The sequence below is a fragment of the Parabacteroides merdae ATCC 43184 genome, from assembly GCF_025151215.1.
Lineage (GTDB): Bacteria > Bacteroidota > Bacteroidia > Bacteroidales > Tannerellaceae > Parabacteroides > Parabacteroides merdae.
On record NZ_CP102286.1, the window covers coordinates 865,072 to 922,742 of the forward strand.

At 46.5% G+C, this 57,671-nt stretch carries 42 protein-coding genes and 5 pseudogenes (2 of these 47 only partly in view); 24 read left to right on the plus strand and 23 right to left on the minus strand.

Translation table 11 applies throughout. The features are described 5' to 3' along the window. The 11 genes from NQ542_RS03430 to NQ542_RS03480 form a co-directional block, all read left to right on the plus strand. On the plus strand, positions 1-861 hold the 3' portion of the coding sequence (locus NQ542_RS03430; RefSeq protein WP_005639096.1) for an alginate lyase family protein. Its footprint begins 297 nt before the window's first position; 861 of the gene's 1,158 nt are visible here — the last part of the coding sequence; its start codon lies off the left edge, out of view; the stop codon is at positions 859-861. Between the two features lie 199 nt (positions 862-1,060). Further along, positions 1,061-4,141: a SusC/RagA family TonB-linked outer membrane protein gene (locus tag NQ542_RS03435; RefSeq protein ID WP_005650019.1), complete on the plus strand. Its 3,081-nt coding sequence runs from the start codon at positions 1,061-1,063 to the stop codon at positions 4,139-4,141. A gap of 25 nt (positions 4,142-4,166) precedes the next feature. Next, positions 4,167-5,648, plus strand: a complete 1,482-nt coding sequence (locus NQ542_RS03440; RefSeq protein WP_005639102.1) for a RagB/SusD family nutrient uptake outer membrane protein — start codon at positions 4,167-4,169, stop codon at positions 5,646-5,648. 86 nt (positions 5,649-5,734) lie between these two features. Beyond that, entirely contained in the window at positions 5,735-6,943 is a 1,209-nt protein-coding gene (locus NQ542_RS03445) for a glycoside hydrolase family protein (protein ID WP_005642670.1), read from the plus strand. Positions 6,944-6,975: 32 nt separating this feature from the next. Then, positions 6,976-9,456, plus strand: coding sequence for a glycoside hydrolase family 2 protein (locus NQ542_RS03450; protein WP_005639106.1), 2,481 nt, complete (start codon positions 6,976-6,978; stop codon positions 9,454-9,456). A 210-nt stretch (positions 9,457-9,666) separates the two neighbouring features. Continuing rightward, on the plus strand, positions 9,667-10,863 hold the full coding sequence (locus NQ542_RS03455) for a uracil-xanthine permease family protein (RefSeq protein WP_005639108.1): 1,197 nt from the start codon (positions 9,667-9,669) through the stop codon (positions 10,861-10,863). Between the two features lie 108 nt (positions 10,864-10,971). Next, the gene (gene potA / locus NQ542_RS03460; protein ID WP_005639109.1) at positions 10,972-12,378 is read left to right on the plus strand and encodes a polyamine ABC transporter ATP-binding protein; all 1,407 of its coding nucleotides are present in this window, start codon (positions 10,972-10,974) and stop codon (positions 12,376-12,378) included. Between the two features lie 16 nt (positions 12,379-12,394). Further along, positions 12,395-13,168 carry an ABC transporter permease gene (locus NQ542_RS03465; protein ID WP_036657318.1) on the plus strand — a complete coding sequence of 258 codons (774 nt, stop codon included), beginning with the start codon at positions 12,395-12,397 and terminating at the stop codon, positions 13,166-13,168. After that, entirely contained in the window at positions 13,165-13,953 is a 789-nt protein-coding gene (locus NQ542_RS03470; RefSeq protein ID WP_005639113.1) for an ABC transporter permease, read from the plus strand. The genes NQ542_RS03465 and NQ542_RS03470 overlap by 4 nt, the downstream gene beginning before the upstream one ends. Positions 13,954-13,969: 16 nt before the next feature. Continuing rightward, positions 13,970-15,298, plus strand: a complete 1,329-nt coding sequence (locus tag NQ542_RS03475; protein ID WP_005639114.1) for an ABC transporter substrate-binding protein — start codon at positions 13,970-13,972, stop codon at positions 15,296-15,298. 53 nt (positions 15,299-15,351) lie between these two features. Further along, positions 15,352-15,984, plus strand: coding sequence for an HAD family hydrolase (locus tag NQ542_RS03480; RefSeq protein WP_005639116.1), 633 nt, complete (start codon positions 15,352-15,354; stop codon positions 15,982-15,984). Here the strand turns inward: NQ542_RS03480 and NQ542_RS03485 are convergent. The 3 genes from NQ542_RS03485 to NQ542_RS03495 all read right to left on the minus strand — a co-directional run bounded on the left by NQ542_RS03485 (position 15,979) and on the right by NQ542_RS03495 (position 19,967). Continuing rightward, on the minus strand, positions 15,979-16,665 hold the full coding sequence (locus NQ542_RS03485; RefSeq protein WP_005639118.1) for a queuosine precursor transporter: 687 nt from the start codon (positions 16,663-16,665) through the stop codon (positions 15,979-15,981). The genes NQ542_RS03480 and NQ542_RS03485 overlap by 6 nt on opposite strands. Before the next feature lie 853 nt (positions 16,666-17,518). After that, a complete protein-coding gene (locus NQ542_RS03490; protein WP_005639127.1) occupies positions 17,519-19,060 on the minus strand; it encodes a ClC family H(+)/Cl(-) exchange transporter in 1,542 nt (513 codons plus the stop codon). A 46-nt stretch (positions 19,061-19,106) separates the two neighbouring features. Then, complete coding sequence (locus tag NQ542_RS03495) at positions 19,107-19,967, minus strand: hypothetical protein (protein ID WP_005650013.1); 861 nt, start codon at positions 19,965-19,967, stop codon at positions 19,107-19,109. A 93-nt stretch (positions 19,968-20,060) separates the two neighbouring features. On the opposite strand from NQ542_RS03495, the gene NQ542_RS03500 reads away from it, so the two are divergent. After that, the gene (locus NQ542_RS03500; protein ID WP_005639131.1) at positions 20,061-20,975 is read left to right on the plus strand and encodes a ThuA domain-containing protein; all 915 of its coding nucleotides are present in this window, start codon (positions 20,061-20,063) and stop codon (positions 20,973-20,975) included. A gap of 20 nt (positions 20,976-20,995) precedes the next feature. Here the strand turns inward: NQ542_RS03500 and cysK are convergent, their stop codons facing one another. The 4 genes from cysK to NQ542_RS03520 form a co-directional block, all read right to left on the minus strand. Further along, complete coding sequence (cysK, locus tag NQ542_RS03505) at positions 20,996-21,937, minus strand: cysteine synthase A (RefSeq protein ID WP_005639132.1); 942 nt, start codon at positions 21,935-21,937, stop codon at positions 20,996-20,998. A gap of 12 nt (positions 21,938-21,949) precedes the next feature. Next, complete coding sequence (locus NQ542_RS03510; RefSeq protein ID WP_005639134.1) at positions 21,950-23,071, minus strand: isochorismate synthase; 1,122 nt, start codon at positions 23,069-23,071, stop codon at positions 21,950-21,952. Next, positions 23,068-24,300 (minus strand): Cof-type HAD-IIB family hydrolase, encoded by a 1,233-nt coding sequence (locus NQ542_RS03515; protein WP_005639136.1) that lies wholly within the window; start codon positions 24,298-24,300, stop codon positions 23,068-23,070. Before NQ542_RS03515 ends, NQ542_RS03510 begins: the two co-directional genes overlap by 4 nt. 132 nt (positions 24,301-24,432) lie before the next feature. Beyond that, positions 24,433-26,352, minus strand: a complete 1,920-nt coding sequence (locus tag NQ542_RS03520) for an AAA domain-containing protein (RefSeq protein ID WP_005650008.1) — start codon at positions 26,350-26,352, stop codon at positions 24,433-24,435. Between the two features lie 134 nt (positions 26,353-26,486). Here NQ542_RS03520 and NQ542_RS03525 point away from each other — a divergent pair, with 134 nt between their 5' ends. Continuing rightward, complete coding sequence (locus NQ542_RS03525; protein WP_005639140.1) at positions 26,487-27,149, plus strand: glycine zipper family protein; 663 nt, start codon at positions 26,487-26,489, stop codon at positions 27,147-27,149. Positions 27,150-27,153: 4 nt separating this feature from the next. On the opposite strand, the gene NQ542_RS03530 is transcribed toward NQ542_RS03525, so the two are convergent. After that, positions 27,154-27,444 carry a membrane protein gene (locus NQ542_RS03530; protein WP_005639142.1) on the minus strand — a complete coding sequence of 97 codons (291 nt, stop codon included), beginning with the start codon at positions 27,442-27,444 and terminating at the stop codon, positions 27,154-27,156. Positions 27,445-27,611: 167 nt separating this feature from the next. Here NQ542_RS03530 and NQ542_RS03535 point away from each other — a divergent pair, with 167 nt between their 5' ends. Both NQ542_RS03535 and NQ542_RS03540 read left to right on the plus strand, forming a co-directional pair. After that, positions 27,612-28,904 carry an L-cysteine desulfidase family protein gene (locus tag NQ542_RS03535; RefSeq protein WP_005639146.1) on the plus strand — a complete coding sequence of 431 codons (1,293 nt, stop codon included), beginning with the start codon at positions 27,612-27,614 and terminating at the stop codon, positions 28,902-28,904. A 10-nt stretch (positions 28,905-28,914) separates the two neighbouring features. After that, positions 28,915-29,985, plus strand: a complete 1,071-nt coding sequence (locus NQ542_RS03540; protein WP_005639148.1) for a winged helix DNA-binding domain-containing protein — start codon at positions 28,915-28,917, stop codon at positions 29,983-29,985. 268 nt (positions 29,986-30,253) lie between these two features. Here NQ542_RS03540 and NQ542_RS03545 read toward each other — a convergent pair whose 3' ends face one another. The 4 genes from NQ542_RS03545 to NQ542_RS03560 all read right to left on the minus strand — a co-directional run bounded on the left by NQ542_RS03545 (position 30,254) and on the right by NQ542_RS03560 (position 34,696). Then, positions 30,254-31,180 (minus strand): magnesium transporter CorA family protein, encoded by a 927-nt coding sequence (locus tag NQ542_RS03545; RefSeq protein ID WP_005639150.1) that lies wholly within the window; start codon positions 31,178-31,180, stop codon positions 30,254-30,256. Positions 31,181-31,359: 179 nt separating this feature from the next. Continuing rightward, positions 31,360-32,703, minus strand: coding sequence for an MATE family efflux transporter (locus NQ542_RS03550; protein ID WP_005639152.1), 1,344 nt, complete (start codon positions 32,701-32,703; stop codon positions 31,360-31,362). A gap of 130 nt (positions 32,704-32,833) precedes the next feature. Continuing rightward, on the minus strand, positions 32,834-33,778 hold the full coding sequence (locus tag NQ542_RS03555) for a GNAT family N-acetyltransferase (protein WP_005639154.1): 945 nt from the start codon (positions 33,776-33,778) through the stop codon (positions 32,834-32,836). A gap of 9 nt (positions 33,779-33,787) precedes the next feature. After that, complete coding sequence (locus tag NQ542_RS03560; protein ID WP_005639156.1) at positions 33,788-34,696, minus strand: DUF2156 domain-containing protein; 909 nt, start codon at positions 34,694-34,696, stop codon at positions 33,788-33,790. Between the two features lie 214 nt (positions 34,697-34,910). On the opposite strand from NQ542_RS03560, the gene NQ542_RS03565 reads away from it, so the two are divergent. Next, positions 34,911-35,717, plus strand: coding sequence for a helix-turn-helix domain-containing protein (locus NQ542_RS03565; protein ID WP_081446992.1), 807 nt, complete (start codon positions 34,911-34,913; stop codon positions 35,715-35,717). A gap of 364 nt (positions 35,718-36,081) precedes the next feature. On the opposite strand, the pseudogene NQ542_RS03570 reads toward NQ542_RS03565, so the two are convergent. After that, positions 36,082-36,480, minus strand: a pseudogene (locus NQ542_RS03570) (phosphatidylglycerol lysyltransferase domain-containing protein); the annotation flags it as partial. A 214-nt stretch (positions 36,481-36,694) separates the two neighbouring features. Between NQ542_RS03570 and NQ542_RS03575 the strand changes: the two are divergent. Both NQ542_RS03575 and NQ542_RS03580 read left to right on the plus strand, forming a co-directional pair. Continuing rightward, positions 36,695-37,501, plus strand: a complete 807-nt coding sequence (locus tag NQ542_RS03575) for a helix-turn-helix domain-containing protein (protein WP_081446992.1) — start codon at positions 36,695-36,697, stop codon at positions 37,499-37,501. A gap of 30 nt (positions 37,502-37,531) precedes the next feature. Beyond that, a complete protein-coding gene (locus NQ542_RS03580) occupies positions 37,532-38,368 on the plus strand; it encodes an AraC family transcriptional regulator (RefSeq protein WP_005639161.1) in 837 nt (278 codons plus the stop codon). Between the two features lie 49 nt (positions 38,369-38,417). Here NQ542_RS03580 and NQ542_RS03585 read toward each other — a convergent pair. Further along, positions 38,418-40,060: pseudogene (locus NQ542_RS03585) on the minus strand (efflux RND transporter periplasmic adaptor subunit). Between the two features lie 4 nt (positions 40,061-40,064). After that, a pseudogene (locus tag NQ542_RS03590) lies at positions 40,065-41,554 on the minus strand (TolC family protein). A gap of 430 nt (positions 41,555-41,984) precedes the next feature. Between NQ542_RS03590 and NQ542_RS03595 the strand changes: the two are divergent. Both NQ542_RS03595 and NQ542_RS03605 read left to right on the plus strand, forming a co-directional pair. After that, positions 41,985-43,214, plus strand: a complete 1,230-nt coding sequence (locus NQ542_RS03595; protein ID WP_005639173.1) for a site-specific integrase — start codon at positions 41,985-41,987, stop codon at positions 43,212-43,214. 5 nt (positions 43,215-43,219) lie between these two features. Then, positions 43,220-44,453 (plus strand): annotated as a pseudogene (locus tag NQ542_RS03605) (tyrosine-type recombinase/integrase). 97 nt (positions 44,454-44,550) lie between these two features. Here the strand turns inward: NQ542_RS03605 and NQ542_RS03610 are convergent. The 7 genes from NQ542_RS03610 to NQ542_RS03635 form a co-directional block, all read right to left on the minus strand. After that, complete coding sequence (locus NQ542_RS03610; protein ID WP_005639181.1) at positions 44,551-45,090, minus strand: ClbS/DfsB family four-helix bundle protein; 540 nt, start codon at positions 45,088-45,090, stop codon at positions 44,551-44,553. Positions 45,091-45,098: 8 nt separating this feature from the next. Beyond that, the gene (locus NQ542_RS03615) at positions 45,099-45,455 is read right to left on the minus strand and encodes a VOC family protein (RefSeq protein ID WP_005639183.1); all 357 of its coding nucleotides are present in this window, start codon (positions 45,453-45,455) and stop codon (positions 45,099-45,101) included. 2 nt (positions 45,456-45,457) lie between these two features. Beyond that, positions 45,458-45,874, minus strand: coding sequence for a DUF3795 domain-containing protein (locus tag NQ542_RS17895; protein WP_005649996.1), 417 nt, complete (start codon positions 45,872-45,874; stop codon positions 45,458-45,460). Then, entirely contained in the window at positions 45,855-46,427 is a 573-nt protein-coding gene (locus NQ542_RS03620; protein ID WP_005639187.1) for a GNAT family N-acetyltransferase, read from the minus strand. Before NQ542_RS03620 ends, NQ542_RS17895 begins: the two co-directional genes overlap by 20 nt. A gap of 62 nt (positions 46,428-46,489) precedes the next feature. Next, entirely contained in the window at positions 46,490-46,909 is a 420-nt protein-coding gene (locus tag NQ542_RS03625; RefSeq protein ID WP_005639189.1) for a VOC family protein, read from the minus strand. Positions 46,910-47,006: 97 nt separating this feature from the next. Next, complete coding sequence (locus NQ542_RS03630; RefSeq protein ID WP_005639191.1) at positions 47,007-47,294, minus strand: helix-turn-helix domain-containing protein; 288 nt, start codon at positions 47,292-47,294, stop codon at positions 47,007-47,009. A gap of 8 nt (positions 47,295-47,302) precedes the next feature. Next, entirely contained in the window at positions 47,303-47,575 is a 273-nt protein-coding gene (locus tag NQ542_RS03635) for a helix-turn-helix domain-containing protein (protein ID WP_005649992.1), read from the minus strand. Between the two features lie 757 nt (positions 47,576-48,332). Between NQ542_RS03635 and NQ542_RS03640 the strand changes: the two genes are divergently transcribed. The 4 genes from NQ542_RS03640 (at position 48,333) to NQ542_RS03655 (ending at position 54,185) form a co-directional block, all read left to right on the plus strand. Beyond that, positions 48,333-49,277: a toprim domain-containing protein gene (locus NQ542_RS03640; RefSeq protein ID WP_005639199.1), complete on the plus strand. Its 945-nt coding sequence runs from the start codon at positions 48,333-48,335 to the stop codon at positions 49,275-49,277. Between the two features lie 331 nt (positions 49,278-49,608). After that, the gene (gene mobV / locus NQ542_RS03645; RefSeq protein ID WP_005639201.1) at positions 49,609-50,865 is read left to right on the plus strand and encodes a MobV family relaxase; all 1,257 of its coding nucleotides are present in this window, start codon (positions 49,609-49,611) and stop codon (positions 50,863-50,865) included. A gap of 126 nt (positions 50,866-50,991) precedes the next feature. After that, positions 50,992-51,906 carry a HamA C-terminal domain-containing protein gene (locus tag NQ542_RS03650; protein ID WP_005639204.1) on the plus strand — a complete coding sequence of 305 codons (915 nt, stop codon included), beginning with the start codon at positions 50,992-50,994 and terminating at the stop codon, positions 51,904-51,906. Next, the gene (locus NQ542_RS03655; RefSeq protein WP_005649988.1) at positions 51,873-54,185 is read left to right on the plus strand and encodes a helicase-related protein; all 2,313 of its coding nucleotides are present in this window, start codon (positions 51,873-51,875) and stop codon (positions 54,183-54,185) included. The genes NQ542_RS03650 and NQ542_RS03655 overlap by 34 nt, the downstream gene beginning before the upstream one ends. A gap of 338 nt (positions 54,186-54,523) precedes the next feature. Here NQ542_RS03655 and NQ542_RS03660 read toward each other — a convergent pair. After that, positions 54,524-57,671: pseudogene (locus tag NQ542_RS03660) on the minus strand (efflux RND transporter permease subunit) (it continues 454 nt past the right edge of the window).

The window sequence follows — 57,671 nt, forward strand, 5'->3', positions numbered from 1 at the left end:
GCCATGATCCGCTTCAGTTCGCTGGTTGGCGACTTGACCTCCGCCTGGCTGGTGACGAAAGACGAGAAATATATTCGGCAAGCGGTTAAGCATATCCGCGCCTGGTTCATCGCCCCCGAAACTCGGATGAATCCAGACCTGCAATACGCGCAGGCGATCAAAGGGATCGTGACAGGACGGGGGATCGGTATCATCGATACGATCCATCTCTTGGAGGTCGTGCAATCCCTTATCAAGATGGAAGAGGCCGGCGTTCTTGCTGTCGAGGATGTGGCTGGTAGCCGTACTTGGTTTTCCGATTATCTGAAATGGTTGACAACGCATCCTTACGGGGTAGACGAGATGAATGCTAAAAACAATCATGGAACTTGTTGGGTGATGCAGGTAGCCCAGTATGCTAAATATACCGGCGATAAGGAGATTCTCGACTTTTGCCGGAACCGTTACAGGTCTGTTCTGCTTCCTTCACAGATGGCGGAGGACGGCAGTTTTCCGCTTGAACTGAAACGGACGAAACCGTACGGCTATTCCTTGTTCAATCTGGATGCCATGGCTACGATCTGCCATATTCTTTCGGACGGGGAAGATGATTTGTGGCAGTACTCGATGGACGACGGTCGCAATATGCAAAAGGCGGTTGCTTGGCTATTCCCGTATATAGCAGATAAATCGAGCTGGCCTTTTGCCGAAGATGTCATGTTTTGGGATGAATGGCCGGTTGCCCAGCCTGCCCTTTTATTCAGTATTTGTAACACATCTAATAGGACTTATCTGGAAATTTGGAAAAGTTTGGAACATTTTCCGACAAACGATGAGGTAATCCGTAACTTGCCGATCCGACATCCGTTATTGTGGCTATGAAAACGGTTTAAAAAATGGATCTATTTTCTTTCAATATTGTATCTATTTTCTGAAACCCGCTTTGAATGCGGGTTTTTAATTTTTTGCCAGAACTGAATTTTAAAGTAAAAGAGATAAATTTTAAATAGATCGAAACCGCCATCTCATACATTTGCAACTAAAGAAAAACACAAAAAGTTTCAATCTTAATAACAATATTATGAATTACACGTACATGAAAGGTTGTGCTCTGTGCATGACATTGTGCCTGACTTCGGCTGCTCTGCCTGGCAGGGCGAATGCAGAAAGTTCGGCTATCGTGAATGAAGTCTTGCAGTCATCTGTTGTGAAAGGGGTGGTAAAAGACTCGAATGGTGAACCTCTGTTAGGGGTTAATGTCCTTGTAAAAGGTACGACAATCGGTGCCGTCACCGATATAGACGGAAACTTTTCTTTTGAAGCTCCTGCCGGTTGTACATTGGTTATCTCTTACATTGGATTTGAATCGCAGGAAGTAAAAGTAAAAGGCAATGCTCCTCTGAACATTATTCTGAAAGAAGATTCCGAAGCATTAGACGAAGTGGTAGTGGTCGGTTATGGCGTACAAAAGAAAAGTGACGTGACTGGAGCTCTTTCTTCTGTGAAAGGCGATGATCTGACAAAATTGTCCATATCACGTACCGATCAGGCTTTGCAAGGACAGATGGCCGGTGTGATGGTACAGAATAGTGTGGCTGCACCAGGTGAATCGCCTAACATTATTATTCGTGGCGGTAACTCCTTGAAAGGCGAAAATGCTCCGTTGGTTGTGATTGACGGTGTTCTCGGTGGTGACCTTTCTTTGATAGACCCGAATGACATTACTTCTATCGAAGTATTGAAAGATGCTTCTTCTACCTCTATTTACGGTTCCCGCGGAGCGAATGGTGTCATCATGGTGACGACCAAACGTGGGCAGACTGGTAAACCGACCGTTTCTTATAGTGGTTATGTTTCGCTTTCGCAGGTATCAAAGAAAATGGATATGCTGAATGGTCAGGAACTATATGGCTTATTGAAAGAAGCACAGGAGAAATATCCTACGACAGCATTGAAAATACCGGAGTGGATAGATCCTAATAACTTGAATAATACCGACTGGCAGGGTGAAGTGTTCCGTACGGCCCCTATCACGGGCCATTCGTTGTCTGTAAGTGGCGGAACAGAAACGACACGCTATAGTTTGTCTGGTAACTACTTGATGCATCAGGGTATTGTGAAGAACTCTGATTTCAATCGTGCCGGCATACGTGCCAATATCGAACAGAAACTGGGAAAGAAGGTGACGGTCGGAGCTCTTATCAATGCTTCCCGTTCGTCGTCTTCCAACGCCAGTGTCAATCAGATGAACGGTTCTGATGGTGGTGGTGTCACGTTCTCTGCTTTAGGTTTTGGGCCATTGGTCCCTGTCTACAAGGAAGACGGCAGCCTTAGCGGTCCGCTAAAGGATGGAGCACAGATGAATAATCCGGTAGCTCTGATTAATGATCAGGTTGTGGATAAATTCCGTAATTATTTTCAGGGTACTGCTTTTCTGGAATGGGAAATCTTGAACGGCTTGAAATTTAAGACAGCTTGGACTTACACATATAGCGACCGTAAACAACGCCAGTTTACTTCCGGAGAGAATCTTCTTTCTTATAAAGGGCAGGGATATGCTTACATGAACGATCAGGAAACCACAAACTGGCTTGGTGAAAACACGTTGACTTATTCCAAGACATTCAATAAAGATCACTCTTTGAATGTTGTTGCCGGTTTTACTGCTGAGGCTTCCGATTATTTCAACAATAACAGCAGTGGTAAAGGGTTCGACATCGAATCGCTTGGTTATTGGAATATGGGACTTGCCAATAGCAGTCTGTTGTCTGTCGCTTCCGGTGGAAACCATTCTGCCATTGCTTCTTGGTTGGGCCGTGTGAACTATGCTTATAAAGGTAAATATTTGGCATCTGTTAGTTTCCGTGCTGACGGTTCTTCCAAGTTTGCGAAGAATAATAAATGGGGATATTTTCCTTCTGCTGCTTTGGGATGGCGTATCAGTGAGGAAGATTTTATGAAAGACATTTCTTGGATACAGAACCTGAAACTGCGTGCCAGCTATGGTGAAACAGGTAGCCAGGCGATTACAGCCTATCAGTCGTTGGCTAGTTTCAGTACGACCAGTTATGTCCTGAACGGAAGTTCTGCAGTGGCTCTTGTTCCAGGTCGTGTACCGAATCCCGACTTGAAATGGGAAACAACTAAACAGACGGATATAGGCATTGATTTGAGCGTATTGGGCGGACGTATATCTTTGGTTGCGGATTATTATTATAAAAAGACAGTCGATCTGCATTATGACAAGATCCTTCCGTACTATACAGGTTATTCTTCACAGACACAGAACATCGGTAGTAAATCCAATAAAGGTTGGGAATTTTCTCTGAATACACAGAATTTAGTGGGTGACTTCAAGTGGTCTACTTCTTTGAATATCGCTTTGAATCGGGAAAAAGTGCTTGACCTTGGCGATGATGAATACTTTTATACAAATGGTTCCGGAGGTGCTTTGGGAGCTGGTTTCAATGAAACTGGTATTGTGAAGGTCGGTGAGCCGTTGGGGAACTTCTACGGATATGTCTTTGACGGTATCTATCAGAATGAGGCAGAAGCCAAGGCGTTGGGGCTGACAAAAGATGATGTCGGTAGCGTGAAGTTCAAGGATTTGAATGGTGATAACAAGATTACGACTGAAGACCGTACGATCATCGGTAATGCTAACCCGGACTTTATCTTTGGTATTGGTAATGACTTTTCGTATAAGAATTTTGATCTGAGCTTTATGTTTCAGGGAACCTATGGCAATGATGTCTATAATTTGTTGAAAGTGACTTTCAGCGAATTACCGAGCAACTCGAACAATACCGGAAATGCTTTTGCGTTTGTAAAGGATTCCTGGAGAGGTGAAGGAACTTCGAATACGCAACAGGCATTTAACAAGGGTGTGGGTCCGTCTTCATCTCGTTTTGTGGAAGATGGATCTTATATTCGCTTGAAAAATTTGACGTTCGGCTATACTCTTCCTAAATCAGTTACATCCAAATGGGGCATTTCTAACTTACGTTTCTATCTGAGCGGACAGAACCTATTTACAATTACCGGCTATTCCGGTTATGACCCTGAAGTCAGTTCCCGTACAGGTAACTATAACTTAGGTTTTGACGGTGGTAGTTATCCGGCAACCCGCTCTTATACCTTCGGATTGAATCTTACATTATAATTGAACCATTAATATAAAGACGAAAATGAAAACATATATATATAAAGCAGTTGCAGGGGTGTGCTCCCTGATGCTATTGATGAGTAGTTGCGAGTCTTTCTTGTCGGAAGAACCGAAAGATTTCCTCTCGCCTGAAAACTTACCGAACACGGAGGCTGAATGCAATATGCTGCTGATGGGATCGCTGTCTTATTGGCGTAGCAACAACTTCGAACGTCATATTAACTTTATAGCCGAAGCAACGACTGATGCTGTTGTCAGTGCTACAGCCAATAATGTGGCTCGCGATGAAATGAACTCTTTGACTTGGCAAAGCGATAACGAGAGCCTTTATAAGCCCTGGCAGCAATTTTATGCTTGTATCAATGCTTCTAACATCATGATCGAGAAAGTTCCGAATGCTTCGAAAGTTTCGGATGAGGTCAAGACACGTTATGTCGCAGCTGCCCGTTATATGCGTGCGATGTCCTATTTCTATCTGGTGCGTATCTTTAATGATGTTATTTATCTGGACACGCCGGTGAATGACTTTACCAGTGCGAATAACATGACAAAGACACCGGCTAAAGAAATATATAATAAGATTGTTGAAGATTTGGAATATGCAGAAGCCAATCTTCCCGTAAAATGGGATTCTGGAACGGAACGTCCGACTGTCGCTGCCGCCAAGTCTTTGCTTTCATGGGTTTATATCACGATGGCCGGTGAACAGGTTAAAGACAATACCATGTGGGCGAAGGCGGCTTCCAAAGCGAAGGAAGTCATTGATAATGCCGCTACTTACGGTATTAAGCTGGAAGAAAATTATGCCGATCTTTGGCTGGTCAACAATCGGTATAACAAAGAATCGATCTTTGCCCTGAATTTTGCAGATGGGTTAGGAGATAACCAGTGTGGAGCCGAGTGGCGTCCGACCAGTATCGGGTCCGAATCAGGATGGGGATTCTTTTATACGAAACAATCCTATATCGATAAATTTGATGATAAGGATAAACGGAAAGCCGCTACCTTCTTGACCGAAATTGTCAGTACAGTTGATAATAAAACCTATACGACTGAGAATTTCGGTAGTCCGTATCCACATGGAAAGAAATGGTGTGATGGAGGTCGTGAAAATTTCTCACAGCGTAACAAGCGTACGGATATGTACATTCCTATCATCCGTTATGCCGATGTCTTGCTGATCTTTGCCGAAGCGGAAAACGAAGCCAATGGTCCGACGGCTGCAGCTTATGATGCCGTGAATCAACTGCGTGTACGTGCCGGTTTGGATAACTTGTCCGGTTTGTCTAAAGAGACTTTCCGTCAGGCAATCCAAAAAGAATGGACGTTAGAGACGACACACGAACGGATCTATCGTTTCAATTTGGTTCGCTGGGGCACTTATCTGACGGTAATGAAGGAATATTTCCAGAAAAATTTTCCTGAAAAGGTGAAGAATGTAACGGAAGAACGGTTGTATTTCCCTTGTCCGGAGCATGATTCATTGATCAATCCGAATTTGTAAGAAAATTTTTGAGTAGGTTTAAATAATCTTGGGGTATGGAATGACTGATGATTTCATACCCCTTCTTATAACACAAAATGGACAAAATGAAACTGAAAATTCTTTTTTTTGTTTTTCTGCTTGTCTGTAGTTCCTGTGCTTTGGACAAGAGGGATATTATCAGTTCGAATTTTGATTTTGCCGATATACAGTTGAAACATGCATTCGTGGAAATGGATTCGGTTTATAAAAGTACGGACAAGCTGCTTGCCAATCCTCGCAATATCGATCCGAACGGTTTCCTGCGCATGGTGGCATCCCATGATTGGACAAGCGGTTTTTTCCCAGGCGAACTTTGGTATATGTATGAATATACTAAAGATGATTTTTGGAAGGAGAAGGCCAGGAAACAGACTGAACTGCTTGAACAGGAGAAATGGAATGGGAGTACCCACGATATGGGCTTTAAAATGTATTGTAGCTATGGTAACGGTTATCGGTTGACTCAGGATTCTGGTTATAAGGATATTCTGTTGCAGTCTGCCTACACCCTGATCAGACGTTACAATCCAAAAGTGGGTTGTATCCGTTCCTGGGATCATAACAGGGATAAATGGCAGTATCCCGTAATCATCGATAATATGATGAATCTGGAACTACTTTTCTGGGCTTTCCGTACGAATGGCGATTCCATTTTCTACCAGGTTGCAGTCGACCATGCCCGTACTACGATGAAGAATCATTTTCGTAAGGACTACAGTTCCTATCATGTTATCGACTATGATACGTTGACCGGCGCAGTCTTGCATAAAAACACCCATCAGGGGTATTCCGATGCTTCGGCTTGGTCGCGTGGACAAGCGTGGGGATTGTACGGCTATACGATGTGCTATCGAGAAACTGGATTGCCTGAATTTTTGGAACGTGCCAAACAAATTGCCTCTTATATTTTCTCCAATCCTACATTGCCGGACGATTTGATACCTTATTGGGATTATAATGCTCCAGGAATACCGGACGAGCCGCGTGATGTATCGGCGGCCACCGTTACGGCTTCTGCTCTTTACGAGTTGAGTATGTATGATGAAACGAATAGAACCGGATATGTGGATAGGGCTGATAGGATATTGGAAAATCTGACGAACCGTTATCGGGCAAGTGTAGGGAAAGACTGTGGTTTCCTGCTTTTGCATAGTACCGGTTCCAAGACTCACGGTTCGGAAGTGGATGTGCCGATCGTATATGCGGATTATTACTATCTGGAAGCCTTGTTGCGAAAAGCCAAATTGGAAAAAGAAGGAACTGCTCTCTTGTAAAATTAATTGAATTTTAAATTGAATATTAGAATATGAAGTACTTGTTTGTTGCATGCTTATTGTGTTTGTCCGTTCTGTCGGCTGTGGCGAAAGTGCCTGCTATGAATAAGATTCGGCTGACGAACAATTGGGAATATCTGAAAGGTGATTTGGGGGGAATCTGGGAGGCTGTACGTCCTGCCGCACCCGGCAGTTCGGAGGCGGTTCCCATCTGGCAGCCTGTTACGTTACCTCATTGTTTTAATGCCGAAGATGCTGTTGATCCGGACGTGAATTATTATGAAGGTCCGGGATGGTATAAAACTTTGCTGGCGATAGACAATCCCTATCGGAACGGGCGGATCGTACTCGATTTCGACGGGGCGGGACAGAAGACGGATGTCTATGTCTATACGACTCATGTCGGTAGCCATGTTGGCGGTTATGACAGTTGGAATGTCGATATTACGGATGCGGTAAAAGCATTTCTCGGCAGTAAAGATGCGGAACGTTTCAAAGGGAAAGTACCTTTGTCGATCCGTTGCGATAATTCACGTGATCTGGAAATGATACCATCCGATCTGGCTGATTTCAATATCTATGGTGGTCTGTACCGGTATTTGAACTTGGTGTACCTGCCTGAAGTTTCTTTTGAACAGATTCATTTGGAATCTTCCCTCTCTTCTAACTTGAAAGAAGGTATATTGAAGGTGAAAACTTCGTTTTATAATCCGGAAGATATAAGGAAGGCGGATGTGACCGTTTCCGTTTACGATGTGGACCGTAAACCAGTCTTCTCGAAAACACTGGAAGGAATACTTCCTTTGGGTGACCAGCTTTTAGCAAAGATGAAGATCAAGAATCCGGTATTGTGGGACGTGGATGTGCCACAACTCTATACTTGCGAGTTGACTGTAAAGACACCGGATCAGACTTTCACGACGGAAGAACGCTTCGGTTTCCGCCATACGGAGTTTAAGGACAAAGGTCCATTCTTCCTGAACGGCAAACGTTTGCTGTTGCGAGGTACGCATCGCCATGAGGATCACGCTGGTGTGGCACAAGCCATGACGGAAGATATGATGCGTCGTGAAATGCGGATGATGAAAGATATGGGCGTGAACTTTATCCGTTTAGGACATTACCAACAATCTGAAATCATTCTGGACCTTTGCGACGAATTGGGCATTCTGGTATGGGAAGAAATTCCTTGGTGTCGGGGCGGTCTTGGAGGCGATGTCTACAAAAAACAAGCCCGTCGGATGCTTGCTAATATGATCGTCCAGCATCATAATCATCCGGCTGTCATCATCTGGGGGTTGGGTAATGAGAATGACTGGCCTAACGATTTCAATACGTTCGACAAGAGTGCGATCCGTGCTTTCATGAAAGAGTTGCACGACATGGCGCACCGTTTAGACGACACACGTATGACGGCGATCCGCCGGTGTGAATTTTGTAATGATATTGTTGATGTCTATTCACCTTCTATCTGGGCTGGTTGGTATCGGGGTGTCTTTACCGATTATAAATCGATCTCAGAACAGGAGATGCAGAAGGTAAAACACTTCCTGCATGTAGAGTGGGGAGGTGACAGCCATGCCCGTCGTCATTCGGAAGATGCTTTTTATAATCTGAAGAACATCGAGGCAGGAAAGGGCGGTGATGAACGTGCCGGCGATGCTTCCTTATATGGTGGCGTTCCACGTGCTTCGCGCGATGGCGATTGGTCGGAAAGTTATGTGGTCCGTCTGATCGACTGGCATCTGAAAGAGCAGGAGACGATGCCGTGGCTGACCGGTACAGCCTACTGGCCTTTTAAAGATTTTTCGACTCCGGTCCGTCCCGACAATCCTGTCCCTTATGTCAATCAGAAGGGGGTGGTTGAACGCGATTTTACTCCGAAAGAAAGCTACTATGTGTTCCAGTCTTACTGGACGGAGAAGCCGATGATCCATATCTACGGTCATACCTGGCCGGTTCGCTGGGGTGGAAAAGATGACCGCAAGGAAATCTTGGTATATTCTAACTGCGACGAAGTGGAGCTTTTTGTCAATGGTGTGAGCCAGGGTGTGAAACGGCGTAATAGTCAGGATTACCCGGCTGCCGGGTTGCGCTGGAATTGTGTTTATCAGGAAGGCATGAACGAAATACGGGCTGTCGGTGTAAAGAAAAAGGAGAAGAAGGAGGTTTCTGATGTCATTCGTCAGGAATACCAGACTGCTAAATGGGATAAAGAAGCCGCTTGCCAAGTGAGCTTGCTTTCCGAAGAGGGAGATACGGCTTTGGTACAGGTACAACTGATCGATAAAAACGGCATCCGTTGTCTCAGCTCCAAAAAGCAGATTACGTTTGAGATTGCCGGAGATGGCAGCCTGATCTGCAATTTAGGAACTTCGACCGGTAGTCGTAAAGTACAGGCGTATAATGGTCGTGCCCTGATCCGTATCAAACGGAACGAGGGTAATAGCGTGGTTGCTGTTAAATCGGAAGGCCTGCCGACTGCATTCCTGGAATTGAAGAGTCCCAAGTAGGGGTAGGTCGTTTTTTGATTGTAAACTGGAAAAAAACGTAGAGACGGCCCGCCGTGTTTTAATTTACGGCGGGACTTTTTATCCGGGTTGCACTAAGTTAAAAGTAAGGGGTGGATTATGAACGGCTGCTTATTATAAAAAATAGGTGAGTGAATTGAATTGCTGGATGTCTGGATTATATTATATTTGCAAAAAGTAAATAAAGAACGAATGGATAATATGAAACCCCTGAACCCCATTCAGAAAACGGTTGTTGGCGTTCAGTTCCTTTTTGTGGCGTTTGGTGCGACTGTTCTCGTTCCTTTGCTGGTTGGCCTTGATCCTTCTACCGCCCTTTTTACTGCTGGTATCGGCACGTTGATCTTTCATTTGGTGACGAAAGGGAAAGTTCCTATTTTTCTGGGAAGCAGTTTCGCTTTTGTGGCGCCTATCATAAAGGCGACGGAATTGTATGGGTTGCCCGGTACGATGTCCGGCCTGGTGGCTGTGGGGACCGTCTATGGGTTGATGAGCTTGTTGGTCCGGTGGAGAGGAATCGGTTTTATCAAGCGGCTTTTTCCGCCGGTGGTGATCGGGCCGGTTATTATTCTGATCGGCCTCTCGCTGGCAGGCTCAGGTGTGAATATGGCAAAAGAGAACTGGCCGTTGGCGCTGGTAGCCCTGCTTTCCGCTATTCTCGCCTCTATGTTGGGTCGGGGAATGTTGAGATTGATCCCTATCTTCTGTGGAATCATCGTCGGGTATCTGACTGCGAGTCTGTTCGGCTTGATCGACTTCAAGCCTGTGATAGAAGCTCCTTGGTTTGCATTTCCGCAATTTGTAAAGCCTTCATTGTCGTGGGAAGCGGTTATTTTTATGATTCCGGTGACGATTGCTCCGGTGATCGAACATATAGGCGATGTGTACGCAATCAACGAGGTGACGGGCAAGGATTTCGTAAAAGATCCGGGACTTCACCGCACGATGTTGGGAGACGGCCTGGCATGTATCGTCGCCGGATTGATCGGCGGTCCTCCCGTCACGACCTATTCGGAGGTGACAGGAGCTATTTCGCTGACAAAGATTACAGACCCGGCCGTTATCCGTATTGCTGCCGTAAGCGGTATCATCTTTTCTGTGTTTGGGAAGGTCAGCGCGTTGCTTAAATCGATTCCCGCCGCCGTGTTGGGGGGCATCATGTTGCTGCTGTTCGGAACGATTGCCGCTGTCGGCATCAACAGCTTGATCCAGAATCGGACCAATCTGGGCGACACTCGCAACCTGATCATCGTCTCATTGATCCTGACTTTCGGGATTGGTGGTGCTGCCATTGAATTTGGCGGTTTCACGATGGCCGGTATCGGGCTTTCGGCTTTACTGGGAGTCTTTTTGAACCTGGTGTTGCCTAAGAGCAAGACTCTACCGTAATTTTCAATTTTCAACTCTCAATTATCAATTAATTGTTACCTTTGTGCCGCTTTTTACGTGAAGAAGCGGAAATATGTTTAATCAGTATTGGTAAAGGGGAATCTGTCTATGCAAAAATCTGACTGCATCATTGGTGTGGAGCATGTGTCTAAATTCTTTGGAGACAAGGCCGTATTGAATGATGTGAATTTGTCTGTCCGTAAGGGCGAGTTTGTAACCATTCTGGGGCCGTCCGGTTGCGGGAAGACGACATTGTTGCGTCTGATTGCCGGATTCCAGACAGCTTCTGAGGGTATAATAACCATTGCGGGGAAAGAAATTACGCAAACACCCCCTCATAAACGTCCAGTTAATACTGTATTTCAGAAATACGCTCTTTTCCCTCATCTGAATGTCTTCAATAACATCGCTTTCGGCTTGAAGCTGAAAAAACTTCCGGCTGTCGTGATCGAGAAAAAGGTGAAGCAGGCCCTCAAGATGGTAGGAATGACCGATTATGAGTACCGTGATGTGGATTCCCTTTCCGGCGGACAGCAACAACGTGTCGCGATTGCCAGAGCTATCGTGAACGAACCGGAAGTGCTCCTGCTGGACGAACCGCTGGCGGCTCTTGACCTCAAGATGCGCAAGGATATGCAGATGGAGTTGAAGGAAATGCATAAGTCTCTCGGAATCACCTTTATCTATGTTACTCACGATCAGGAAGAAGCACTCACCCTGAGCGATACGATCGTCGTGATGAGCGAAGGGAAGATCCAGCAGATCGGGACGCCTATTGACATTTATAACGAACCGATCAACTCCTTTGTCGCCGACTTTATCGGCGAAAGCAATATTCTGAACGGACTGATGATCAAAGATAAGTTGGTATCCTTTGCCGGGCATGAGTTCGAATGCGTAGACGAAGGTTTCGGCGAACGGACCCCGGTAGATGTCGTGCTCCGCCCGGAAGACATTTATATTTTCGAGCCGTCTGAAGCCGCCATGCTGACCGGGACGGTTACCTCTTCCATTTTCAAGGGCGTTCACTACGAGATGATGGTGCAGACGCCGGAAGGCTATGAGTTCATGGTACAGGACTACCATTGTTTCGATGCCGGGCAGGAAGTCGGTTTGCTGGTCAAACCATTTGATATCCATGTGATGAAAAAGGAACGTATCTGCAATACGTTCGAAGGAAAGATGGTGGATGCCACGCATGTGGAATTTTTAGGCTGTACGTTCGAATGCCGAGAGGTATCCGGCATTGACTCGGAAGCACCCGTGCAGGTCGAAGTAGATTTTGACCGCGTCATTCTGGAAGACAACGAGGAAGACGGCCGTCTGACCGGTGAAGTGAAATTTATCCTCTACAAAGGCAACCATTATCATCTGACGGTGTTTACCGACTGGGACGAAGATATCTTTGTCGATACGAATGATGTTTGGGACGATGGCGACCGGGTCGGAATCACGATCGCTCCCGAAAATATACGGATTGTTCAATCAACTAAAAAGGAAGGAAGTGATAAGTAAGATTTCAGCTTTTTTTATGCGGCGTAAGAACTGGACGATTCCTTATGCCCTGTTTTTGGCTGTCTTTGTCGTAATGCCCTTGTTGTTGATCGTATTATATGCGTTTACAGATGCCGACGGAGCGTTCACTTTTGCTAATTTCCGTAAGTTCATGGTACACCCCGAAGCGATGAATACGTTCGTCTATTCGATCGGGATTGCTATTATCACCACACTTGCCTGTCTCATCCTTGGCTATCCGGCAGCTTATATCCTGAGCCAGGAGCGTTTTAACACTTCCCGGACGATGGTCGTGCTATTCATCCTGCCGATGTGGGTGAATATCCTGATCCGTACGCTGGCTACGGTAGCATTGTTCGATTTCCTAAACCTGCCGTTGGGAGAGGGGGCGTTGGTTTTCGGTATGGTGTATAACTTTCTCCCGTTCATGATCTATCCGATTTATAATACGTTGCAAAAGATGGACCGCAGCCTGATCGAGGCGGCCCAGGACTTGGGAGCCAATCCGTTTCAGGTCTTTATGAAAACGATTCTGCCTCTTTCGATGCCCGGCGTGATGAGCGGGATCGTCATGGTTTTCATGCCGACGGTTTCCACGTTTGCCATTGCCGAATTACTGACGATGAATAACATCAAACTGTTCGGTACGACCGTGCAAGAAAATATCTATAACGGTATGTGGAATTATGGAGCGGCGCTTTCTCTTATTATGCTGTTGCTGATTGGTGTTACCATCCTCTTTACGAATGAAGAGGACAGTGCTTCGAACGAAGGGGGAGGTGTGATATGATGACGAAATGGATGGCAAAAGGGTATTTGTGGCTACTGTTGGTGCTGCTATATTCCCCGATTCTGATTATTATGATTTTCTCGTTTACCGAAGCGAAAGTCTTGGGAAACTGGACGGGATTTTCAACCAAATTGTATAGTTCGCTGTTTACAGGAGGCGTGCAGCGTTCGTTGGTGAGTGCGTTGTGGAATACGTTCGCCATTGCGATGATCGCGGCGACCGTCTCCACGCTGTTGGGTAGTATTGCGGCTATCGGTATTTTCAACCTGCGATCACGGACCCGCCAGGTAATGAATTTTGCTAATGCGATCCCGATGATGAATGCAGATATTATTACGGGCGTATCCCTTTTCCTGCTGTTCGTGAGTTTTGGCGTTTCACAGGGATTCACGACGGTCGTGCTGGCGCATATCACGTTCTGCACGCCCTATGTGGTGCTGAGTGTCATGCCACGCCTGAAAAAGATGAACCAGAATGTCTATGAGGCGGCGCTCGATTTGGGGGCGACTCCTTTCCAGGCGTTGCGCAAGGTGATCCTGCCGGAGATTCGTCCGGGCATGATCAGCGGCTTTATACTGGCTTTTACGCTTTCGATCGATGATTTTGCTGTTACCATCTTTACGATCGGCAACGAGGGACTGGAAACCCTATCGACCTTTATTTATGCGGATGCCCGCAAAGGGGGACTGACACCGGAGTTGCGTCCGCTGTCAACTATCATTTTCGTGACGGTGCTTGTCCTTTTGATTGTGATTAATAAACGGGCGGAGAAGTCCAAAAGCTAATGGAGAAAAGCAGGAAATGAATAAACTGATTACAATAATAGCGAGTTGCCTCTTTCTTTTGACTTTCATGTCTTCATGCAATCGTACGGATGAGGAGCGCAGTCATATTCTGAAAGTCTACAATTGGGCAGACTATATCGACGAGGATGTCTTGGCCGAATTTCCCGCTTGGTACAAGGAGCAGACCGGCGAAGATATCCGGATTATCTACCAGGTGTTCGATATCAATGAGATCATGCTTACCAAAATCGAACGCGGGCATGAAGATTTCGACCTGATCTGTCCGTCCGAATATATAATCGAACGGATGTTGAAGAAAAACCTTCTTGTCCCGATAGACCGCAATTTCGGAAAGACACCGGATTATCTGGATAATGTCTCTCCCTATATCCGCGGGCAACTGAACAAGCTAAGCCAGCCGGGACGGAAAACGACCGACTATGTCGTCCCTTATATGTGGGGAACGGCTGGGATTTTGTATAACAAGCAGTTCGTGGAGGAGAAAGAGGTCGAAAGCTGGGAGTGTCTTTGGGATTCGAAGTTCAGAAACAAGATATTGATGAAAGACAGCTATCGTGACTCCTATGGTACGGCCATTATCTACGCCCATGCGAAGGAACTGGAAGATGGGACCGTGACGGTCGAGCAACTGATGAACGACAATTCTCCCGAAGCGATCGCCATAGCCGAAGAACTTCTGAAAAAGATGAAACCCAACATTGCCGGTTGGGAAGCCGATTTCGGCAAGGAAATGATGACGAAAGGCAAAGCCTGGCTCAATTTTACCTGGAGCGGCGATGCGGTCTGGGCGATGGACGAAGCGGAGGCTGTCGGGGTGGAACTGGACTATGAAGTGCCCCGAGAAGGCAGCAATATCTGGTATGACGGCTGGGCGATCCCTAAATATGCCCGTAATGTAAAGGCGGCCAGTTATTTTATTGATTATCTTTGTCGTCCGGACGTCGCTTTGCGGAATATGGATGCCATCGGTTACGTCAGTGCCATTGCGACTCCCGAAATTATGGAAGCCAAGATCGATTCGACAATCGAGACAGTTTCCGACTTGAGTTATTTCTTCGGTCCCGGTGCGGATAGCATCCGGATCAATCCGGTACAATACCCCGACCGCAAGGTGGTAGAACGTTGTGCCATGATCCGCGATTTCGGAGATCGGACGGAACTTGTTTTGGAAATGTGGAGCCGCGTGAAAGGAGATAACTTGAATACAGGGATCGTCTTGCTGATCTTTGCCGTGTTCGGAGTGTTATTTGTCTGGCTGGTATATCGCAGGATACGTCAATATAAACAGCGGCAACGGCATCACCGGCGTCGTCGCCGCTGGTAGTAAATAGTTAGAATCAAAATTGTCGATTATCAATTGTCAATTAAAAGAAGGTCATGGAAGGCATAAAAAATTTGGTTATAGATTTTGGCGGCGTGATTATCAATCTCACCCGTAATCGGTGCATCGAGGCATTCGAGAGTTTGGGGGTCGCGAATATACGCGAGCAGATTGTCAATAACTACCAGCATAAGGATCTGTTCATGAAGATCGAGCTCGGTTCCATTACGGTAGCAGAGTTTCGCGAGGGTATCCGTCATCTGACCAGACAGCCTTTGACGGACGAACAGATAGATGCCGCCTGGATCGCCATGCTCGATGATGTTCCGGATTATAAGCTGGATCTTTTGCTCGACCTCCGCAAGCGTTACAATACGATGCTGCTCAGCAATACGAACGAGATTCATTGGGACTGGTCGGAAAAGACCTGTTTTTCCTATAAAGGCTACCATGCTTCCGACTTTTTCAATCATATTTATCTTTCCTACCGCCTCCATCTGCTGAAACCCGATGCCGAAATTTTCGAATATGTCCTGCAAGATGCCGATATCCGTCCTGAAGAAACACTTTTCATAGATGATGCCGTCCCCAATTGCCGTACGGCGGAATCACTAGGATTCCATACCTATACGCCGCAACCTCGTGAAGACTGGTCGCATTTGTTTGGAATTATGAATCATAAATCATAAATCTCTCACATTTAATATATTGTATGATGTCTCTACGTCATACACATCGTTACCGTCCACCTTCTTGATATAGTTTACAACACGGATGGTAACGGGAAGGATGATTACTTCATAGAGGGATTTCAGAACCGCCTGTGTCCCGATCATAATGAAAAGTTCGCCTATCGGTATCAGTCCGGCGAAAGCGATCGGGAAAAAGATCATCGAATCGGCACTCTCGCCGACCAAAGTGGAGACGATGGCCCGTAAAGAGAAATTCTTTCCGGCTGAAGCAATCTTCATCTTACTCATCACGTAAGCATTCAGGAACGAACCGACAAGAAAAGCCATCAGGCTTGCTATGGCGATGCGCGGTGCCATTCCGAACACGAAGTTGAAACCTTCTTCGCCTTCCCAAAATGGGGCGGCAGGCAACATCACCGCCAATTGCGCAAATCCGATTACAAGGAAATTAGAAATGAATCCGCTCCAAATAATCAGGCGTGCCTTCTTGAATCCCCATACTTCGGCGATACAGTCATTGATGATATATGAGATCGGGAAAACGATCAGTCCGGCAGTCGCTGTGATGCCGAATACCTGGATAACTTTGGTTTCTAACAGGTTTGAAGCTACCAGGCAGATATTGAACAGGATGCCTAACAGCATGAATGGTACGGTTACAGTAGATGTCTTCTGCATATTTCTTGTTTTTAACGAGGTTTATCAAGCACTCGGTGAATAATATAAAGGAACGTTTTTGGTATTCCGAGGGCAAAGATAGTGATATTTTTATTTATGCCTATTATATGTGACAGCCGAATGAGGCGATAAGCAGCCTTAAAACCGACAGAAAGAGAATCGCCATTTCTCTGTCACTCTATCACATTTTGTCTTGTATGTGTTGATATCCATGTTGTGCAAGGTGTGATACATGCCGGATTCATGTATCACGCCTGTATCACACTGTGTCACACATCCGACTGGGATTTTAGCAATATATATATGATCTTTCTGCTAAGTATGTATCTTAATTACAAAGGATTAGTATGATATGGCTCCGAACACCCGGGTGTACCCTTTTCGGACATCCGGGTGTGGGGGGTGGTAACATCCGGGTGTAGAAAGCCGGAAGATGGGGGTGTTGTCAACCATTTCTGCTTACTTTCCGCTCTTTTTCTGCTTGTCTTTAGTAAAAAAGTGCCTTAGGATGGTGAAATGGCTTCTGCATAAATGCATATCGGTACGTTTCCTTTCGTTTTGTGGATAGATGTTTTCCTGCTTGAATCAGAACCGGTTGCGCAGTTCCTCCGATGCCTTGTAGCGGACTAACGACATATAGCCGGCTCCCATCCGTAAGTTCGGCAAAATGCGATAATTGATTTCTCCTATGGTAAGGAACCATCCGGCTTCCCTGAAATCGTCTCGCGGACGGATATTTTTACATAAATACCTGATAATTCTGGATTATAATTCCCCTGAGAGGCTGTTTGGTTTTTGTGTCCAATGATTTGAGATGGCCGGGAGGACGTTTAAAGTTGCCGGTCGGGATATTTTAGTAGATGTTGGCCATGCTAACCAGTGGCTCGTACAGTTTCTCTATATCTTGGGCGTCCAGTTCGATGGTGAGCTGGTCACCGGGGAGTATGGTTTGTCCGGTGGGGGAGATGTCTTTGCGGTCGCGGTGGATATTCATGATTATGCAATGGTTGGGAAGTTCGAGCGTATCGACCTCCTTGCGGTCGAAATAGGCTCCGGCCATCACTTCCACGTCCAAAGTCAGCCGCTTCTGCTCACGGAAGGCCGGTTTGTTGATCATCTCTTCATAGAACATTACGTTGAACGGCTTTATTCCCAACAGTTCCGTGAAATAATAAGTGAGTCCTCCTACGACGATGGAAGGATAGAAAACTTCGAAATGCCCTGTGATCTCCGTAATCAGGATAATGGCTGTGATAGGAGTGCGCACGACGGCGACCAGGAAGGCGCCCATTCCGATCAGCATGACATAGCTCACACTTTCCATCCTGACGATCCCGTGTTGCACCAGGATGAGGGCATAGAGCTTACCGGTCAGTCCGCCTGTCACCAGAGTCGGGATAAAGTTCCCTCCCGGCAATCCGGAGGAGAAGGAAAAAACGGTAAATACCATGTGCAGGAACATCATCCCTGCAATCCAATAGATATTGCTGTTGCCGCCTTCCGCCTGTTGCATCAGGAACTGCTCGCCTCCACCGGTCAGATCAGTGACCGTCAGCGAAATGATGTATGCCATGCCCAGAAGACCTAACAGCTTGATATATTCGGGTTGCCGGATGGCCGGGTACATCCGTTTGGCGTATAGCATCAGCAGTGAATAGAGTTTGCCGAAAACCGATACGATGACGGCAAACAGGATATACAGCTTGATATGCAGTCCCATCGACAGGTCGGGCACGATGGCCTGTATGTCGTGGTACGGGTTGATCGGGAAAATCGTACTGGCGATCGCTCCGGCGACGACACCGGCCAGGATCGTCGTGATAGCCGTTTTCGGAGCATCGAAGCGTTCGATCGATTCGATCACCAGCGTAGCGGCGGCAAGAGGAGCGGCAAAGGCAGCTGCCAGTCCTGCGCCTGCGCCTGCGGCAAGGAGCTGTTTGCGTTCGCCGCTCAGGATATGTCCCCATTTGCTGACCAGGTCACCTATGTAGGAACCCATTTGTACAGAAGGTCCCTCGCGTCCCATCGAGAGACCGCTGCTGAGTGTCAGCACACCACCCGCAAACTTAGCCAGCAGTTGGCGAAAGGAATGTGCATACTCGATGCGTCCATTGATAACGCCCCGTGTCTGCGAAATGCCTCCGCCTCCGATGTAAGGCCACCGTCTGGCCATCCGGGCGACGAAGCAGAGGATACCCCATAGGGCAAGGAATAAGACGATATGGTAATACCAGGGAGGCGAAGACTGGAAGAAGTTCTTCCGCATATTGAAGAATAGTTGCAGCAGATAGTGGTAAGGAACCGCCACCAATCCGGTCAGCAGTCCTACGATCAGACTCACGAAATAGAGTCTGGCATCTACCAGCTTCAGTTTTACTATCCGATTAATCTTCATCTTCCCTTAAACAGGGAGCGAAGGCCGTTGGTTTAGCTTTCAATTCTCAAAAGCATCTGATATATCCCAACGAATAAGTCTCGTACAGGTTATCCTTCATTCCGTGTGTATACCGGAAGGAGATTATGTTTTTCTTGATCTCGTATCTGAGGTTGTTGCGCCAATGTATGGGGCGGTCACCGTTGTTTTCGTATCCGTAAAACCCGGCCAGGTTGGTGGCGAGCGTGAAGCCTCTGTATTTACCGGTGAACCCGACTCCGTATGAGATGGCGTCGTTCTGGCGATGCACCATGTCGTTCGTCATCCAGCAATAGAACCCGGCGAGCGCCTGCATACGGATCGAGGCCTTCCCGTCGGCACTTTTCCACAGGTTACGCCCCATGTTTACGTCGAACCAGTAGGAGGCGGCATCGGTAAAACGGGCGTCGCACAGGCGGCCTCCGCTGGCTGTCTTGATGTTGGCGCTAATGGTCGCGTCTACCCATTTCTCGCTTTTCAGGACTTGGAAAAAGGAGCTGATAACGATGTCGCCGTTATATTTGATCGGGCTTTCCGTATCCACGGCAAAGCGTTCGTCACGCGTTTCCGGTGTCATCTTATATTTTTCCTTGAAGCACCAGTTCACTTCGATTCCCGCGCGCCCCCTGAAGAAGGGCAGCAGGGCACGCCCCACGATGTCCCAGGTCTTGTCACCCGTATAATAATGGTATTCGCCCCGTACTTCCACTTCGTACCGCTCGCTCACCTGTCCGTCCCTCATTTCCGGGATCGGAAAGGCGTTCGGACCGAAATAGCGCGGAGAATATATGAGCAGTTCTGTTTTGTCGCGCCAACTGTCGGCATGGCTATAAGTGGCTGAAAAGACAAATACGAATGTTATCAATAATATTCGGGATAAATATTTCATCATGGATGTATTTTTTCTTAAGGCCACAAAAGTACATATTTCATATTGATTTAGTACATTTGCCTCAAACAAATCTTTAAACCATAAAGTACCATGAGACATTTACATTTTGGGAAGCTGTTTTTTGTTGTCTTTTCCCTCTTGTTAGCCTATACGGTTTCGGCGCGTAAACCGATTAAAACATTACTGATCACAGGACAAAACAACCATAACTGGCAGGTGAGCCATGTTGTGCTGAAACAAATCCTGGAAAATTCCGGTCGTTTTGATGTGGACTTTGTCATCTCTCCCGAACAGGGCAAGGATATGTCCGGTTTTGTGCTCGACTTTAGCCCTTACCAGTTGGTAGTGCTGGACTATAACGGAGATTCGTGGCCGGAGGAGACGAACCGCCGCTTCCTGGAATATGTGCAGAACGGCGGTGGTGTTGTCATTTATCATGCAGCCGACAATGCTTTCTCCAAATGGCCGGAGTTCAATAGGATCTGTGCTTTGGGTGGTTGGGAAGGACGTAATGAGAATTCCGGCCCTTATGTGTATTGGAAGGACGGAAAACTGGTCAAGGACAGTTCGGCGGGTCCGGGTGGTTCTCATGGACGCCAGCACGAATATGTGCTGAACGGGCGTGACAAGGTGCATCCGGTTGTGAAGGGCCTGCCTTTAAAATGGCGTCATGCCAAAGATGAACTTTACGACCGTATGCGGGGACCGGGCAATATCCGGGATATTTTGTACACGGCCTATTCGGATAAGGAAACAAACGGTTCCGGTCGTGAAGAACCGCTGGTATTTACGGTCGATTACGGGAATGCTCGCATCTTCCATACGATGCTTGGCCATGCCGGTGCTACTACGGAAGATAATATAGCAATGCAATGTACGGGCTTCCAGGTGCTTTTGCTTCGTGGCGCCGAATGGGCGGCAACCGGAAAAGTAACCCAGAAAGTCCCGAAAGATTTCCCGACGGAGACTACTTGTTCTTATCGGAAAGATTATAAGGAGAATTGACAATTATCAATTGTCAATTCTTAAAGCGGATATTCCTCGAACGCATACAATGCTGTAGACAAATATCTCTCGCCCGTATCCGGTAATAATGCTACAATCGTTTTCCCTTCGTTCTCCGGGAGACGGGCCAGTTGCACGGCGGCATATACGGCTGCTCCGGAAGAAATGCCGACCAACAGGCCTTCCTTTTGTGCCAGTTCGCGTGATGTGCGGATGGCGTCGTCTCCTTCTACCTGGATGATTTCATCGACCACCGAGCTGTCGTAGGTTTTAGGGATAAAGCCCGCGCCGATCCCCTGTATCTTGTGCGGTCCGGGTTTACCGCCTGAGAGCACAGCCGAGTCGGTCGGTTCTACAGCGACGATTTTGACATCCGGATTGTGCGCTTTCAGTCCTTTGCCAACGCCGCTTACCGTACCGCCCGTTCCGACTCCTGCGACGAAGATATCGACTTTGCCGTCCGTATCGCGCCAGATTTCCTGTGCGGTTGTTTTAGCATGCCGGGCAGGGTTTGCCGGGTTTTCAAACTGTTGCAGGATAATGGAGCCGGGTGTTTCATCACGCAATGCTTCCGCTTTGGCGATGGCACCTTTCATCCCTTCCGTTCCGGGAGTGAGGATCAGGTTGGCTCCTAATGCTTTCAGTAGGTTACGACGTTCCAGGCTCATGGTTTCGGGCATTGTCAGTACCAATTTATAACCTTTGGCGGCCGAGACGAAAGCCAGTCCTACGCCGGTGTTCCCGCTGGTCGGCTCTATGATTGTTGCTCCCGGTTTCAGCAAGCCCTTTTCTTCCGCATCTTCGATCATTGCCAATGCAATGCGGTCTTTTACGCTACCTGCCGGGTTGAAATATTCCAGCTTTCCGATTACTTTCGCTTTCAGCCCTTTACTTGCGTTGAAGTTTGAGAACTCCAACAACGGTGTATTGCCTATGAGGTCAGTCAGTTTTTTTGCTATCATGGGTTATATTATTTATGATTTGTCAATTGAATTGATCAGTCGCTTCATTGTTTGCATTTTTGCTTCCGTTTCAAGCCATTCGCTTTCTATCTCCGAAGAAGCAAGAATGCCTCCGCCTGCATATAAAACAAATGATCCGGGCAAGATGTTCATGCAGCGCAAGTTTACATACAGATCGCTCTTCCCTTCGGGGGCCAACCAACCGATAAAGCCTGAATAATAGCTCCGGTCGTAGCCTTCGTTCTCCCGGATAAAGCGATACGTCTCTTCTTTGGGCAGTCCGCAGACGGCAGGCGTGGGATGGAGCCGTTTCAACAGTTCGCCGAGTTTTTTATTATCGGGCAGTGGAAAGCTGAAGTCGCTTCTCAAATGCGACAGTTCGCCGGCGCGTACCGGGATCGGAGGAGTTTCTGTCGGTTTGATACCTAATGCTTGCAGTTGTTTGCGTATGTAAAAGGCTACATATTCCTGTTCTTCCCTGTTTTTGTCGTCCCATTCTATCGGTAGTTCCCCGTTTTGGAGAGGTTGGGTGCCGGCAAGGGCGACCGTATGCCATTTTCCTTTCTCGCCGGAGAGGATGATTTCAGGCGTACATCCGAGCCATGTGCCTGTCGCGGGAGTATGGCAGAGATAAACATATGAATATTTGTACCGTCCGGTTGCCTTGAGGAAAGCGGCGGCAGGGGAGAAGTTGGCTCTGTCTGCCGGAATCGTCTGGCAGCGCGACAGCACGAGTTTCTCGAACTGCTTTCGGCGTAGCGGTTCGATGAAGGCATTGAAACGACGGCTGTAGTCTTCCTTCGGGTTTTCGGGGAAGGAGACAAGCGTTTCACTATGATGGAATTCCTGTTCCGCAGGCATCGAGTATGAAACTTTTGTTTCCTCATCGGGCGGAAGTTTCTGGATGTCCGGCCGGATCAGTACGATTGGGTGCTGTTTGCTTACATGGAAGGGAGCAATGACGAAACCACTCTGTTCGTCCAGTTCCTCGATATGATAAAGAATACGTGCAGAACCGGAGGTCTGCATGGCGAAACGAGGCGATTCTCCTGGTATCCGCCAGAGTGCAAAACTCCGGTTCTTTCTGATCAATGTGTCGACTACGTTACAAATCCTTAATTCGTCTGGTGTCATTTCTTTTTTAATATGCTGTTGACTACACGGATGGATGATACCAATTTATCTGTGGATGTGAATACATCGACGTTCCAAACGTGCGAAGAGCGTCCTTTGTGAATGATGGTTCCGACGGCGCGAACGGTATCTCCTTCATGGGCAGATGACATATGGTTGCCACTGACTTGCATACCGACCACGATTTCGTCTGGTTTGGCCAGGATCATCGATCCTAACCCGGCAACCGTTTCGGCCAATGCGAGTGTCGCCCCGCCATGTAGGATGCCGAATGGCTGGCGGGTGCGTTCGTCTACCGGCATGGTCGCTTCTACACGGTCTTCGGATGCATATGTATATTGGATGCCGAGGTTTCCCATTAGAGCGTGTCTGGCACGCATATTCAACTGGTCGAGCGGTACTTCCGTCGGACGTATTTCAGCCAGGATTGTCCGTTCGACGGCCACGGCTACGCCTTCTTCTTCGTTGGTGAGTGTCGTCTTGTCCACACAAGCCTTCACCGAATCTTCCGCATTTCCCATCGCGATCCCGACACCGGCAAGTTGCAACATGGTCACGTCGCAAACGCCGTCGCCGATCGCGATCACTTCTTCCGGCGATACGGACAGTTTGGTCATCAGCACGCCCAAAGTGTTTCCCTTGTCGATGAACTGGGGAACGACTTCTAAGAAATAAGGTTCCGACCTGAATGCATCCAGCACACCGTCGAGGCGTTTTTTCCAATGATTCTCCAAACCGATGAGCGCTTCTTCGTCGTCACTTGCCAGCATACATTTGCAGGGCGGGAAATCGACGGCTTCGGCAAAGTTGTCGACACCGACAATCTGCATCTTGTTCAGGTTGGCTTCTTGGATGACATACTTGTTATCCGGTTTGTCCGTCAGGATGAAGTCTTTGTGATAGGTGAAGATGGCAAAGTCGTTTTTCTTTGCTTTCTTTTCGAAATAGGGGATCCATTCCGGATCGATGCGCTTCTCGAATAATAGTTCACCGGTCTGCACGTTGATGATCTGACCGCCGTTGTAAGAAAGAATGTAACCTCCGTAATGATTCAGTTCCAGCTTTTCAGCGATGGGCATGACTCCATTAGTCGGTCTTCCTGATGCCAATACGATATGTACCCCCATTTGCTGTACCTTCAGAAGGGCAGCCAGGGTACGGGGGCTGATCTCTTTCTGATTGTTGAGCAGCGTCCCGTCTACGTCGAGAACTAATAATTTATACTTCATGGCCTCTCTGTATTTTTTGTTAATGATACAAATATACGATATTTGAATTAAAAAGGGTATAAAATCGAAATAGATGCGGTAGTAGTTTCGATTTGGACTAATGGCTTTTTTACGAATATGACAATAAGAGGATCATGTCGGGGAAGGAGGTTGAACGGTGATCACCTGTCCGTTTTCCCAGATATATTCGTATAATTCCTTGTAGAAAGCATGCCGTGTTAGTGTCGGTGCGTCTCCCAAGATCATCAGTTTCATGCGGGCGCGGGTGATGGCGACGTTCATGCGGCGCAGGTCACCGAGGAAACCGATCCGGCCTTTGTCGTTGGCTCGTACGAGACTGATCATGATCACATCGCGTTCCTGTCCCTGGAAGCCGTCTACCGTGTGAGCGGTTATCAGGCGGCGGAAAGGTTTGAAGAAAGTGTCGCGCTTGATCAGTCCGCGGATATACTGAACCTGCGATTTGTAAGGTGAAATCAGACCGAAGTCGATGCTTTCATCCAATACCCGTTCTTTGCCGATCTTTTCGATATATTTCTGTAAGGTCGAAACGAGCAGTGTAGCTTCGTCTCTATTGATACGGCTCATGCTGTCGTCGAGCCGGTCTTCTTCGAAATGGCAATCCGCCGTATCGAGCCAGACGACAGGCGTATCGAATTCCAAGATGCCGCGATGCTTGACTTCCGGTGCGGATTGTAGCTCGTCATGATAGAACCAACGGGAAGGAAAGCGCATGATGTCCTCGTTCATCCGGTACTGCGTTTTCAGAAGCGAGACTGTTTCGGGCTTCCGGTCGGTTATTTTTTGCATCAAGGTGTGGTCTAAGCCGCCGCGTGCCGCTTCTATACATTTGATGGTAGGAGGGAGCTGGTGATGGTCGCCCGCTAAGATGACCCGATCCGCTTTGCCGATTGCGATCCAGCAGGCTGCTTCGAGTGCTTGGGCGGCCTCGTCGATAAAGAGAGTTGTGAAGTTACGGTTGGTCAATACCCGGTTCGCCGATCCGACCAGCGTGCAGGCCACGACACGCGCCTCGTCGAACAATTCCGTGTCGATCTTCACTTCCAGTTCCGTCGCCCGGAAACGGAGACGGGAGAGACGGTTGCGTGCTGTTTCTTTTTCACCGTGGCTCTTTTTGCGGAGATTGGATTGTATCTCGCGGATCGCCTTGCGGATTCCCCATAGTTCGGCATAGTCGGGATGCGATTCGAAACGCCGTTCATAGGTGAAGGAAAGCATCTTGTCGTTTATGCGTGTCGGGTTACCGATGCGTAGGACATGAATGCCACGATCGACTAGTTTTTCGGATATCCAGTCTACGGCCGTATTGCTTTGGGCACAGACCATTACCTGATTTTCCCGGTGCAGAGTCTCATAGATCGCTTCAACCAAAGTGGTCGTTTTGCCTGTTCCGGGAGGACCGTGCACGATTGACACATCCTTTGCCGCCAATACATGGTTGACCGCCTCTTCCTGCGACAGGTTCAGCCAGGGAAAACGCATAGGAAAAAATGTGCGCCGGCCGACGGGCGTTTTGCCTAACAGGACGTCCCGTAGGTAAGCTAACCGGTTTCCTTTCGCTTGGATAACGGTGGACAGGGCGTTGAACATTGTCTTGTAGCTGGTCTCGTCGAAATAAAGTTGGATGCCGATTTCACCAGCCTTCTGTATATCCGTAAGTGCGTTAGGAGAGGGCAGTACTACGACCATTCGGTCGTCTTGTACGTAACTGATGACGGTCGAGAAGTTCAGGTATTCGGGGTTTCCGCTTCCGTTTGTCGTGAAGAAGCAGACCGGACGACCATATTCGAAATTGTGTTCGGTCTCTTTATCCTCCAGCCGTTCGATTTCTACGACGAGCTGGTTCAAGGAATTATAGTAACTCTTTCCTGGTACGACAGGATACCAGCACAGTCCTTGTTGGATGCGGCGATGTATTCCGGTCCGTTCGATTTGTTGGCGGTACATCTCTTTTTCATATTCGAATTCTTTCTGCAGAAGATCGTACTGATGTTGCAGGTCTGCGGTCGGAGTCTTGAATTGAGTTGTCATCATTCTTTGTTTAATCGGGCGCAAACTTACATAAAAAAACGCAATCGGATAGGGGTTTTTCTCCTTTCCGATGTCATTAAATCAAATGGATGGTTATCTTTGTTTGTTAATTGGAAGGGTTAAAATAACTGAGTATGAAAAATAAAGTCCTATATGCGATAGTGTCTTTGTTGGTTCTGACAGGATGCGGATCGATGAAGAATATGAGCCGGGAAGACCGGGCTGGCGTAGGGGCCCAGATAGGCGCTTTTGTCGGATGGCTTTTCGGCGGAGCGGTCGGAAATTCCATAGACGATGATATCGGAGGTGACATAGGGGCGTTTGTCGGGACGGCGGTCGGAGGAATCGCCGGTGCGCAGATTGCTGCAAATACAGGCGACGAGATAAGAGTGGAGAAGAGGAATTCGGGGAATTATACACCGTCTTCGCATGTTCTCCTTCCCGATTTGCAGATCGAAGATATCTTATTGGAAGAGGACAGTGTCACCCGCGACGATAAGATCAATGCAGGTGAGACCTGCCGTATCTCCCTCGTGATTGTGAACAACAGCTTTCAGGATGCTTTGGACGTGGAACCGATAGTGAAAGTTGAGAAGGGCAGGTATTTGAAACTGTCCGAACCTGTCAAGATAGCCAAAATCACCCGTGATGACCGTATCATCTATAATGTTATGGTGCAGGCCTCCCCGAAGTTGCGTACAGGTGAAGCTGTGTTCAGCGTCCGTCTGAAAGAAGGGCGTGGCAACGGCACGGAAGAGGAAACCTTTACGGTTAAAACTGTCGGTGGTGACAAATGAGATCTTATCTGATGAGAGAATAAAACAGCCATACTGAAAGGAGGACGAATAAGACAAATATGGCTAAAAGTAATTTTATTTTGGATAGATGGTTGGCATCTGCTTTTTCTTTCTCTATAGTCTTTTTTCGAATTTCTTTCATTTCTTCAACGGATGTATCGGGTAGTTTGGTACTGCTCCCGATTTTCATGAGCCTGTTTCGGGTTTCCTTTAGGCGTTCTTTGCTTAATTTCCGGAGCTCGCGGTTTTCTTTGTCCCGTTGTAACATATCATTTATGCAGCCTAAAGTTCCCATAATTTATTAATTATTTATTAGATGAAACAAATGTACATTTTTCTGTCGGGTATTCCTTTATTTAATAAAGAAATAGTTCAAATTATCTATGTTCCGCAATCGAAATACCTATGTTTTGAAAAGGATGTCTTATCTTTGCAATCATAAAGTCAAAGAAGTCTATATTCATGGATAAAACAACTCAAACACAAATCATCAAACTAATACATCAGGAAGTGATTCCCGCTATCGGTTGTACGGAACCGGTTGCGGTCGCATTGGCTGCCGCTAAGGCTGCCGAGGTTTTAGGCTGTAAACCGGAGAAAACGGAAGTATTTCTGAGCGCCAACATCCTGAAGAATGCGATGGGTGTCGGAATTCCTGGAACCGGAATGGTCGGGTTACCTATAGCGGTTGCTTTGGGTACGTTGATCGGCAAGTCTGCTTATGGTCTTGAAGTATTGCGTGACCTGACACCTGAAGCGCTTGCTGAAGGAAAGCAGGTGATCGAAGATAAACGGATTCATATCGCTTTAAAGGATAATGTCGACAAGCTCTATATCGAAGTGATTTGTTCAGCCGGAGATGAAACTTCGCGGGTGATAATCTGCCATGAACATACGAATGTCGTGTATGTGGAGAAGAATGGTGTGGTATTGACAGACCGGAGGAAAGAAGGTGTTTCCTGTGATGCTTCGGGCGATGAAGACGAATTGAGACTCTCTTTCTCTACTGTGTATGAGTTTGCGATGGAAATGCCGCTCGATGAGATCCGCTTTATCCTGGAAACTGCCGATCTGAACCGGAAAGCAGCCGAGGCTTCACTGAAGGGAAATTTCGGACATACGGTCAGCAAGACCGTTTCCGGTGTATACGGACGTAAATATATGGGAGACTCTGCCTATACCCATATGCTGGCAATGACGGCTGCTGCCTGTGATGCCCGCATGGATGGCGCCATGATCCCGGTGATGAGTAACTCCGGTAGTGGAAACCAGGGGATTGCAGCGACACTTCCCGTCCTTTCTTTTGCCGAAGACATCGAATGTTCGGAAGAACAGTTAATCCGTGCCCTGATGTTAAGCCATCTGATGGTCATCTATATCAAGCAAAGCTTGGGACGCTTGTCCGCCCTTTGCGGTTGTGTGGTGGCCGCCACGGGAGCCAGTTGCGGCATTACCTATCTGATGGGAGGCGATAAAGTGCAGATTTCCTATGCAATCAAGAATATGATCGGCAATATTACCGGTATGATATGCGATGGGGCGAAGCCCAGTTGTGCCATGAAAGTTTCCAGCGGTGTTTCGACTGCTATGCTGTCTGCGTTGATGGCAATGGAAAACAAGGTGGTGACTCCGGTCGAGGGCATTATTGATGAGAATGTCGACAAGTCGATCATTAACCTGACTTCTATCGGTTCCAAAGGAATGGAAGCCACCGATAAGCTGGTATTGGATATTATGACCGGAAAATCCTGCTAACGGTAAGAATATGTTGACCGATATTCGTCTGTTGAGCCATCAATTGGCAAAGCCCCGGTTTAGGAGTCCGAAGGAATTGGTTGCCTGGATGGGAGCTGTCCAAGCACAGGAATATACGATGGCGAAATGGGCGGTCGGGACTCGCTTGAAGTCTTCTTCGTTGCGGGTGGTGGACGATGCGCTTGCAAAGGGGGAAATCCTGCGTACCCATATATTACGACCGACCTGGCATTTCATCGTAGCAGAGGATATCCGCTGGATGTTGCAATTGTCGGGAGGTCGTATACGGACAGCCTTCGATTCTTATGCAAGAAGCCGGAAGATGGAGATAACCGAAAGCTTCTATACGAAAGGTTGTAGATTGCTGGAACAATTGTTGGGTGGAAACAAGAGTTTGACAAAACAGGAGTTGATGGATGGGTTCGGTCGGGCAGGGGTCGAGACAGACAATCACTTGATACATTATTTTCTGGTCCGTGCTGAAACGGATGGCCTTGTGTGCAGCGGGGTAGATAAAAACAAGAAGCCGACCTATGCTCTGTTGGAAGAACGTGTGCCTCCGATGAAAGAACTCAGCCGCGAAGAGGCGCTCGCCCGATTGGCTACCCTATATTTTCAAAGCCATTCCCCGGCTACATTGTCTGATTTTGTCTGGTGGTCCGGCTTGGCGGCAACTGAGGCTCGACATGCGGTTGCATTGATCGAAACCGATCTGCTAACCGAAAAGTTTGATTCGGAAACTTTTTACCTGCATGTTACCTGTGACTTGAAGGCCTGTTGCCGGAAAGTGTTGCATCTGTTACCCTCGTATGATGAATATCTGATCAGCTATAAAGACCGGACGACCGTTATGCTACGCGAACATCATCATAAGGCATTCAATACTTTCGGTATCTTTTACCCCGTGATCCTGTATGAGGGCCGGATCGTTGGCAATTGGAAAAAAGATTCGAAGAAGAAAGCTCTTACTGTCGAAACTTCTTTGTTCGATGAATCTCTCGATCTCCCGGAAGATTTGCTGAAAAAGGCAGTCGATTATTATTGCTCTTTCCACGCTCAAAAGTCGGGATTCCACACTTGATTGTGGAATTTTTACACACTTTCCCCAATCCACTCCACACTTCCCCAATTTCTTTTGTATTATATGTATTATTTTTATTGGTTTGTATATCAGTGGTTTGTTTTAAAATATATCTTTATTTCTATTTCTGGCACGTCCTTTGCTATTTATTTGTCAGAATTAGATATTATCCTTCCCGAGATATTGTTTTCTGATTAGATATTTGATTAGAAAAAGCTTATCGATTTTAAATCCGCTTCGCCTGTGAAGGTAAAGCGGATTTTTTAATTTAGAACCATTTGATCTTTCTGAAAATGAAAAATGATAAAGCTGATAGTGTGATGGAGATCATGACGATGATGGCAAAGCCATGCGGCATATTTTCTCCGTAGATCGGGACGTTCATACCGTAGAAGCTGGCGATGAGGGTGGGAACCATCAGGATTATGGAGATAGAGGTCATGCGCTTCATGATGGTGTTCACGTTGTTGGAAATGATGGAGGCGAATGCGTCCATCGTACCGGTCAGGATATCGCTATAGATATTGACCGTGAGGTGCGCCTGTTTTAATTCTGTTTCCACATCTTCCACCAGTTCGTTGTCCATATAGACCGGTTCTTGGAAGATGCTTTGCAGTTTGGTAAGCATCACTTCATTACCACGGATGGATGTGTTGAAGTAAACCATGCTCTTTTCCAGCTTCATCAGACGAAGCAAGTCTTCATTACGGATACTTTTTTCCAGTGCCTTTTCGGCATGCGCCACCTCGTTGTTGATTTGTTTCAGGTATTTCAGGAACCATACGGCGGACGAATGGATCAGACGCAGAATCAGGTCATATTTGTGACGTACGACGACCTCTTTGCGGCGGGTGTATCGGATAAAGTCCGGTATCAGTTCCGTCTTGTAGTAGCAAACAGATATGATGATTTCATTGTTCGTCATAATCCCCAGAGGGATGGTCGTGAAAGGGATTCCTTGTTCCTGGCTCTGTACCGGGATTCGAATGATGGTCAATAGCCAATTCCCTTCATATTCGATACGCGGGCGTTCGTCTGTATCGGCAATGTCGCTTAAGAAAGATTCGGGAACATTGAATTGGTTTGTCAGGTAATGGATATCTTCCGGTGTAGGGCATTCTACATTGACCCAGCTGTTTGGAAGCCACTGGTCTTTTTCCACAAAGCCGGCTTCACAATAAAGAAAAGTTCTCATTATTGCCTCCTTTCGTTTTTGTCAACGTACAGAGGCCTTGCTGTTTACCCCTGCGCGTTATTTGTTACTTACTGTTTTTATTTCTCGCGGAATACTGTCGTCCATAATTTATCATTACTTTTTACGGCTGCAAAGATAGAAAAATCCGGTAATAAATGTATATCGGAGGCGGATTTTTGTCAAGTCCGTGAGACTGCATATTTGCGATAATGGTAATAGGCAATGCCGGCTAAGTCTGCTAGAAACCAACCGATAGGAATAGACCACCAAATACCGGTGACCCCAATAGTGGGAATGGATGCCAGCCAATAAGAAAGGACGACACGTGTACCTAAAGACAGAATGGTAAGCACGACAGACATTCCCGGCATACGGATGGCCCGGTAATAACCATAAAGGAGGAACAAGATTCCGATGCCTAAATAAAAAACTCCTTCGATACGCAGGTATTCTGTTCCGATGCGAAGTATCTCAGCCTCATCCGGACGGACGAAAATAAGCATCAACGGCTTGGCAAAAAAGAAAACTAACAGCGAGATGATAAGGGAAAAGACGATCGTTATAAGAAATGCGCTACGCACTCCCCGGCGGATGCGATCCCCTTTCCGCGCTCCGAAATTCTGGGCAATGAAGGTGGAAAAAGCATTCCCGAACTCCTGAACGGGCATATAGGCGAAAGAGTCGATCTTGACTGCTGCAGCGAATGCGGCCATGACAACCGTACCAAAACTATTTACCAATCCTTGCACCATCAATATTCCGAAGTTCATCACAGATTGTTGGACGCAAGTCAGTGTGGAGAAAGAAGTGATTTCTCTCAGGCTGGAACGGTCGAAGCGCATATCTTCCCGGTGTAATCGTAGCTCGGGGCGGATTTTATAGGTATACAGCAAGATACCGGATGCCGCCGTTCCCTGTGCGATAACCGTTGCGACTGCCGCTCCTTCGATGCCTTGATCCAGGACAAGAATAAGAAACAAATCAAGCCCGATATTCAAAACGACCGATACAGCCAGAAACCATAAAGGTGTTACAGAATCGCCTACAGCCCGAAGCAACGCTGCATAAAAATTATACAGGAAAGTAAAGACTATTCCCCAGAAAATGATCCACAGATAGTTACGCATCAACGAATAAATATCATAGGGAACTTGTAACCATCGTAAAATCGGATCGAGCCATAGGAACACGGCAACATTCAGCAAGATGGTTACCGTGCCGATCAGCAGGAAAGAAACATAGATGCTACGTCGCAGGGCGGACAGGTCTCCGGCTCCGTATTGCAGTGAGAAAACCGTGCCGCTTCCCATCGATAACCCCAGCAGGATAGAGATCAGGAAAACCATCAAGGTATAGGCGGAACCGACCGCTGCCAACGCATTTGCGCCGATACATTGTCCTACGATCAGTGTATCGGCTATGTTATAGCATTGTTGTAAAAGCGATCCTGCCAGCATCGGCAATGTGAATTGTAGCAGGGTGGTGGTTATACCTCCTTGTGTAAGGTCTCCTTTCCGTAACATTGTCAGCTCTTTTTATTCGTATAGTTTTGTATGGATCTGCAAAAATACGAATTAATCGGATAATCGTTCCTTCGGATCTCCGTAACCTGTCGGAGTGGTGCTGAGCTTTTGTTTTTGGGTAAAATGAACGCTAATCAAGCATCAAACTCATATAAGCTTCCCGGCTCTGATAGTCGAGCAACAGGCGGGTGAGCGATTGGGTGTCCATCTTTTTTAGTTCGCCGATGTTATGAACGGAGTTTGCGTGAGTGAAGGCCCAGTGATGGATGAGGCGGTCGCGGTCCAAGACACGTGCCATACCTAAAGGGAAAGTTCCTGGTCCGGTGAAAGGAGTACGGCAGACGGCCTTTTCCACCTTGCTCTGTGTTGTAGCTTCCTGTAAGAGCAGGTTCTTGATGTTGTCGTTGTCATACATCAATTCTTTGACATAGATATAGTCGCCGACAGGATAGAAAAAGATCATTCCGATCGGTTCTTCTTGAATGTTCAAGGCGGTCAGCATTTGTCCTCCGGACATCTGTAATTCGCGCAGGATAGTAACGAAATCGTCATAACCGTGCAGCACATAGCAAATACGTTCTCTCTGCTTCTTATTAAAAAAATTGTAGAGAGACTCCATCGAAGGTACTTCGGGCGGTACAACCAAAACACCCTGTTCCAGTACTATTTCAGAAGGGCGGATATACGTTTCTTCTGAATAGTCGAAAGCTTCCGTATATCCTAAATCGCGGTAATAGTCGAACAGCCATGGATCGGCCGGGATAATGACTGTTAAGGCCACTTTCCGGCTTTCCATCACTTCGAATGCTTTCTGTATCAGTTGGCGCATAAGTCCCTGACCTCGTTCGGAGGGAAGAGTGCAGGCTCCATATATATAGTTTACGGATATCTCCTTTCCGTAGTAAGTCATGACATACGGAAGCATTTGAAGGGCGGAAACGATTTTTCCGTTTTTCTCTATAAACAGGGCGTTTTCTTTTTTGTAAACCCGATCGAAGAATAGTTTGATAAATTCTTCGCTGTCGTTGAAAGAAGTACGCCACAGGTCGATCAATTGAGATTTGTTGTTATCCATCGTTCAATATTATTTTGCAGGTTTCTTTATTGCCGCGGATTTTTCCAATAGGATGAACGGGTTATACGAAAGTTTAGCCTGGCGCAGACCGGGAATACCCAAGTCTTCCTCTCGGTTCACATAGGTGTATTTTTCCGGAAGGTGAGAGGCGAATTCTTTGTTGATAACAGCATAAGCCCCCTCATAGTTCACATTCGCCTTTTCTACGTGGACGCCGAAAGTATTATGGTTGATCGGGGCACCAAAAGTGAAAGCGACAATCTGATGGTCTACGCAAATGGCTCCTCCAATAAGTCCCAATTCGTCATAATGGTTCAAGGCGTAGATTATAGAACGGCGTTCGTCGTTCAGATCCTCCTCGTCATTATCTTCCCGGTTGGCTTTGTACCATTTACATTCGAGCTGAAGGCATTCGGGAACCAGTTCTGGTGTGATAGGAATATATTCGTAGGCAAACTTCTTATTGAATTTGTTGATATGATTGCGTTTCGCCTGGTATTTTTTCCCTTTTAGGGTTGCCAGGTCTTCACGCAAGTAGATGTAATCGAAATAATTCCGTTCGGGGATGTAGAAAAATCCGCCGGGAATTGCCTTTTCGAGTTCTTCTTTGGCATCTGGCGTTACGCCTAACATACAGAGCGGGTGGCCTTGTTCGAGCGAGTCGGCTTCCAACAGGTCGATTGCTTGTTTCAGGTTGCCTTGACCTGTAGGAGTCATATAAGCGACTCTCGTTTTGTTTTCGATCCAGAAACGGATCAGCAAGCTGCCGTTGACAATGGCGAACTCGCTATCGTAGAGAAACCGCCAACTGCAGATGTTGGCAAATGAATAATCGCAATTTTTATAATTGCTCGGTATCGTAAAGGATGTTATAATATCTCTATCTTCGATTTCAATTGGTTTAAACGGTATCTTCATCTTTTTCTTTTTTGATGTGCAAATATAAAACTAATAAAAATGGCTGAATGTTTTATCTTTAATAAAAACAATCGATTTTGTTTATTGCGTGATAAACCCTATAAATGCTATTAATAGCAATTTAACTAAATATAAAAATGATAGTGTATATTAAACTAACATCTATCTTTAAATGTTCGAAGTGAAATGGTTTTTATTTAAAAGTGAGAAGGAAATGAATGCTGATAAAATATTACCGATCGACCTCTATCATGCCGTGTCGATTGCAAATTTGACATTGGAAAGTGCTTTAAAGGTCATTCACGTCGAAGCTGGGCAGGATCATGAACTGTTGCCTTTGGAACCGGGAACTCTTGCTGTGATCTGCCGGGGAGGAAAGTTCGAATGCAAAGCACTTGGAAAGGAAATCTCCATAGTTGCCGGACAGGTGTTCCTGGCGTCTGTGGAAGATGTGAGTGAGATATCCCGTTTTTCGGAGACAGGTTTTGAAGGGATCGTGATCTATGCCGGTAGCGATCTGCTGATCAATCGGCAACGTCTGATGTTCCGGACGATTACACCGGACGAACTGAAGGAGTCCGGGCTTTATATCCAGCTGATGCAGTCACAAATCGAGCGAATGAGCGATGTCCGTGTCAAAGTGGTGGAATCGCTTTTGCGCGCCCTTATTTTCTTCCTCCAGCAGGAAGGGCATCTGGCGGACGACCGGGATAGCGAGGTTCCGCCTTTCTTCCACGATTTCGCTTTGCTGATTAGGCGTTATCATCATTATCCGGTTTATTATTTTGCCGAGAAGTTGGGAATGACTTCGGCGGAACTGAATAACAAATGTAAATTGCATTCCGGTATTTCGGCTGCGGAATGGATCAGCCAGTATGTATTGCTTGAGGCGAAAGACTTACTGATTAAAACTCGACTGAGATCTTCCCGCATTGCTATGATGCTTAATTTCTCTAATTATGATACCTTTGCGCGTTGGTTCAGGCGGCATACGGGAGAGTTGCCAGGGAACTGGAGGTAGTGGAATTTGAAAATTGAAAATTAAGATACCATGAAATGGACATTTGAGAATGCGAAAATAAAGGGGCGGATCGTCTTGACCGATTCGCTCCATGAAGACCCGGATCTTCTGAAAGACAAAACGCTGTATAAATTTATATGGGTGGATTCCGGCGAAGTGGAGTTGGATATCGATCATCAGCATGTTGTTTTGAAGAAGGAACAGCTCGTTCCGCTTTCCCATTTGCATCATTTGGAGTTTCTGCGCATCGAAGGCAAATGCTATGCTTTGATGTTCAACGGCAATTTCTACTGTATACATGGCAACGATCATGAGGTCTCGTGCAACGGGTTGCTGTTTCACGGTTCATCGCATGTGCTGACTTCAGGTCTTCACGCAAGTAGATGTAATCGAAATAATTCCGTTCGGGGATGTAGAAAAATCCGCCGGGAATTGCCTTTTCGAGTTCTTCTTTGGCATCTGGCGTTACGCCTAACATACAGAGCGGGTGGCCTTGTTCGAGCGAGTCGGCTTCCAACAGGTCGATTGCTTGTTTCAGGTTGCCTTGACCTGTAGGAGTCATATAAGCGACTCTCGTTTTGTTTTCGATCCAGAAACGGATCAGCAAGCTGCCGTTGACAATGGCGAACTCGCTATCGTAGAGAAACCGCCAACTGCAGATGTTGGCAAATGAATAATCGCAATTTTTATAATTGCTCGGTATCGTAAAGGATGTTATAATATCTCTATCTTCGATTTCAATTGGTTTAAACGGTATCTTCATCTTTTTCTTTTTTGATGTGCAAATATAAAACTAATAAAAATGGCTGAATGTTTTATCTTTAATAAAAACAATCGATTTTGTTTATTGCGTGATAAACCCTATAAATGCTATTAATAGCAATTTAACTAAATATAAAAATGATAGTGTATATTAAACTAACATCTATCTTTAAATGTTCGAAGTGAAATGGTTTTTATTTAAAAGTGAGAAGGAAATGAATGCTGATAAAATATTACCGATCGACCTCTATCATGCCGTGTCGATTGCAAATTTGACATTGGAAAGTGCTTTAAAGGTCATTCACGTCGAAGCTGGGCAGGATCATGAACTGTTGCCTTTGGAACCGGGAACTCTTGCTGTGATCTGCCGGGGAGGAAAGTTCGAATGCAAAGCACTTGGAAAGGAAATCTCCATAGTTGCCGGACAGGTGTTCCTGGCGTCTGTGGAAGATGTGAGTGAGATATCCCGTTTTTCGGAGACAGGTTTTGAAGGGATCGTGATCTATGCCGGTAGCGATCTGCTGATCAATCGGCAACGTCTGATGTTCCGGACGATTACACCGGACGAACTGAAGGAGTCCGGGCTTTATATCCAGCTGATGCAGTCACAAATCGAGCGAATGAGCGATGTCCGTGTCAAAGTGGTGGAATCGCTTTTGCGCGCCCTTATTTTCTTCCTCCAGCAGGAAGGGCATCTGGCGGACGACCGGGATAGCGAGGTTCCGCCTTTCTTCCACGATTTCGCTTTGCTGATTAGGCGTTATCATCATTATCCGGTTTATTATTTTGCCGAGAAGTTGGGAATGACTTCGGCGGAACTGAATAACAAATGTAAATTGCATTCCGGTATTTCGGCTGCGGAATGGATCAGCCAGTATGTATTGCTTGAGGCGAAAGACTTACTGATTAAAACTCGACTGAGATCTTCCCGCATTGCTATGATGCTTAATTTCTCTAATTATGATACCTTTGCGCGTTGGTTCAGGCGGCATACGGGAGAGTTGCCAGGGAACTGGAGGTAGTGGAATTTGAAAATTGAAAATTAAGATACCATGAAATGGACATTTGAGAATGCGAAAATAAAGGGGCGGATCGTCTTGACCGATTCGCTCCATGAAGACCCGGATCTTCTGAAAGACAAAACGCTGTATAAATTTATATGGGTGGATTCCGGCGAAGTGGAGTTGGATATCGATCATCAGCATGTTGTTTTGAAGAAGGAACAGCTCGTTCCGCTTTCCCATTTGCATCATTTGGAGTTTCTGCGCATCGAAGGCAAATGCTATGCTTTGATGTTCAACGGCAATTTCTACTGTATACATGGCAACGATCATGAGGTCTCGTGCAACGGGTTGCTGTTTCACGGTTCATCGCATGTGCTGACTTTTGTCCTTTCGGAAGATGAACGGCGGAAGATCGACACGCTGACGAGGATCATGCAAGAGGAGTTTCTCAGTACCGATCACCTGCAAGACGAGATGCTCCGGGTATTGTTGAAACGGTTTATCATATTATGTACGCGAATAGCGGAAGATCGGCAGGGAGCTGTTCGGGAGAACAGCCTCCAGTTCGAGACGATCCGCAAATTCTATGTCCTGGTCGATACCTATTTTAAGGAGAAAAAACAGGTGCAGGAATATGCGGACATGCTGAACAAATCCCCGAAGACACTGGCAAATATCCTTTCCGCCTATCAGCAGCCTTCCGCCATCCGTATCATCCATAACCGCATTCAGGCAGAAGCCCGGCGTTTACTGCTTTATACGGCTAAAAGCTCTAAAGAGATCGCTTTGATGCTAGGATTCGAAGACCAGGCTGCGTTCAGCCGTTTCTTTAAGAACGCAGCCGGACTAAGCGCGACCGAATATCGCCACCAATATAAAAAATGATAATAGTGGCGATGACGGGCTGGTCGCTTGTCCGGGTTGTAGTATCCGCTTATTGCCGGTATTTGCAACAACCCGGCAGTTGGTCGTAGACGTTTGATCCGCTTTATAAGTATCTGTGTCGTGCCCCGCTTTGGCAATAGCTTTGCTAATAGCGTCCACAGATGTTTTGGACGGATTGTATTGTAGATGTATCATCTGTTTTTCCTTATCCCAATGAACCGACGAAACGCCGTTTACACTTTTGGCTGCTGTTTCGATGCGTTGTTTACACATGTCGCAGGAACCTTTTACCCCGAACATGGCATGCTCGCCTGCCGGTTCCGGTTGTGCTGCGGATGTACCGTGCGCGGCATACCCTTCGTGACCGCTCATCGTATGCCCTACATGGCCGCTCATCGGTTGTGCTTCGCCGTCATTGTTCATCATCGACTGTTTCCCTTCCAGTTGGGCACTGGCATCTATCGAGAAAACACCGTTCGTTACGACTTCTTCTCCTTCGGATAATCCTTTTAATATCACGTATGCGTTGCCGAGGGAAGGACCAAGTTCTACTTCACGCATCAGGAAGGTCGGAGTGGAGGTGTCCGGTTGCTTGACATAAACGATGGAACGTTTGCCGGTCCAGAGAACAGCAGTTTGCGGCACGGTGATCCGGTCTTTATATCCTTGAAGCGGGGCGCTGACCTCGGCGGTCGCATACATCTCCGGCTTCAGTTCCATATGGCTGTTGGGGACTTCTACCCGGACACGTGCCGTACGGGTGGACGGGTTGATGATCGGATCGATAAACGCGATCCGGCCCGTATAGGTCTTGCCGGGAAGAGCCTGCAAGGTGAAATGAACCTGGTCGCCTCTGTTCAGGAAAGGCAGGTCAACTTCGAAAGTGTCGAACATCGCCCATACGCTCGACAGGTTCGCTATGTCGAACAGGACAGCTCCGGAGGCGACATAATCGCCCTGGTTTACGCGTTTGGTCATGACGATTCCGCTTACGTTCGCTTTGATCTCGACGAGTGGGGAAACGCTACCGGACTGTTCGATCGCTTCTATCTGGGCGTTCGTCATTTTCCAGAGACGGAGTTTCTCGTGGGCTGCCTGGATCAGGGCGGGCTGCTTCATCTTGATGGCTTCCAACAGTTCCTGCTGGGCGGTGAACAGTTCGGGTGAATAAAGGACGGCAAGTGTTTGTCCGGCTCGTACGCTCTCACCGGTAAAATTGATGTTGAGTTGTTCGATACGTCCGCCTACATGCGCTGTCTGTGACTGTAAGCTTTGTTCGTTCGGGGCGATCTTGCCATACAGGCGGACTGTCTTGACCGGGTTTTTCCTGCTGACCTTTGAAGTCTGCACGTCTGCCAGGGCGGCCGCCTCTTCCGATAACTGGATTGCTTTCGGGTCGGAGTTCTCTCCGCCGCCGCTTCCTTTACGGACCGGGATCAAGTCCATCGCGCAGATCGGGCATTTGCCGGGTTTATCCTGGCGTATCTGGGGGTGCATGGAGCAGGTCCAGACGCCCGTCTCGTCCTGTACGAGGTCGTGACTGTGTCCTTCGTGCATCTCATGCCCCTCATGGGTAGCCGGAGCGGGGCTTTCAGACGAGCTGAACAACAACCAGCCGACTAATAAGCCGGCACAGGCTACTATTATATATTGAACCGGTTTGCTTTTTATTATTTCATTTATCTTTTTCATCTTGTTATTCATTTACGGAGGTTGATACTAATTTCTCTAAACTCGCGATCAGCGTGTTGTATCCGGCAACCGCTTCGCTCTTTTTAAGGCTGTAATCCAGTAACTGGCGTTCCAGTTGGATGATGTCCGTGAGGGAAGTCGTCCCTGCCGAAAATTCGCGGATCATCAACTGGTAGGTCGACCGGGACAAGTCTTGCTGTTTGGCGTACAGGTCTATTTTGCGCGAGGCATTGGCCAGTTGTTGCTTTAAGGCGATATATTCGGCATGTAGCTGGTTGAGCGTGTCTTCGTACTTCAGTTCGCTTGCCTCACGGTAATGCCGGCTCTCCCGCTGCTGGGCGTTATATTTCGGCGGAAGATCGGGATGCTGATCTTAATCATCGGCATGACCATATCCATGCCGTTCATATTGCTCATCCCTGACATCCGGGCCATCTCTTCTGAATTCTTAGCCATGATGGAATATTGCAGTCCGATGCCGAACATGGGAAGGCTCATCTTCTTGTCCATCTCCGCCTTTGCCTTATACGCGTTTGCCTCCGCTTCGAGCATGGAGAGCATCGGGTTGGAGAGGATGATGCTGTCCAGGACCGCATTGTCTTCTATGGAAAACAGTTTTTGTGCCAGCGAATCGGAAGTTTGTACCGGCAGATCCTGATCCCGGTTCAGCAGGCTGTTGAACCGGGCTTCGGCTGCTTTCCTGTTCGATCGGAGAGCTTCGAGGTTGTTTTCCAGTTCGACCATTTCGATCTGGATGCGAAGTACGTCGGACATGCTGCCGGATGAACCGCTCCCCATCGTACCACCTGCCATCGAACCGCCCGTACCCGACATCGTTGTATTTCCGCCCGGTGTCGCAGAGGCCGTGGAAGGAGAGGTCCCCATGTTTTCCATACCGCCCATACTGTTGTTTGCCGGTGTCTGGGGAACGGGAGATGCGACCGGAGGCGCAACGGATGGTGTCGGCCTGCCCAGAACGGACGAAGCTGTATAACGGCTCAGCGCCAACAGCTCCAACTGCTTTAACAGTTCGAGGTTCGCTGCTGTGTTCTTATACTGCTCATTCAGATTGTTCAATTGATACCACTGGCTTTTGACTTCGTAGAACAGGTTGTTGCGGGTTTCCCTGAATTGTTCGTAAGCCATGCGTGCCATCTCGGTCGCTTCGTTGCGGGCTGCTTTGCGGGTTCCGAACCAGGGGAACATCTGCATCAGGGTGAAGTCGGCTACCTGTTTGCCGGATAGCTGCTCCATCGGTTTGAAGAAGAAGCCCATTTCGAGTTCGGGATCGGAGAAAGCTCCCGCCTGCGGTATCTTTTCCAGGGATGCTTTGTAAAGGGCAAAGCTGGAATTTACCGACGGATTGTACCGGGCGGCCGTTTCCAGGTAATGGGAAAGGCTGTCGGTCGTTTGTGCCTGTGATGGGAGATACCAAAGTGCCGATAGCAGGATGGCGGCCCAACGTAAGACGGCTATATGCTTTTTTATTCTCATTCTACTAATATTTTATTTATATAAGAAAGTTTCAACTTTTTTCTCGGCGTGAAAATTTATTTTCATGCAATGGAAAATTTTTTTTCATCCGAAGAAAATTTATTTTCATGCTGAGGAACTATTAGGGGAAAGGGCATTAGGGAGAGGATTGCGGGTAAGTAAATGGAAATGAGAGCGATTTGCGCCATATCTCGGTGATTTGCACAGAGGGGTTAAGTGCAGAAGATGTGGATTTATGCAGAAGTTCCGTTACCAAATCGTTAGTCCATTCCTTGAATGGTAACGAAGAGGTAAGATGAAGGTAATTGACAGAAGAGTATTCGGTAACTCACCTTTCTGTCGTTACGGTGCTTATGCTTTGTATTACAATGTTTTGCGTAGCTAAAAACGCTTCTGTAACGGGTAATTTTGCCAATAAAAATAGAAGCGTATGCAAAGAGAAAAATTCAAGATTTTGCTCTACCTGAAAAAGAGCGGATTGGACAAGTTGGGGCAAGCTCCGATAATGGGGCGTATAACCTACGGGCGAACCATCGCCCAATTCAGTTGTAAGCTTTCATGTGCCCCCGATTTGTGGAACGCTCGTGAGAGCAGACTGAATGGCAAGAGTCGTGAGGCAGTGGTTACGAATGGCAAGTTGGAGCGTTTGCTCCTCTCTGTACAGTCGGCTTATAGAGTTCTTTATGAACGAGGTGCGGTCTTTACTGCAACAGACATCAAGGAGCTGTTCCAAGGAAGTATGCAAACTCAAATCACCTTTTTGGAGCGATACGACCGAATGGTTAAAGATATGGAACAAAAGGTGGGCATCGAAATAAAGGCTACAACTATGAGTAGTTACCACACTGTTCGCAAGCACTTACAAGTCTTTATTGGTGAGAAGTACCATACGGCAGATATTCCTTTCGGACAGATGGAAGAAGATTTCTTGGAATGCTTGCAACACTACTCTGTCGGAAAGCTGGGACATTCGCAAGGTCATTATCGTAAGATGGCTTTGGCAGTGAAGAAACTCTGCCGTTTGGCATATCGTGAGGGCTTGACAGAGCGACAACTGTTTGCTCACATAGAGATAGAGCGAGGAGAGAACAAACAACCTCGTGCCTTGGATAGGGCTTCGTTGGATAAGTTGCTGGGATTGACCTTTGAGCCTTATGAAGTGGAGCTGGAAACCGCCCGTAATCTCTTTCTCTTCTCCTGCTATACGGGTGTTGCCTATTGCGATATGGTCGCCCTTAATAGGGAACATCTTTTTACGGACGATGAAGGGGCGTTGTGGCTGAAGTTTCGCAGGCAAAAGACGAATACCCTTTGCCGAGTGAAGCTCCTATCCGAAGCGGTTCGTATGATAGAGCGGTATCAGTCCGAGGAGCGCAACACTCTTTTTGCGCCTATTACTTATTCAGCTTATCTCGTTCAGCTCAAAGCCCTGCAACTTCGGGCTGGTATCTCTATTCCCCTTTCGGCACACGTCGGTCGCCACACCTTTGCGACCTTGATTACTTTGGAACGAGGTGTTCCCATCGAAACGGTCAGTCGAATGTTGGGACACAGCAACATCCAAACGACCGAGCGATACGCCCACGTTACCCCGAAGAAACTCTTTGATGAGTTCGGGCGATTTCTCTCTTTCACTGAAAACCTAACCTTAACCTTGTAAGACCTATGCGTAGTACATTCAAAATCTTATTCTATATCAATAAGAACAAGACCAAAGCAGACGGAACAACAGCAATCCTTTGTCGTATCACCATTGACGGAGCGAACGTGGTGATAACCACAGGCGAAAACGTTGCTCCTAACGATTGAAGTGTGAAGCGAGGGGAAACAACGGATAAGAAGATAAACCAACGCCTGCAAGCATCGAAAGGAAACTTATATTCCAACCCTTCTGGAAACAACGGATAAGAAGATAAACCAACGCCTGCAAGCCTTTCGGGAGGAAATCGAACAAGGGTACAATACTTTGCTCTACAAATATGGAGCGGTGAGTGCCGAACTTCTGAAGAACTACTTACAAGGCATCGGGAGAACTCCAATGACACTTCTTGCCCTTAGTGCGAAAGAACTCAAAGCCCAACAAGAAAGCAAGAGCGAGGGAACGTATAGCAACAATCGAATTTCCGATAAACAGCTTGATGCTTTTGTGCGAAGTCGTGGCGAAGAGGATATTCTTTTAACAGCTCTTACGATGGATTTCTTTGATGATTATCGGTTTCATTTGAAGAAAGAGGGCTATGCTCCTGCCACGATAAACAAGCATCTCTGTTGGCTGAGCCGATTGATGTATAGAGCCGTCAGTCAGGGGACAATACGCTTCAATCCGTTTGAAGAAGCGAAGTATGAAGCCGTGGAGCGCAAACCTCGGTTTCTGAGTAAAGGCGACGTAGCAAAACTCTTGGCATTTCCCTTGCAAGACGAAGGAGCGGAACTAAGCCGAAGAATGTTTCTTTTCTCCGTCTTTACGGGTTTGGCATTTGCCGACTTACAGAGCCTGCGAGTTTCGCAAATCGAAAAGAACAACGAGGGGAAGCGGTATATCCGCAAGGCAAGACAGAAGACGGAGGTGGAGAGCCTAATACCTCTGCATCCGATAGCGGAGCAGATACTTTCGCTTTACACTAAGGAGGAGAGCAAGGGGGATTATAAGATTTTCCCCGATACGATGAGCAAGGGCAAACTACTAACCCATCTCAAAGCCGTTGGTTGGGCTTGTGGCATTCGCACTCCGCTGACTTGGCATGTCGGAAGACATAGCTTCGGTACGCTGACTTTGGAGGCAGGCATTCCGATAGAGAGCATCGCCAAGATGATGGGGCATTCGTCTATTGCCAGCACGCAAATCTACGCCCAAATCACTGACCAAAAGATTGCAAGAGATATGGAGAGGGTGATGTAACAAAGAGAGCAGATAACTTGAATATAGAAAAGAGCTTGTTCCAGTTAATGAAACAAGCTTTTCTTATAGCAAATAATTTATAATGATTTCTTTTGCATTATCCCTTAGATGTTTTGATATGCAATTTTATTTTCTTCATCGCCCAGTCGTAATGACTGGCAGCTGTCGAAACGCAGTAAGCTCCGAGTGGGGAAGTCCCTGTCCAAGCGAGTGTTCCTTTGGCAAAGAGTTCATCGTTGGAGAATTGCTCTATCAGTGCCATTACATCTTTGTGGCTCTCTCTTAACTTTGCTTTAGCTTCCTCCAATGGCGTATTTTGGTGCTTCTTCCAAAACCCAACGTTCATTGCCGGATAGGTTTTCCAATTATACGGTTCTGGTAAAAAAGGCTTGCGTTCGTCGTTACTGTTGGCTTTTACCCAATTTAGTAACAACTGATGCCATTCATACAGATGCACAAGCACATCTCGCAGGTTTTTGTCCCTGCTCCAATGTGTTTCTTTCCCGGCCGTTGCCATTTCCTCGGCAAAGGCTGCTTTCTGCTGTTCTTCGCTCATACTGTCGATGAGTTTCCACATCTTGTCGAATTGTCCGTTGGCGGATGCTGTCAAATCCGCTTTTGTCGTTGCTCTTGCCATAGTCTTTATTACTCATTATATAGTTGATAAAACTCCAGCCAATGCCCGTCGGGGTCTTCAAAAGTCAGCAACTTGCCGTATGGCTCTTCTCTGATGTTGCCGATGATCTTCACATTTTTGCTTTTCAATTCATCTCTGGCAAGTTCGATATCCTCCACCTCAAACATAATCCTTGTTTTACTCGCAACGACTTCACCTTTGCTCTCCGGTCTTTTCAGGATGGCAAACGATGTCTCACCCAAAGCGAACTCTATCCAGTCGCCATCGACAACTTTTATATCAAATCCGATATTGCGATAGAATTCTTGAGACCTCTGCAAATCGCTGACATAAATCCAGCAGGCATATATTCTTTTAATCTTCATTCTTATCGTGTTCTTTTTCCGCACTCAGTGCAAACCTTGTCATGCAATGAGACGATGCCTCCGCATTCCATGCAGGTGTATCGAGCGGAGTGTATTTTCAGGAAATTACATATTCCTTCTTCCCTTACAATCTCACTATTTTCGACCAGACTTTCTTCGTAACGGCTGTTATAACTTTTTTCGAGGTTTCTTATAAGTCTACAAGGGAAGTCACCACACTGATAGCAATAAGTAATCTCTTTCAGCTGCACGCAGTCTTTTATCCTGCATTTTCGGCAATGCACTGGTTTACTTTTGTTTTCTTGCATACATCCACTGCAAGGCTTCTGTATTTTCCTCGTATGACAATGCTTATAGCATACCGTACAGTTCATGCCACAGGGAGCGAACATTTCTATGTCAATGCTGCCAATTCTCATATCTGTCTTTTCTTTTTCTCCATTCTTCTAGTGTGAGTTTGGTGAAATGTTCTGTGCGAACGTCATTCATCAATGGGACGGGCTTGTTGTATTCCGTATGGCTGTAAGTGAATCCGCATTTCTCTTGCACTCGTTTTGATTTCTCGTTGCCATCAAAATATCCGCACCAAACGGTAGTCATCTGCAAATCCTCAAAGGCATATCGAATCAATTCGCTGACGGCTTCGGGAATCAGGCCTTGCCCCCAATATGGCTCGCTAATCCAATAGCCAATCTCACATTCGCTGCCCGCCATCTTTGCGGAGCGAATCTCACTCCTTGCTGTCATGATTCCTACGCTACCGATTGTTTCGCCTGTCTCCTTCAGAACAACAGCGTATGTCTCCGGAGCAGATAACACGCCCTTGATGATTTCGCGGCTGTTCCCAATACTCGTGTGCGGCGGCCAACCTGCGATGGGACCGATATTCGGATTGCAGGCATATTTGTAGAGTGCTTCGGCATCGCTTTCCTGCCACGGTCTTAAAATCAAGCGTTTGGTCTGTAATTCCATATTTCTTATTGATAAAATTCTTTTCTTTTATCGTCTGCTCTTTGGTCATTGCACCAAACAAATTACATAACGAGGCTTCCCTCGCTGTCAATCTCCCAAAAAGGATTGTAGGCTACCTCGAACACATAGCCGTCCAAATCTTTGAAATAGCCGCTGTAACCGCCCCAAAACACTTTCTGTGCAGGCTTCACAACGGTTGCTCCGAGCCGTTCGGCTTCCTGCATCACGGTATCGACTTCTTCCTCCGATGTGGCATTATAGCTGATTGTCATACCCGAAAAGGATGCCTGCTGATAATTTAGCGTTGTGTCTTTTTCCAATTCTTGCAGTGGATATAATCCTAAAACTATCCCACCCAAAGGAAACAATGCGTAGGCTTCTTGACTTTGTTGCGATTTCTTCCAGCCTAAGCCCTCGTAGAAAGCCAAGGCCTTTTGGAAGTCTTTTACTCCCAATGTGATTAAAGTGAATTTCTGTCTCATAAGTTGTGCATTATTGAAATTGAATCCGCCACAAAGTTACTTATTCATAGCAAGAAAGAAGAATGAAACGGCCAGAAAATCATCTACTTCAGAAACTCTATCCCCGATAATTCTCTTGCAGTAATCTGTTGATATCTGAGAGTCGATAGAGTATTTTCCCTGCGATTTGGGTGTAGGGAATAATGCCTCTGTCCCGATAGTCCTGCAAAGTGCGAGGACTAACGAAAAGGTGTTCGCAGACCTCCCGCCCCGTAAGGTATATTTCTCCCCCGAAGAGCGGACAGTGCGTTTGGGCTATCTCCCGAATACGTTTACTTACTTCCTTAATGCCCGAAATGAGTTCTTTCATCTCGGGTGTTTCTTTGTTAATCGTTTCGTATTCCATAGTCGTGGTTATTTGCGGTTGGACTTGGCGAGGAGTGCTTCCACATCCTCACGTTTGTAATAGCACTTGTGTCCGATTTGGATAAAGGGCAGCACGGACGTATCCCGATAGTGCTGGAGCGTTCGCTTGCTGATGTTCAGTATTCGGCACACGTCCCCGTTGTGTAACAGGTCGGGGAGTTCGGGCTTCATTCCGAAGTGTTCTCGCATACAAAGAGCCAGCTCTTCAATGCTCTTTTTCAGTTCCTCCCACGCGGAGGTGTCGATGGCGGTAAATCTCATATCAATATCGTTTTTAATTGTCGTTTTTCTCTTTTCGGTGCAAATGTATGCGAGCGAAATCCTTGTTCCAAGAACCGATGAAATCAAGGGAAACAGCAGGAAATCGCAGGCAAATGTACAAGCACAAACCGCCTGTTTCACCCCCTTTTCTCTAAGTGTGTACTTGTGGCTTCGATATGATGTGAAATGTCCACACGACACAACGGGAAAAAGATACCGAGCGACCGTAAGATTGCTCGGTATCTTTTCTTTGATTACTCGGCATCTTTTGGGGGTTCTCTCGCCAATGATAATTCTCGCTTGCATATCCCTCGAAGAAAAAGGGTGCAGGTATTAGCAATCCGATGAAGTCGTTTACAGAGCCTTTCTCCTCTCTGTTCTTTGCTTTTTGAGCCTTTTCGTTCTGTTTTCTCCCATTTTTACTACTCATTTTCGGAGCATTTCTCTGTACCTCGAAGCAACAGACACACCAGCCTTGGGACTCTGTGTTCGCCTCTGTAACTTGGTTTCAGCATCCGTTTTCGGATGAAAGTTCAAAACCAAGCAAACAGAAGAAGTACGAACAATGAAAAGAAACAAGCAAACGAGAAATGCCATAGATACTTTCTTCTTTCACTGTGAAAGGGTATATACGGTGAAAGGAAAAAAGCAGGGAATGGCTTTTTGTTTTGCGTGCGACAAGGTGCGTCCTCCGTGATCCGACAGCCTTTCCCTTTCACCGTTTATAACTCAAATCCCATTTATTCAATAACCACTTATGAAACCAAGATATTACGATTTACAACATATCAAAGAGATACCGATAGGCGACTACCTGCACGCCTGTGGTATTGAACCTGCCAAACGGTACAACGGCTATGCTCTTTATCACGCACCTTACCGAGAAGACCACAATGCCAGCCTGAAAGTGGACTTTCGGCAAAACCTGTGGCATGATTACGGCACAAACCAAGGTGGAAGCATCATCGACCTTGTGATGCGAATGCAAGGATGCAGTGCCTATAAAGCAATGGCGCATCTTGCCGAAAGAAAAGCGACACCTTTCACTTCCTTTTCCTTTCATCGTGAAGCTCACATAGGGCAGAGAAGGGATGAACAGCAACCCAATAATACAAGGCGTATCCTCTCCATCAGCGAAACGTTGCCCCTGCATCTGCAAAGCTATCTCCGAGAGGTACGCGGGATAGACCTTGCCGTGGCAAGTCCTTATCTCCGTCATATTCGTTACGAAGTGGGAGGACGAGAGTACTCTGCCATCGGCTTCCCAAATCGCGCAGGAGGGTATGAGCTTCGGGGCGACAAGACATTCAAGGGAACGATTGCCCCAAAGGATATATCCGTGATTGCAGGAAGAGCGAGCAACGCTCCTCTCTGTATCTTCGAGGGCTTTGTGGACTTCCTTTCCCTTCTCACGATGAAAGGGGAAGAAACCATTTCGCCTTCCATCGTTCTGAACTCCGTGAGCAATATCCATAGAGCCGTTGCCTATCTCCACGAGAACGGCATCGACTCCGTTCGGGCATTCCTCGACAACGATGAAGCAGGACGAAAAGCCCTCCAATCTCTTCGCTCAGCAGGCATCAAGGTAGAAGATATGAGCCGACACTATGCCCGATACAAAGACCTCAACGAGTACCACGTTGCCCAAAGAACAGGGCAAAAACAGGTGATACCATCTCGTAAACGAGGACTTGGACGATAAGGCAAAAGAGAGCAAATAACATTATTCCATCATCAGGTATCCAAAGATTCAGGAAATAAAATGTATGCGAATAAACGGCTTTGTTTCGATAGCTACGGCAGTTCCTCAGAACCGCAAGTTTGCAGAGCCAACTTAGAAACAAAGCCTCCGTGCATTCAGAGAATGCAAGCTCCTCAAGGGCGAACTTCGGACGAGACGAAATGGTCATTTCAAGAAATGCCATAGCTCATTAGGGCATTTTCTTCACGCTGCACTCCGTTACCGCTAAAAATACCCTCCTGAGCCAAGGGACTTCGCCCCTTTGGATACCCCTTAAAACAAACTTCAAACAATGGGCTACGCCGTACTACATATAGACAAGGCGAGGAGCAACGACTCGGGAAATACCGCTCATATAGCGCGGACATATACCCCGAGTAACGTCGATCCTTCTCGCACACGCCTGAACAGGGAATTGGTGCAATTCCCTGCAAATGTGACCAACCGTAGCGAAGCGATAGAACATCGTATCGCCACGGCAGGTATCTACCGAAAGGTTGCAAAGAACCAAGTCAAAGCCTTGCGCTTTATCCTGTCGAGTTCTCCTGAGGATATGGCTCGTATAGAGCAGGAAGGACTCCTGTACGAGTGGTGTGATGAATCGATGGATTGGCTTCGCTCCACTTTTGGAGCAGACAATGTGGTCGCTGCCACGCTACATGCAGACGAGGATACTCCCCATATTCACGCCACGGTCGTTCCGATTGTCACGGGCGAAAGAAGGAAAGCCAAAGAGGAAGCCGAGAACGGAAAACGGAAGTACAAGACGAAGAAGAACAAGGTACGGCTTTGTGCCGATGATGTGCTTACGCCCAAGAAACTGGAGCAGTATCAGACGGACTATGCCAAGCGAGTGCAACGGTTCGGATTGGAACGGGGCGTGCACGGCTCGGAAGCCAAGCACCGGACCACGATGGAGTATTACAAGGAAATTCTCAAATCCACGAAAGAGAAGGAAACTCAAAAGGCGGAACTCACAGCCAAGATAAAGGAGCTGGAGAAGCAGGCAGGCAAGCTACGTATGAAAGGAACGCTATATTCTATCTTTGGCAACTCCGAACTTGACAAAGCAGAGAAGCGTATTGCAGACTTGGAGCAGGAAGCCGAACGGCAACGGTATCTTTCTCAAAAGGAGAAGAATGAAATCCGAAAGGAAGTCGTTCTCTTGCAGGACACAATCAAGGGAAGGGACAGAGTCATTGCCGAATTGAAAGAAACCGTGCAGGTTTATGAGGAAGAGCGGAATTGGATAAAACGCTTCTTCAGTGGCTTCTACCAACTCTTGAATATCCGTCTGATGCTCCGAAAGATGGGTTTCTCTGATGACAGAATAGCGGAGATGTATCGCACGGAGACGCCCCTGCGAGGCACGGCTAAAGCCTATTCGGGATTATACAAGAGAGAGTTTACGGAAGAGGACAGCGAAATCCGTATCATCAAGGACGAGAAGAAACGACCTCTTTTGACCATCAACGGGCTTCCCATTACCGATTGGTGCGAACAGAAATGGAAACAGCTAATCAATCGCAACCGCTCGCAACGACTGTAATTGCTTTTTTCTTTCACCGACAAGAAGAAAAACAAGAAAAGACGCTCACATACCCTCATAAATGCTTACCTTTACAAGCAAATAAATGTAAACTACGCATTTTAAGCAATTCTGTACTTATTGATTATGGCAATGCGAGTAAGTCTTAAGGAATTAATCCAAAGTTCAATTGTTTTGCAGTATCATCTACCTCATGATATTGCAGATAAGCACATTTCATGCTCATGTATTTCAACAGAAAAAGATTATTGTTTACATCAAAATGGGACCAATATTGATATAGCAAACATAATCTATAATGGAATAGTTGAGTATGCTTATAGTGATAATGAAATAGATTTAACTCAGCTTGACAAGCTCCAAATAAGAGCATTGTTAAGCAAACTAAAATTTGACCCAAGTGCTTCAGAAAGTATTCAGCTGGGGTATGGTTTTCAAGGCGAAGTTATGCTTCATCTTCTCCTTAGTCATTTTTTTCATGCAGAAAAGGCACTTGCTAGAGGATATTTATACTCTGCTTTAGAAAATGCTGAGACTAAAGGTTATGATTCATATTTGATGGTAGAAGACAATCAAACAATATTTCTACTTTTTGGAGAAGCAAAATTTTACTTGGATGGATATAAAAAGTCGTTAGACTCTATATTTGATAATATTAACAAAACTCTTTCTGATTCTTACTTCAATCGGAATTTTATTGCGATGGAAAACCACTATGAACATATTGAGCCGAAGAGTAGAATTCGACAAATTATTGATCAATGGCGAGCTGACCCATTGATAAATATGGCAAAAGAAGCCAGTCGACACAATATGCACCTTGTATATCCGATGCTAGTTATCTTTGATGATAAAATGACTGTATACGATGATCTCATAATGGGTATAATATCATATATTCAAACCAAATATAGTGCTGTGCAACCTACACTAACAATCCCATATACAATCTTTTTCTTGTTTTTTCATGTGGATAATAGTCGTATTATTAAGACACAAGTTTTGCAATGGATAAATCAAAAGCAGCAGCTGATGCCGTAAAGCTTATTAACCAAGCTAAGGAAGATTCAAATTTGCAGCCTTTAATGATTAAGGCTGTTTGTTCTTTTTTCGACATTATGAAAGGAAAAGAGTTATCTCAGGCGGATAGACTCTTCTTGCATTATCTTGCTAACCAAGCAGGTCTCCCCCAGTATTATTATCCGATGCTGAATGTTGGAGAATACGTTGATGAAGAGGTTACTTTGCAGACCTTTTCAAATTATATCAATGAAAGCAGCTTGATAGTTGGCGAAGGTGTCATGTTGCATCGCTACCAGAAAGAACTCTTGGAAAGATTCAAGAGAGGGCAGAGAAATCGTATTTTTCTGAGTGCTTCAACATCTTTCGGAAAAACATTCTTGATATACGAGATTGTAAGGAAGATGGAATATACTAATGTTGCATTTATTTTCCCCACCCTTTCTCTCCTTTCTGAGAACTTGTTTAAGATTCATTTATCGCCTGAATATAAGTGGGTAAAGGATAACTATGTGATTCATACACTCAGTGATAAAGAGGAAATAAGCGGACGGAATCTTTTTATTTTTACTCCAGAACGATTCTTGTCTTTTTTGGATAAGAACAAAGAAATTCAATTGGATTTTGTATTTGTAGATGAGATATATAAGCTTGATAATGGTTTTATCATAGACGAGGTGTCTCAAGAGAATGAGCGAGATGTGGCGTACAGGATAGCTTTGCACGAATTGCTAAAGACCCCGCATGTTGATTCTTTACTTACAGGTCCATATATAGCACTTCCGACCAAAGATAAAAAAGATGCACAATTCTCATTTAAAACTTTCCTTGACTATTATGATTTTGCTATTGTCAACTACAATCACTACGAAATAGTGAATAAGGTGGAGGTCTTTGCAGAAACAGCATCAACCATTGAGATTGATAACACGTTTCACTTGACATTTACAAATAAGACTAAGAGTGCTCGCATTGTCCAACTTGTTACACAACTTTTGAATCGAGGAGAAAATGCTATAGTCTATTGCAGTACAAAAGCTTCGACGGAAAAATATGCTAAAATTTTAATTAGTAAAAATAATTACATCAAAGATGTTGATTCCGAAAAAGTAATCAGGCTTACAAACCATATAGATAGTTTATTTGCGAATGGGAGGGGAGCACAATGGATTGTTTCAAAAGCATTAAAAAAAGGAATTGGTATACACCACGGTTCAGTTCCAAAGTATATACAGCAGGAAATTATTTCACTGTTTAATCAGAATATTTTAAAGATCCTAATATGTACTACTACTATCACAGAGGGGGTAAATACCACAGCTAAAAACGTGATAGTGCTTTCTGGAAAAAAAGGAACGAAAGACTTAAAAAAGTTTGATGCACAGAACATAGAGGGGCGAGCTGGTAGATTTATGCAGCATTATCAAGGGCGGGTCTTTATTCTAGATAAAAATTTTGCGGATCGAATGAACGAAGAGGACGAATTGTTGCAACATAAATTTTTTGACAAGAATATTGATAAAAAAGATGTGGATATTGTTCTATCAGATTCCAATTATCTCACAATCGAGCAAGAAAATAGGAAAAAGCAGTTAGAGGCTATCAAAGAAAGTGGAATAATGCCTAAAGCATGTTTTGAGGAGTTTAGAACAATATCATATGATGACAAGATTTATTTGTACAATACAATTGCTCGCTTTTCAACAACAGATCATGAAAAGATAACAGAGTTAATAAGACGTTACGTTGGCCAAAGGAAGTCTTATCTTCCAGGTCTTGAACTTATATGTCAAACTATCCGTCCAATTATCAAAAATGACAATTTACGTTTTTATGTAGAGAACGGAAATGATCAGTCTGGTAACTGTTATCTTGTTGGTATGATTTCTGCTTTTATTTCTAAAGGATTTTCAGGCTCGGTAAATTATCATATTAGAAAAGAAGGGGATGTGGATAAGGGAGTTAGAAAGGCTGCTAATTTTGTTTTTAATATGCTCCGTTACCAAGTAGTAAAATATTTCGGTTTATTTAATTTGCTCTACAAACAATTTGAATCAACTCGCAAGGGTGTAAATGTTGATGAAGTTAATGGCATTGAAGCGTTATTACTCAGGCTTGAATATAGTGCAGATACAAGATTAGGAAGACAGGTTAGTGACATTGGTGCATCTTTTAATGTGGTGAAATACTATGATGTAAAAGAGAATAATCCAGATGATCGCGAGCTTATTGGAAAATATTATAACCAGCTGGATGATTATGAGAAATACAATGTCGCAAGAATAGATCAGATATTATAACATTTGATAGGAGGTTTGAAGATATATGATGGATATAATCTCAACTTTAGAAAGCTCAATAAGAGTCGGAATGAATTATTAGTTCAGATCATATATAAGGAAGGATACTTTATACCAAAACATTGAGGTCTCAATATAATGAATCAAAAGAGTTCTCTCTTTTTGGCGAAATTTTGTATATTTGCGACCGAAATGGTGAGCGTTCTTTGGCTATTCAAAACAATGTACCTCAAAGCACTCCGCTCATTTCTAAATCGTTACCTGTCCGTATCACCCCAAACGGTAACCTCTTACTTCTCAGCCAGATAGCCCGAAACTTAAAAAATGACTCGGAAAATTTATTTTCCTGGTGAGGAATTTTCTGCTGCGTTGCGGGCCTTTTCCTCTTTCTTCAGCAGCCCTTCCCGCCACCAGCATTGGAATACGGGGACGACAAACATGGTCATCGACTGGATCAGCATGCCGCCGAAAGTCGGGATTGCCATCGGAACCATAATATCGGCTCCCTTTCCGGTCGAGGTGAGGACGGGGAGCAGGGCGATCAGGGTGGTCGCGGTTGTCATGGCTGCGGGACGTACACGTTTGAGTCCTGCTGTCACGACGGCTTCACGTATGGCGTGCCTGGTCTGCGGGTCCTTTTCCAGGAAGACGTGATGGATGTAAGTTCCCATCAGCACACCGTCGTCTGTCGCCACTCCGAAAAGGGCGATGAAGCCGACCCATACGGCTACGCTCAGGTTAATGGTATGCATCTGGAACAGGTCCCGCATATTGACTCCCGCCAGCGAAAAGTTCATGAACCAGTCCTGACCGTACAGCCAGAGCAGGATAAAGCCGCCGGCAAAAGCCACGAATACACCGGAGAAATGAATCAACGAGGCCGTAAGGGTCTTGAACTGGAAATACAGAACCAGGAGGACGATCAGCAGGGCCAGGGGAACGACGATCATCAGCCGGGCGGTGGCACGTTCCTGTTGTTCGTAGTTTCCGGCAAACTTGTAGGAAACGCCTTTTGTTAGTTTCAACTCTCCGTTTTGTATCTTTCCTTCGATCACTTTTGTCGCTTCTTTTACAACATCCACTTCCGCTTTTCCCTGTTTCTTGTCGAAGATCACGTAGCCGACCAGGAAGGTGTTCTCACTCTGGATCATCTGGGCGCCTCGGGCATATTCGATATCGGCGAGTTCTTTCAATGGGATCTGGGCGCCGGTGGCTGTCGGAACCAGGAGCATGGACAATGCTTCCGGATTATCACGCAGTTCGCGGGCATAGCGGAGGCGCACGGGGAAACGCTCGCAGCCTTCGATCGTCTTCGTCAGGATCATGCCGCCGACGGCTGCACTTAGTATCTCCTGTAAATCTTCGACGTTCACTCCGTACCGGGCCATGTTATCCCGGTTCAGCTTAATCTCCAGATAAGGTGCTCCGACCGCCCGGTCATAGAATACGGACGAAGGGATCACGGAAGGAACGTCTTTGAGCGCCTGTTCGATCGCCTTTCCGCTCTGCTCGATCGTTTCCAGATCCGGCCCGTATATCTTCAATCCCATCGGAGCGCGCATACCGGTCGAGAGCATGACAAGGCGTGCCTCTATCGGTTGCAGTTTCGGGGCGGATGTGAGTCCGGGCAGGTGGGTGACGTTGACAATTTGCTGCCAGATATCGTCGGTGTTCTTGATTTCGGGACGCCATTGCCGGAAATAGTCTCCTTTGCGGTCCGGTATCAGGCTATCTGCCGGAATCAGGCGGAAGCCGTCTGCCGGATTGTAAGTGCCTCCGTTTCTCAGGAGATATTCTCCTTTCCGGTTCACTTTGAAACGTTCCCGCTTTCCGTCTTCGTTCAGGATATATTCGGGACGATAGTTGATCGTATTCTCGAACATCTGGGCGGGAGCCGGATCGAGTGCCGAGTTTACCCGTCCCCATTTGCCGATTGCCGTTTCCACTTCGGGGATGGCTGCCAGGCGTTTGTCCAGCGCTTCGATATAATTCAGGTTTTGCTCGATTCCTGTATGGGGCATGCTGGTCGGCATCAACAGGAATGAACCTTCGTTGAGGCTGGGCATGAACTCTTGCCCGATCCGTTTCCAGATCAGGATGCCGCATAGGATAGTCGCGATCGGTAGCAGCATGAACTTCCACCGGTTATTCAGACACCAGCGAAGGATACGTTCGTAGTAGATCACCAGTAACCAGAGCAGTGCAAGAATGATGGCGATACATCCTGTTACGAAAAGAAGATTGACGATAATGCCTTTCTGGGGGCCCATCGGCAACCATTCTTCTGCCAAGAAGTAGGTGGCGACGACAAGTGCGATACCGATATTGATATAGTTACTTATTCCGGGTTTCTTCCAACGGTGAGCAAGCAGGTTGTTAAGTCCGACGGCTGTAAGTCCGAGTGCCGGAATATTACTGTACAGGACAGACAAGAGGACACCTGCTGCAATCAGTATGTAGTTGAGCACTTTCCGTATCCGCTTTGAGTCGATCCGTACCGAAAACAATATATAGGATAAGGTCGGCAGCAAGATCAATCCCAATACGAAAGCAGAGGCCAGCGCATAGGTTTTCGTGTAGGCGAGGGGAGAGAACATTTTTCCTTCTTGTGCCTCCATTGCAAAAACGGGCAGGAAACTGACGATAGTCGTGATCATCGCCGTGGCAATGGTCCCCGACACTTCACTGACCGCCTTATAAATAAGGTTTACCATCGCTTTCCCTTTGCGGATGCCTCTGTTTTCCGGCATCTCCATATACCGGATGATGCTTTCGACAAACACGACGCCGACGTCCACCATCACGCCGATAGGGAGCATGCTGGCTATCACGACGGATGCCCGGAGGTTGAGGACCAGCACGATGATAACGATGATACAGATCAGTATTTCGTGGGATAAAGATGTTTCGAGCGTGCCGATTGTCTCTTTGATCAAGCCTGTCCGGTCGTAAAAAGGTACGACGGTGATTTTGGAGACAGTCCCGTCGGGCAAGGTTTTCTGGGGAAGTCCGGGCGCCATCTCCTTGATTTTGTCTTTTATATTATTAATGACTTCCAAAGGGTTGGAACCATATCGGGCGATCACGACACCGCCGACTGCTTCGACACCTTCTTTATCCAGCCCGCCGCGCCGCGTACCTGGACCGATATTTACAAACGCTACATCGGAGATGCGTACCGGCACACCGTCACGACGGCTTTTTCCAGGTCGGATACATCTTTGATGTAGCCCAGGCCGCGGATCAGATATTCGACCTTATTGATCTCCATTGTCTCGGCGCCGATATCGAGATCGCTTTTCTTGATCGCCCCCATAATATCCATAACGGAAACATTAAAGGTGCGCATGGCATCCGGATTCAGCTCGATCTGGTACTCTTTTACAAAACCTCCGGCTGATGCCACTTCCGACATTCCTTCGGCGGTCGAAAGGCTGTATTTGACATAGTAGTCCTGTATGGTACGCAGCTCTTCCGCATTCCATC

What these genes read in the sequence shown, in the direction of transcription:
- NQ542_RS03435 (WP_005650019.1), top strand. Translation starts at nt 1,061, where the DNA reads ATGAATTACACGTACATGAAAGGTTGTGCTCTGTGCATGACATTGTGC.
- NQ542_RS03440 (WP_005639102.1), top strand. Translation starts at nt 4,167, where the DNA reads ATGAAAACATATATATATAAAGCAGTTGCAGGGGTGTGCTCCCTGATG.
- NQ542_RS03445 (WP_005642670.1), top strand. Translation starts at nt 5,735, where the DNA reads ATGAAACTGAAAATTCTTTTTTTTGTTTTTCTGCTTGTCTGTAGTTCC.
- NQ542_RS03450 (WP_005639106.1), top strand. Translation starts at nt 6,976, where the DNA reads ATGAAGTACTTGTTTGTTGCATGCTTATTGTGTTTGTCCGTTCTGTCG.
- NQ542_RS03455 (WP_005639108.1), top strand. Translation starts at nt 9,667, where the DNA reads ATGGATAATATGAAACCCCTGAACCCCATTCAGAAAACGGTTGTTGGC.
- potA (WP_005639109.1), top strand. Translation starts at nt 10,972, where the DNA reads ATGCAAAAATCTGACTGCATCATTGGTGTGGAGCATGTGTCTAAATTC.
- NQ542_RS03465 (WP_036657318.1), top strand. Translation starts at nt 12,395, where the DNA reads ATGCGGCGTAAGAACTGGACGATTCCTTATGCCCTGTTTTTGGCTGTC.
- NQ542_RS03470 (WP_005639113.1), top strand. Translation starts at nt 13,165, where the DNA reads ATGATGACGAAATGGATGGCAAAAGGGTATTTGTGGCTACTGTTGGTG.
- NQ542_RS03475 (WP_005639114.1), top strand. Translation starts at nt 13,970, where the DNA reads ATGAATAAACTGATTACAATAATAGCGAGTTGCCTCTTTCTTTTGACT.
- NQ542_RS03480 (WP_005639116.1), top strand. Translation starts at nt 15,352, where the DNA reads ATGGAAGGCATAAAAAATTTGGTTATAGATTTTGGCGGCGTGATTATC.
- NQ542_RS03485 (WP_005639118.1), bottom strand. Translation starts at nt 16,665, where the DNA reads ATGCAGAAGACATCTACTGTAACCGTACCATTCATGCTGTTAGGCATC.
- NQ542_RS03490 (WP_005639127.1), bottom strand. Translation starts at nt 19,060, where the DNA reads ATGAAGATTAATCGGATAGTAAAACTGAAGCTGGTAGATGCCAGACTC.
- NQ542_RS03495 (WP_005650013.1), bottom strand. Translation starts at nt 19,967, where the DNA reads ATGAAATATTTATCCCGAATATTATTGATAACATTCGTATTTGTCTTT.
- NQ542_RS03500 (WP_005639131.1), top strand. Translation starts at nt 20,061, where the DNA reads ATGAGACATTTACATTTTGGGAAGCTGTTTTTTGTTGTCTTTTCCCTC.
- cysK (WP_005639132.1), bottom strand. Translation starts at nt 21,937, where the DNA reads ATGATAGCAAAAAAACTGACTGACCTCATAGGCAATACACCGTTGTTG.
- NQ542_RS03510 (WP_005639134.1), bottom strand. Translation starts at nt 23,071, where the DNA reads ATGACACCAGACGAATTAAGGATTTGTAACGTAGTCGACACATTGATC.
- NQ542_RS03515 (WP_005639136.1), bottom strand. Translation starts at nt 24,300, where the DNA reads ATGAAGTATAAATTATTAGTTCTCGACGTAGACGGGACGCTGCTCAAC.
- NQ542_RS03520 (WP_005650008.1), bottom strand. Translation starts at nt 26,352, where the DNA reads ATGACAACTCAATTCAAGACTCCGACCGCAGACCTGCAACATCAGTAC.
- NQ542_RS03525 (WP_005639140.1), top strand. Translation starts at nt 26,487, where the DNA reads ATGAAAAATAAAGTCCTATATGCGATAGTGTCTTTGTTGGTTCTGACA.
- NQ542_RS03530 (WP_005639142.1), bottom strand. Translation starts at nt 27,444, where the DNA reads ATGGGAACTTTAGGCTGCATAAATGATATGTTACAACGGGACAAAGAA.
- NQ542_RS03535 (WP_005639146.1), top strand. Translation starts at nt 27,612, where the DNA reads ATGGATAAAACAACTCAAACACAAATCATCAAACTAATACATCAGGAA.
- NQ542_RS03540 (WP_005639148.1), top strand. Translation starts at nt 28,915, where the DNA reads ATGTTGACCGATATTCGTCTGTTGAGCCATCAATTGGCAAAGCCCCGG.
- NQ542_RS03545 (WP_005639150.1), bottom strand. Translation starts at nt 31,180, where the DNA reads ATGAGAACTTTTCTTTATTGTGAAGCCGGCTTTGTGGAAAAAGACCAG.
- NQ542_RS03550 (WP_005639152.1), bottom strand. Translation starts at nt 32,703, where the DNA reads ATGTTACGGAAAGGAGACCTTACACAAGGAGGTATAACCACCACCCTG.
- NQ542_RS03555 (WP_005639154.1), bottom strand. Translation starts at nt 33,778, where the DNA reads ATGGATAACAACAAATCTCAATTGATCGACCTGTGGCGTACTTCTTTC.
- NQ542_RS03560 (WP_005639156.1), bottom strand. Translation starts at nt 34,696, where the DNA reads ATGAAGATACCGTTTAAACCAATTGAAATCGAAGATAGAGATATTATA.
- NQ542_RS03565 (WP_081446992.1), top strand. Translation starts at nt 34,911, where the DNA reads ATGAATGCTGATAAAATATTACCGATCGACCTCTATCATGCCGTGTCG.
- NQ542_RS03575 (WP_081446992.1), top strand. Translation starts at nt 36,695, where the DNA reads ATGAATGCTGATAAAATATTACCGATCGACCTCTATCATGCCGTGTCG.
- NQ542_RS03580 (WP_005639161.1), top strand. Translation starts at nt 37,532, where the DNA reads ATGAAATGGACATTTGAGAATGCGAAAATAAAGGGGCGGATCGTCTTG.
- NQ542_RS03595 (WP_005639173.1), top strand. Translation starts at nt 41,985, where the DNA reads ATGCAAAGAGAAAAATTCAAGATTTTGCTCTACCTGAAAAAGAGCGGA.
- NQ542_RS03610 (WP_005639181.1), bottom strand. Translation starts at nt 45,090, where the DNA reads ATGGCAAGAGCAACGACAAAAGCGGATTTGACAGCATCCGCCAACGGA.
- NQ542_RS03615 (WP_005639183.1), bottom strand. Translation starts at nt 45,455, where the DNA reads ATGAAGATTAAAAGAATATATGCCTGCTGGATTTATGTCAGCGATTTG.
- NQ542_RS17895 (WP_005649996.1), bottom strand. Translation starts at nt 45,874, where the DNA reads ATGAGAATTGGCAGCATTGACATAGAAATGTTCGCTCCCTGTGGCATG.
- NQ542_RS03620 (WP_005639187.1), bottom strand. Translation starts at nt 46,427, where the DNA reads ATGGAATTACAGACCAAACGCTTGATTTTAAGACCGTGGCAGGAAAGC.
- NQ542_RS03625 (WP_005639189.1), bottom strand. Translation starts at nt 46,909, where the DNA reads ATGAGACAGAAATTCACTTTAATCACATTGGGAGTAAAAGACTTCCAA.
- NQ542_RS03630 (WP_005639191.1), bottom strand. Translation starts at nt 47,294, where the DNA reads ATGGAATACGAAACGATTAACAAAGAAACACCCGAGATGAAAGAACTC.
- NQ542_RS03635 (WP_005649992.1), bottom strand. Translation starts at nt 47,575, where the DNA reads ATGAGATTTACCGCCATCGACACCTCCGCGTGGGAGGAACTGAAAAAG.
- NQ542_RS03640 (WP_005639199.1), top strand. Translation starts at nt 48,333, where the DNA reads ATGAAACCAAGATATTACGATTTACAACATATCAAAGAGATACCGATA.
- mobV (WP_005639201.1), top strand. Translation starts at nt 49,609, where the DNA reads ATGGGCTACGCCGTACTACATATAGACAAGGCGAGGAGCAACGACTCG.
- NQ542_RS03650 (WP_005639204.1), top strand. Translation starts at nt 50,992, where the DNA reads ATGGCAATGCGAGTAAGTCTTAAGGAATTAATCCAAAGTTCAATTGTT.
- NQ542_RS03655 (WP_005649988.1), top strand. Translation starts at nt 51,873, where the DNA reads ATGGATAAATCAAAAGCAGCAGCTGATGCCGTAAAGCTTATTAACCAA.